Origin of the sequence: Acidovorax sp. LjRoot117 (assembly GCF_964252695.1) — a bacterium.
GTDB lineage: Bacteria > Pseudomonadota > Gammaproteobacteria > Burkholderiales > Burkholderiaceae_C > Acidovorax.
In genome coordinates, this window is the sequence record NZ_CAXUPO020000001.1 from 617,780 (window position 1) to 672,089 (window position 54,310).

Annotated in this window: 61 protein-coding genes and 2 tRNA genes (2 of these 63 cut by a window edge); 15 read left to right on the forward strand and 48 right to left on the reverse strand. The window is 65.4% G+C overall.

From position 1 onward, the window contains the following. Both ACSQ3D_RS02945 and ACSQ3D_RS02950 read left to right on the forward strand, forming a co-directional pair. Positions 1–886, forward strand: the 3' portion of a protein-coding gene (locus tag ACSQ3D_RS02945) for an AAA family ATPase (protein ID WP_056415496.1). Its footprint begins 122 nt before the window's first position; the window shows 886 of its 1,008 coding nt (coding positions 123–1,008); the start codon falls outside the window, past its left edge; the stop codon is at positions 884–886. A 183-nt stretch (positions 887–1,069) separates the two neighbouring features. Further along, complete coding sequence (locus ACSQ3D_RS02950) at positions 1,070–2,446, forward strand: hemolysin family protein (protein WP_436125883.1); 1,377 nt, start codon at positions 1,070–1,072, stop codon at positions 2,444–2,446. A 198-nt stretch (positions 2,447–2,644) separates the two neighbouring features. Here ACSQ3D_RS02950 and ACSQ3D_RS02955 read toward each other — a convergent pair whose 3' ends face one another. Continuing rightward, the gene (locus ACSQ3D_RS02955; RefSeq protein ID WP_436125884.1) at positions 2,645–3,301 is read right to left on the reverse strand and encodes a lytic transglycosylase domain-containing protein; all 657 of its coding nucleotides are present in this window, start codon (positions 3,299–3,301) and stop codon (positions 2,645–2,647) included. Positions 3,302–3,393: 92 nt separating this feature from the next. After that, entirely contained in the window at positions 3,394–5,139 is a 1,746-nt protein-coding gene (locus tag ACSQ3D_RS02960; protein WP_436125885.1) for a proline--tRNA ligase, read from the reverse strand. 91 nt (positions 5,140–5,230) lie between these two features. On the opposite strand from ACSQ3D_RS02960, the gene ACSQ3D_RS02965 reads away from it, so the two are divergent. After that, complete coding sequence (locus ACSQ3D_RS02965; RefSeq protein WP_056161269.1) at positions 5,231–5,908, forward strand: RNA pyrophosphohydrolase; 678 nt, start codon at positions 5,231–5,233, stop codon at positions 5,906–5,908. Between the two features lie 227 nt (positions 5,909–6,135). Here the strand turns inward: ACSQ3D_RS02965 and proB are convergent, their stop codons facing one another. The 4 genes from proB to rplU all read right to left on the reverse strand — a co-directional run bounded on the left by proB (position 6,136) and on the right by rplU (position 9,245). Continuing rightward, positions 6,136–7,287: a glutamate 5-kinase gene (gene proB / locus ACSQ3D_RS02970; RefSeq protein WP_436125886.1), complete on the reverse strand. Its 1,152-nt coding sequence runs from the start codon at positions 7,285–7,287 to the stop codon at positions 6,136–6,138. 113 nt (positions 7,288–7,400) lie between these two features. Continuing rightward, positions 7,401–8,471: an Obg family GTPase CgtA gene (gene cgtA, locus ACSQ3D_RS02975; RefSeq protein ID WP_396503533.1), complete on the reverse strand. Its 1,071-nt coding sequence runs from the start codon at positions 8,469–8,471 to the stop codon at positions 7,401–7,403. 185 nt (positions 8,472–8,656) lie between these two features. Beyond that, on the reverse strand, positions 8,657–8,917 hold the full coding sequence (gene rpmA, locus ACSQ3D_RS02980; RefSeq protein WP_056415482.1) for a 50S ribosomal protein L27: 261 nt from the start codon (positions 8,915–8,917) through the stop codon (positions 8,657–8,659). Between the two features lie 16 nt (positions 8,918–8,933). Beyond that, on the reverse strand, positions 8,934–9,245 hold the full coding sequence (gene rplU / locus ACSQ3D_RS02985) for a 50S ribosomal protein L21 (RefSeq protein ID WP_056162434.1): 312 nt from the start codon (positions 9,243–9,245) through the stop codon (positions 8,934–8,936). Positions 9,246–9,471: 226 nt separating this feature from the next. Here rplU and ACSQ3D_RS02990 point away from each other — a divergent pair, with 226 nt between their 5' ends. From ACSQ3D_RS02990 to ACSQ3D_RS03025, 8 genes are all read left to right on the forward strand, one after another. Further along, entirely contained in the window at positions 9,472–10,401 is a 930-nt protein-coding gene (locus tag ACSQ3D_RS02990; RefSeq protein WP_436126172.1) for a polyprenyl synthetase family protein, read from the forward strand. A gap of 34 nt (positions 10,402–10,435) precedes the next feature. Further along, positions 10,436–10,512 (forward strand) — tRNA-Pro (locus ACSQ3D_RS02995). 127 nt (positions 10,513–10,639) lie between these two features. After that, the gene (gene pilB / locus ACSQ3D_RS03000; protein ID WP_056415480.1) at positions 10,640–12,382 is read left to right on the forward strand and encodes a type IV-A pilus assembly ATPase PilB; all 1,743 of its coding nucleotides are present in this window, start codon (positions 10,640–10,642) and stop codon (positions 12,380–12,382) included. A gap of 16 nt (positions 12,383–12,398) precedes the next feature. Beyond that, the gene (locus ACSQ3D_RS03005; protein ID WP_436125887.1) at positions 12,399–13,616 is read left to right on the forward strand and encodes a type II secretion system F family protein; all 1,218 of its coding nucleotides are present in this window, start codon (positions 12,399–12,401) and stop codon (positions 13,614–13,616) included. After that, on the forward strand, positions 13,616–14,500 hold the full coding sequence (locus tag ACSQ3D_RS03010; protein ID WP_436125888.1) for a prepilin peptidase: 885 nt from the start codon (positions 13,616–13,618) through the stop codon (positions 14,498–14,500). The genes ACSQ3D_RS03005 and ACSQ3D_RS03010 overlap by 1 nt, the downstream gene beginning before the upstream one ends. Positions 14,501–14,509: 9 nt before the next feature. Next, positions 14,510–15,136, forward strand: a complete 627-nt coding sequence (gene coaE / locus ACSQ3D_RS03015; protein WP_436125889.1) for a dephospho-CoA kinase — start codon at positions 14,510–14,512, stop codon at positions 15,134–15,136. Positions 15,137–15,221: 85 nt separating this feature from the next. Further along, on the forward strand, positions 15,222–15,977 hold the full coding sequence (gene zapD, locus ACSQ3D_RS03020; RefSeq protein WP_056415470.1) for a cell division protein ZapD: 756 nt from the start codon (positions 15,222–15,224) through the stop codon (positions 15,975–15,977). Between the two features lie 42 nt (positions 15,978–16,019). Next, a complete protein-coding gene (locus ACSQ3D_RS03025) occupies positions 16,020–16,250 on the forward strand; it encodes a DNA gyrase inhibitor YacG (RefSeq protein ID WP_056416322.1) in 231 nt (76 codons plus the stop codon). 120 nt (positions 16,251–16,370) lie between these two features. Here ACSQ3D_RS03025 and ACSQ3D_RS03030 read toward each other — a convergent pair whose 3' ends face one another. From ACSQ3D_RS03030 to ACSQ3D_RS03050, 5 genes are all read right to left on the reverse strand, one after another. Further along, positions 16,371–16,802 (reverse strand): NUDIX domain-containing protein, encoded by a 432-nt coding sequence (locus ACSQ3D_RS03030; protein WP_436125890.1) that lies wholly within the window; start codon positions 16,800–16,802, stop codon positions 16,371–16,373. A gap of 189 nt (positions 16,803–16,991) precedes the next feature. After that, positions 16,992–17,858: an ATP-binding protein gene (locus ACSQ3D_RS03035; RefSeq protein WP_056416319.1), complete on the reverse strand. Its 867-nt coding sequence runs from the start codon at positions 17,856–17,858 to the stop codon at positions 16,992–16,994. Positions 17,859–18,047: 189 nt separating this feature from the next. After that, entirely contained in the window at positions 18,048–19,277 is a 1,230-nt protein-coding gene (gene argJ / locus ACSQ3D_RS03040) for a bifunctional glutamate N-acetyltransferase/amino-acid acetyltransferase ArgJ (RefSeq protein ID WP_436125891.1), read from the reverse strand. Positions 19,278–19,432: 155 nt separating this feature from the next. Continuing rightward, entirely contained in the window at positions 19,433–22,204 is a 2,772-nt protein-coding gene (secA, locus tag ACSQ3D_RS03045; RefSeq protein WP_436125892.1) for a preprotein translocase subunit SecA, read from the reverse strand. A 137-nt stretch (positions 22,205–22,341) separates the two neighbouring features. Beyond that, complete coding sequence (locus ACSQ3D_RS03050; protein WP_436125893.1) at positions 22,342–23,337, reverse strand: M23 family metallopeptidase; 996 nt, start codon at positions 23,335–23,337, stop codon at positions 22,342–22,344. Between the two features lie 31 nt (positions 23,338–23,368). Here ACSQ3D_RS03050 and ACSQ3D_RS03055 point away from each other — a divergent pair, with 31 nt between their 5' ends. After that, the gene (locus ACSQ3D_RS03055; protein ID WP_056415454.1) at positions 23,369–23,668 is read left to right on the forward strand and encodes a hypothetical protein; all 300 of its coding nucleotides are present in this window, start codon (positions 23,369–23,371) and stop codon (positions 23,666–23,668) included. A gap of 44 nt (positions 23,669–23,712) precedes the next feature. Here ACSQ3D_RS03055 and ACSQ3D_RS03060 read toward each other — a convergent pair. The 6 genes from ACSQ3D_RS03060 to petA all read right to left on the reverse strand — a co-directional run bounded on the left by ACSQ3D_RS03060 (position 23,713) and on the right by petA (position 27,971). After that, a tRNA-Thr gene (locus ACSQ3D_RS03060) sits at positions 23,713–23,788 on the reverse strand. A 50-nt stretch (positions 23,789–23,838) separates the two neighbouring features. Then, on the reverse strand, positions 23,839–24,387 hold the full coding sequence (locus tag ACSQ3D_RS03065) for a ClpXP protease specificity-enhancing factor (RefSeq protein ID WP_396503527.1): 549 nt from the start codon (positions 24,385–24,387) through the stop codon (positions 23,839–23,841). 61 nt (positions 24,388–24,448) lie between these two features. Continuing rightward, positions 24,449–25,060: a glutathione S-transferase N-terminal domain-containing protein gene (locus ACSQ3D_RS03070; RefSeq protein WP_056161237.1), complete on the reverse strand. Its 612-nt coding sequence runs from the start codon at positions 25,058–25,060 to the stop codon at positions 24,449–24,451. A gap of 111 nt (positions 25,061–25,171) precedes the next feature. Beyond that, a complete protein-coding gene (locus tag ACSQ3D_RS03075) occupies positions 25,172–25,927 on the reverse strand; it encodes a cytochrome c1 (protein WP_056415448.1) in 756 nt (251 codons plus the stop codon). A gap of 17 nt (positions 25,928–25,944) precedes the next feature. Further along, complete coding sequence (locus ACSQ3D_RS03080) at positions 25,945–27,360, reverse strand: cytochrome b (protein ID WP_436125894.1); 1,416 nt, start codon at positions 27,358–27,360, stop codon at positions 25,945–25,947. 11 nt (positions 27,361–27,371) lie between these two features. Then, entirely contained in the window at positions 27,372–27,971 is a 600-nt protein-coding gene (petA, locus tag ACSQ3D_RS03085; RefSeq protein WP_056161231.1) for a ubiquinol-cytochrome c reductase iron-sulfur subunit, read from the reverse strand. Positions 27,972–28,123: 152 nt separating this feature from the next. On the opposite strand from petA, the gene mscL reads away from it, so the two are divergent. After that, positions 28,124–28,558, forward strand: coding sequence for a large conductance mechanosensitive channel protein MscL (gene mscL, locus ACSQ3D_RS03090; RefSeq protein WP_056161229.1), 435 nt, complete (start codon positions 28,124–28,126; stop codon positions 28,556–28,558). Between the two features lie 338 nt (positions 28,559–28,896). Here the strand turns inward: mscL and pdxA are convergent, their stop codons facing one another. Further along, a complete protein-coding gene (gene pdxA, locus ACSQ3D_RS03095) occupies positions 28,897–29,925 on the reverse strand; it encodes a 4-hydroxythreonine-4-phosphate dehydrogenase PdxA (RefSeq protein WP_436125895.1) in 1,029 nt (342 codons plus the stop codon). Positions 29,926–30,125: 200 nt separating this feature from the next. Next, a complete protein-coding gene (locus ACSQ3D_RS03100) occupies positions 30,126–30,887 on the reverse strand; it encodes a Nif3-like dinuclear metal center hexameric protein (protein ID WP_436125896.1) in 762 nt (253 codons plus the stop codon). A gap of 134 nt (positions 30,888–31,021) precedes the next feature. Here ACSQ3D_RS03100 and ACSQ3D_RS03105 point away from each other — a divergent pair, with 134 nt between their 5' ends. Next, complete coding sequence (locus ACSQ3D_RS03105; protein ID WP_056415436.1) at positions 31,022–32,161, forward strand: S1C family serine protease; 1,140 nt, start codon at positions 31,022–31,024, stop codon at positions 32,159–32,161. A gap of 325 nt (positions 32,162–32,486) precedes the next feature. Here ACSQ3D_RS03105 and tatC read toward each other — a convergent pair whose 3' ends face one another. The 16 genes from tatC to ACSQ3D_RS03185 form a co-directional block, all read right to left on the reverse strand. Beyond that, complete coding sequence (tatC, locus tag ACSQ3D_RS03110) at positions 32,487–33,281, reverse strand: twin-arginine translocase subunit TatC (protein ID WP_056415433.1); 795 nt, start codon at positions 33,279–33,281, stop codon at positions 32,487–32,489. Between the two features lie 68 nt (positions 33,282–33,349). Further along, on the reverse strand, positions 33,350–33,814 hold the full coding sequence (tatB, locus tag ACSQ3D_RS03115) for a Sec-independent protein translocase protein TatB (protein ID WP_056415430.1): 465 nt from the start codon (positions 33,812–33,814) through the stop codon (positions 33,350–33,352). A 53-nt stretch (positions 33,815–33,867) separates the two neighbouring features. Further along, positions 33,868–34,104, reverse strand: coding sequence for a Sec-independent protein translocase subunit TatA (gene tatA / locus ACSQ3D_RS03120; RefSeq protein WP_436125897.1), 237 nt, complete (start codon positions 34,102–34,104; stop codon positions 33,868–33,870). Positions 34,105–34,210: 106 nt separating this feature from the next. Next, the gene (locus tag ACSQ3D_RS03125; protein WP_056415424.1) at positions 34,211–34,567 is read right to left on the reverse strand and encodes a histidine triad nucleotide-binding protein; all 357 of its coding nucleotides are present in this window, start codon (positions 34,565–34,567) and stop codon (positions 34,211–34,213) included. A gap of 162 nt (positions 34,568–34,729) precedes the next feature. Further along, positions 34,730–35,800, reverse strand: a complete 1,071-nt coding sequence (locus ACSQ3D_RS03130) for a patatin-like phospholipase family protein (protein ID WP_396503521.1) — start codon at positions 35,798–35,800, stop codon at positions 34,730–34,732. Further along, positions 35,793–36,179 carry a DUF4870 family protein gene (locus ACSQ3D_RS03135; protein ID WP_396503520.1) on the reverse strand — a complete coding sequence of 129 codons (387 nt, stop codon included), beginning with the start codon at positions 36,177–36,179 and terminating at the stop codon, positions 35,793–35,795. The genes ACSQ3D_RS03130 and ACSQ3D_RS03135 overlap by 8 nt, the downstream gene beginning before the upstream one ends. After that, entirely contained in the window at positions 36,176–36,553 is a 378-nt protein-coding gene (locus ACSQ3D_RS03140; RefSeq protein WP_056173516.1) for a phosphoribosyl-ATP diphosphatase, read from the reverse strand. The genes ACSQ3D_RS03135 and ACSQ3D_RS03140 overlap by 4 nt, the downstream gene beginning before the upstream one ends. An 8-nt stretch (positions 36,554–36,561) precedes the next feature. After that, a complete protein-coding gene (hisI, locus tag ACSQ3D_RS03145) occupies positions 36,562–36,960 on the reverse strand; it encodes a phosphoribosyl-AMP cyclohydrolase (RefSeq protein ID WP_436126173.1) in 399 nt (132 codons plus the stop codon). 113 nt (positions 36,961–37,073) lie between these two features. Then, positions 37,074–37,874 (reverse strand): imidazole glycerol phosphate synthase subunit HisF, encoded by an 801-nt coding sequence (hisF, locus tag ACSQ3D_RS03150; RefSeq protein ID WP_436125898.1) that lies wholly within the window; start codon positions 37,872–37,874, stop codon positions 37,074–37,076. A 134-nt stretch (positions 37,875–38,008) separates the two neighbouring features. Then, entirely contained in the window at positions 38,009–38,749 is a 741-nt protein-coding gene (gene hisA, locus ACSQ3D_RS03155) for a 1-(5-phosphoribosyl)-5-[(5-phosphoribosylamino)methylideneamino]imidazole-4-carboxamide isomerase (RefSeq protein WP_056415412.1), read from the reverse strand. 89 nt (positions 38,750–38,838) lie between these two features. After that, positions 38,839–39,516, reverse strand: coding sequence for an imidazole glycerol phosphate synthase subunit HisH (gene hisH, locus ACSQ3D_RS03160; RefSeq protein ID WP_436125899.1), 678 nt, complete (start codon positions 39,514–39,516; stop codon positions 38,839–38,841). A 52-nt stretch (positions 39,517–39,568) separates the two neighbouring features. Continuing rightward, positions 39,569–40,204 carry an imidazoleglycerol-phosphate dehydratase HisB gene (gene hisB, locus ACSQ3D_RS03165; protein ID WP_056415406.1) on the reverse strand — a complete coding sequence of 212 codons (636 nt, stop codon included), beginning with the start codon at positions 40,202–40,204 and terminating at the stop codon, positions 39,569–39,571. Continuing rightward, positions 40,201–41,325 carry a pyridoxal phosphate-dependent aminotransferase gene (locus tag ACSQ3D_RS03170; protein ID WP_436125900.1) on the reverse strand — a complete coding sequence of 375 codons (1,125 nt, stop codon included), beginning with the start codon at positions 41,323–41,325 and terminating at the stop codon, positions 40,201–40,203. Before ACSQ3D_RS03170 ends, hisB begins: the two co-directional genes overlap by 4 nt. Continuing rightward, positions 41,322–41,774, reverse strand: coding sequence for a PIN domain-containing protein (locus tag ACSQ3D_RS03175; RefSeq protein ID WP_436125901.1), 453 nt, complete (start codon positions 41,772–41,774; stop codon positions 41,322–41,324). The genes ACSQ3D_RS03170 and ACSQ3D_RS03175 overlap by 4 nt, the downstream gene beginning before the upstream one ends. Before the next feature lie 14 nt (positions 41,775–41,788). Further along, positions 41,789–42,013, reverse strand: a complete 225-nt coding sequence (locus ACSQ3D_RS03180) for a hypothetical protein (RefSeq protein WP_010462084.1) — start codon at positions 42,011–42,013, stop codon at positions 41,789–41,791. Between the two features lie 68 nt (positions 42,014–42,081). Then, on the reverse strand, positions 42,082–43,533 hold the full coding sequence (locus ACSQ3D_RS03185; protein WP_436125902.1) for a PLP-dependent aminotransferase family protein: 1,452 nt from the start codon (positions 43,531–43,533) through the stop codon (positions 42,082–42,084). Positions 43,534–43,685: 152 nt separating this feature from the next. Between ACSQ3D_RS03185 and ACSQ3D_RS03190 the strand changes: the two genes are divergently transcribed. Then, the gene (locus ACSQ3D_RS03190; protein ID WP_436125903.1) at positions 43,686–44,135 is read left to right on the forward strand and encodes a DUF2917 domain-containing protein; all 450 of its coding nucleotides are present in this window, start codon (positions 43,686–43,688) and stop codon (positions 44,133–44,135) included. Here the strand turns inward: ACSQ3D_RS03190 and hisD are convergent. The 13 genes from hisD to ACSQ3D_RS03255 all read right to left on the reverse strand — a co-directional run. Then, positions 44,122–45,507 carry a histidinol dehydrogenase gene (gene hisD / locus ACSQ3D_RS03195; protein WP_436125904.1) on the reverse strand — a complete coding sequence of 462 codons (1,386 nt, stop codon included), beginning with the start codon at positions 45,505–45,507 and terminating at the stop codon, positions 44,122–44,124. The genes ACSQ3D_RS03190 and hisD overlap by 14 nt on opposite strands. A gap of 2 nt (positions 45,508–45,509) precedes the next feature. Then, positions 45,510–46,061, reverse strand: coding sequence for a DUF1016 N-terminal domain-containing protein (locus ACSQ3D_RS03200; protein ID WP_436125905.1), 552 nt, complete (start codon positions 46,059–46,061; stop codon positions 45,510–45,512). 3 nt (positions 46,062–46,064) lie between these two features. Further along, a complete protein-coding gene (gene hisG / locus ACSQ3D_RS03205; RefSeq protein ID WP_396503513.1) occupies positions 46,065–46,709 on the reverse strand; it encodes an ATP phosphoribosyltransferase in 645 nt (214 codons plus the stop codon). Positions 46,710–46,881: 172 nt separating this feature from the next. After that, positions 46,882–48,165: a UDP-N-acetylglucosamine 1-carboxyvinyltransferase gene (gene murA / locus ACSQ3D_RS03210; RefSeq protein WP_056415381.1), complete on the reverse strand. Its 1,284-nt coding sequence runs from the start codon at positions 48,163–48,165 to the stop codon at positions 46,882–46,884. An 87-nt stretch (positions 48,166–48,252) separates the two neighbouring features. Beyond that, a complete protein-coding gene (locus ACSQ3D_RS03215; protein WP_056173475.1) occupies positions 48,253–48,495 on the reverse strand; it encodes a BolA family protein in 243 nt (80 codons plus the stop codon). 83 nt (positions 48,496–48,578) lie between these two features. Next, positions 48,579–49,334, reverse strand: coding sequence for an ABC transporter permease (locus ACSQ3D_RS03220; RefSeq protein ID WP_396503511.1), 756 nt, complete (start codon positions 49,332–49,334; stop codon positions 48,579–48,581). Continuing rightward, positions 49,331–50,356, reverse strand: a complete 1,026-nt coding sequence (locus ACSQ3D_RS03225) for an ABC transporter ATP-binding protein (protein ID WP_436125906.1) — start codon at positions 50,354–50,356, stop codon at positions 49,331–49,333. The genes ACSQ3D_RS03220 and ACSQ3D_RS03225 overlap by 4 nt, the downstream gene beginning before the upstream one ends. Before the next feature lie 96 nt (positions 50,357–50,452). Beyond that, positions 50,453–50,725, reverse strand: coding sequence for an STAS domain-containing protein (locus tag ACSQ3D_RS03230; protein WP_436125907.1), 273 nt, complete (start codon positions 50,723–50,725; stop codon positions 50,453–50,455). A gap of 169 nt (positions 50,726–50,894) precedes the next feature. Beyond that, entirely contained in the window at positions 50,895–51,533 is a 639-nt protein-coding gene (locus ACSQ3D_RS03235; RefSeq protein WP_056173461.1) for an MlaC/ttg2D family ABC transporter substrate-binding protein, read from the reverse strand. A gap of 161 nt (positions 51,534–51,694) precedes the next feature. Further along, the gene (locus tag ACSQ3D_RS03240) at positions 51,695–52,465 is read right to left on the reverse strand and encodes a VacJ family lipoprotein (protein WP_396503510.1); all 771 of its coding nucleotides are present in this window, start codon (positions 52,463–52,465) and stop codon (positions 51,695–51,697) included. A 5-nt stretch (positions 52,466–52,470) separates the two neighbouring features. Further along, positions 52,471–52,965, reverse strand: a complete 495-nt coding sequence (mlaD, locus tag ACSQ3D_RS03245) for an outer membrane lipid asymmetry maintenance protein MlaD (RefSeq protein WP_056415367.1) — start codon at positions 52,963–52,965, stop codon at positions 52,471–52,473. 36 nt (positions 52,966–53,001) lie between these two features. Next, complete coding sequence (mlaE, locus tag ACSQ3D_RS03250; protein WP_056415366.1) at positions 53,002–53,784, reverse strand: lipid asymmetry maintenance ABC transporter permease subunit MlaE; 783 nt, start codon at positions 53,782–53,784, stop codon at positions 53,002–53,004. Beyond that, on the reverse strand, positions 53,781–54,310 hold the 3' portion of the coding sequence (locus tag ACSQ3D_RS03255) for an ABC transporter ATP-binding protein (RefSeq protein WP_436125908.1). The gene runs 289 nt beyond the window's last position; only the last 530 of its 819 coding nucleotides appear in the window; the start codon falls outside the window, past its right edge; its stop codon occupies positions 53,781–53,783. The genes mlaE and ACSQ3D_RS03255 overlap by 4 nt, the downstream gene beginning before the upstream one ends.

Here is a 54,310-nt window from a genome sequence, read left to right on the forward strand (position 1 = left end):
CCAGCGCGAATACGAAACCCTGCGCACCGTGTACGAACGCATGCTGGAGCGCGGGCCGGAGCGCTTTCAGGTCAAGCCGTCGGGCGTGCCCGACATGGCCAGCCTGTACGAGCAGTTGCCCAACTTCACCGAAGTGCTGGACGACGTGCGGCGCCACGTTGCGCTGGCGCAGGACAGCAGCGACGGCCTGGAGGTCACGCCCATGCTGCTGCTGGGCCCGCCCGGCATCGGCAAGACGCACTTTGCGCGGCACCTGGCCGCGCTGCTGGGCACGGGCATGAACCTGCTGCCGATGAGCTCCATGACCGCAGGCTGGCTGCTGTCGGGCTCGTCCGCGCAGTGGAAGGGCGCCCGCCCCGGCAAGGTGTTCGAGGCCCTGGTGGAGGGCGAGTACGCCAACCCCGTCATCGTGGTGGACGAGATCGACAAGGCCGCGACGGACGCGCAATACGACCCGCTGGGCGCGCTGTACAGCCTGCTGGAGCACGACACGGCCCAGAGCTTCACCGACGAGTTCGCCGAGGTGGCCATCGACGCCAGCCAGGTGATCTGGATCACCACCGCCAACGACACGCGCGGCATCCCGGACCCCATCCTGAACCGCATGAACGTGTTCGAGGTGGAGGCCCCCACGCTGGAGCAGGCGCGCGCCATCGCGCACACGCTGTACACCGGCATCCGCAGCGGCCACGACTGGGGCCGGCTGCTGGACCCCGAACCGCAGGCCGACGTGCTGGACCACCTGGCCCAGATGCCGCCGCGGGAGATGCGGCGCGCGCTGATGACCGGCTTTGGCAACGCCCGGCTGGACCGCCGCTCCACGGTGGAGGTCGCCGACATGCCCCGGGCCGCCGCCGCACGCAACCGCATCGGGTTCATGCAGTAGCGGGCGGGGGCGGTGAAGGCGCTGTGAGCGCGCGGCAGGGTCGCGCGGCTGCAGGCACGTGCGTGAGGGTCTGCATGGACCGGAGCGCGCGCCGTGTGTGCGCGAATCCGGGTTTTCGGCTGCAGGGCGCGCAGATACACTCGGATGGCCGCAGCGCCGCGCCGTGCGCCACCCTTGCCTCCCATGACCCTGTCCCAAAGCCTCTTCGTGATCGGGCTGCTGATTGCAGCCAGCGCCTTCTTTTCCATGGCCGAAATTTCGCTGGCGGCCGCACGCCGGCTGCGCCTGCGGCAGATGGCGGACGAGGGCGACTCGCGGGCGGACCGCGTGCTGCGCATGCAGGAGCAGCCGGGCGACTACTTCACGGTGGTGCAGGTGGGGCAGAACGCGGTGGCCATCCTGGGCGGTATCGTCGGCGAAGGGGCGCTGAGCCCCCACTTCACCGCACTGTTCGAGCTGTGGCTGTCGGACAAGACGGCCCAGACCACGGGCTTTCTCGCGTCGTTCGCGATCATCACCTCACTGTTCATCCTGTTTGCCGACCTGTTCCCCAAGCGCCTGGGCATGGCCGAGCCCGAGCGCATGGTGGTGCGCCTGGCGCAGCCCATGGCGTGGTGCATGACGCTGCTGCGCCCGGTGGTGTGGCTCTACAGCCGCAGCGCGGATGCGCTGTTTCGGGTGCTGGGCCTGTCGTCGCTGCGGGACGACCGCATCACCTCCGACGACATCCTGGCCATGATGGAAGCCGGCGCCCGCGCGGGGGTGCTGGCGGCGCGCGAGCAGCAGGTCATCACCAACGTGTTCGAGCTCGATACCCGCATGGTCTCGAGCGCCATGTCGCCGCGCGACCGCATCGCGTTCTTTCTGCGCGACGAACCCGACTCCGTCATCCGCCTGCGCATTGCGGCCGAGCCGTTTTCGACCTACCCGGTGTGCGAGGGCGACATCGACCATGTGGTGGGCTATGTGGACGCGAAAGACCTGTTCCAGCGCGTGCTGAACAACCAGCCCATCTCGCTGGCGGACGACAGCCTGGTGCGCAAGGTACTCATCGTGCCCGACCGGCTCACGCTGTCCGAGGTGCTGGAGCAGTTCCGCCAGGTGCACGAGGATTTCGCGCTGATCGTGAATGAGTACAGCCTGGTGGTGGGCGTGGTCACCCTCAACGACGTGATGAGCACGGTGATGGGCGACCTGGTGGTGGGCCCGGCGGACGAGGAGCAGATCGTGCGCCGCGATGAGAACTCGTGGCTCATCGACGGCGTGACGCCGGTGCAGGACGTGCTGCACGCCCTGTCGCTCGACGAGCTGCCCCATGCCGACGAATACGAGACGCTGGCCGGCTTCTTGATGGTGATGCTGCGCCGCGTGCCGCGCCGTACCGACAGCGTGAGCTGGGGCGGCTACAAGTTCGAGGTGCTGGACGTGGACAGCTACCGCATCGACCAGGTGATGGTGTCGCGCCTCGGCGTGCCGCAGGCCGATGCCGGCTTGGCGGCGCCGGTGGCCACGCCGGCCTTGGCAAAGTCCGAGGGCGGATCGACGGCGGTGGTGAGGTAGTTCTCGCCTGCCCTGCGCAGTCCTGCCGTGGCGAGGTCCGATGGGATACAAAATCGGCCACTGCCGCTTGATAGATGAGCGCCAGCAGCTATGAATAATATAGCAAACAGGTGGTGGCGCGTCTGCCGCCCATGCCCACCGTCAACGCCCCTTCCGTCCGACAAGCCGACCCCACGGTCGGCCACCGTCCATATCGGTTCAACCCGCAGGCAGCTGCGGCTTTTCGCCGAACAGCCAGTTGCGCTGCGCGCCGAACACCGCGTCCGGGTACGGCGAGCGTCCGCGGCTGCCGTTGTAGCGCCCCAGCGCCATGAACAGGTCGCCGCGCTCGCGGTCGATGTAGTGGCGCAGGATCACGCAGCCAAAGCGCAGGTTGGTCTGCATGTGGAACAGCTTGCCGGCATCGCCGTCGCCGATCACGCGCGTCCAGAACGGCATCACCTGCATGTAGCCGCGTGCGCCCACGCTGGACACGGCGAACTTGCGAAACGCGCTCTCGACCTGCACCAGGCCGAGGACCAGCGACACATCCAGGCCCGCGCGCTTGGACTCGTACCAGACGGTCTGCAGGAAGTCGCGGCGGATTTCCCACTCGGGCTTGCGGCGGCGCAGCCGGTCGCTCATGGTGCCGAGCCAGCGCAGGTAGTGGATGCGCGCCTCGGTGGAGAAGAACTCGGGCTCGGGGGGCGCCTGGTTGGCGATGGCGGAGCTGAGCGCCGTTCGCACCGAGTCCATGAGCGGCTCTTCCAGCTGTCCGCCCGCATGCGCCACCTGCGGCGCCGCCAGCCAGCCCGCAGGCGCCGCCAGGGACGAGGCCGCCAGCAGCCAGCCACGGCGCGAAACACCTTGCGGCATGTTTTGAGAAACGTCCTGGGACACGCCTCGCGACAACAGCCCTTCTGCAGGCGTGCGCAGGCCGTCATCAGCACCTACAACCCAGCGCGGGCTCATGGCGCCATGCGGCCCTTCACGTGGGCCAGTATGTCTGCCACAGCCACCTTGGTGGCCGCCGTGTCGCGGCGGTGCTGGTACTCGACCACGCCTTCCTTGAGGCTCTTGTCCCCGATGGTCACGCGGTGCGGCACACCGATCAGCTCCCAGTCGGCGAACATGGCGCCGGGGCGCTCGCCGCGGTCGTCCAGGATCACGTCCACACCGGCGGCCAGCAGGTCGGCATAGAGCTGCTCGGCAGCGGCCTTGACCGGCTCGCTGCGGTCCATGCCCACGGGGCAGATGACCAGGGTGAACGGCGCAATCGCGTCGGGCCAGATGATGCCGCGCTCGTCGTGGTTCTGCTCGATGGCCGCCGCGGGCAGGCGCGTGACGCCGATGCCGTAGCAGCCCATCTCGAAGAATGCAGGCTTGCCGTCGTCGCCCAGGAACGTGGCGTTCATGCCCTTGCTGTACTTGGTGCCCAGGTAGAACACGTGGCCCACCTCGATGCCGCGCTCGATGGCCAGCTCGCCCTTGCCGTCGGGCGACAGGTCACCTGCCACAACGTTGCGGATGTCGGCGATGGCGTCGGGCTCGGGCAGGTCGCGGCCCCAGTTGACGCCGGTGATGTGGAAGTCCACTTCGTTGGCGCCGCAGATCCAGTCGGCCATGACGGCGACTTCCCGGTCTGCCACGATCTTCAGGGGCTTCTTCAGGCCGATGGGGCCCAGGTAGCCGGGCTTGCAGCCGAAGTGCTCTTCGATCTCGGTGAGGGTGGCAAAGCGGAAGTTCGCATCGAGCCCCGGCACCTTGGAGACCTTGATCTCGTTCATGTCGTGGTCGCCGCGCAGCAGCAGCAGCCAGACCTGGCTCCGGGCGATCTCGCCGGCCTCGTTGGTTTCGTCGGTGGCCAGCACCAACGACTTCACCGTGGTCTTGAGCGGCACACCCAGCAGCTCCGCCACGTCGGCGCAGGTGGCCTTGCCGGGCGTGGGCGTCTTCTCCATCGCCTTGGCAGGTGCAGCGCGGGGGCCGGCAGGCGCCAGCGCCTCGGCCTTCTCCATGTTGGCAGCGTAGTCGCTGGCGGGGCAGTAGACGATGGCGTCTTCGCCGGTGGCAGCGATCACCTGGAACTCTTCGGACAGGTCGCCCCCGATGGCGCCGCTGTCGGCCGCCACGGCGCGGTAGGTCAGCCCGAAGCGGTCGAAGATCTGGCGGTAGGCCTTGGCCATGACCTGATAACTGGCCTTGGCGGCCGTCTGGTCCTTGTCGAAGCTGTAGGCGTCCTTCATGATGAATTCACGCCCGCGCATCAGGCCGAAGCGCGGGCGGCGCTCGTCGCGGAACTTGGTCTGGATCTGGTAGAAATTCTTGGGCAGCTGCTTGTAGCTCTTGAGCTCCTGGCGAGCGATGTCAGTGACCACTTCTTCGCTGGTGGGCTGCACGACGAAGTCCCGGCCATGGCGGTCCTGGATGCGCAGCAGCTCGGGGCCCATCTTCTCGAACCGGCCCGTCTCCTGCCAGAACTCGGCGGGCTGCACCACGGGCATGGTCAGCTCCACAGCGCCCGCGCGGTTCATCTCTTCGCGCACGATCGCCTCGACCTTGCGGATCACCCGAAGGCCCATCGGCATGTAGTTGTAGATACCCGCGCCGAGCTTCTTGATCATGCCCGCCCGCGTCATGAGCTTGTGGCTGACCACTTCGGCATCCGCCGGAGCTTCCTTCAAGGTGGAAATAAAGAACTGGGAGGCTTTCATCGGGATCGATTTCGGGCAGAAGGGAGCAGCCCACTTGCCGCACGCTAGGCGCCGTGCATAATGGACACAGTTTAAAAATTGGGGTTTGATTATGCTTGACCGGGACGGCTTTCGGCCGAACGTCGGCATCATCCTGCTCAACCAGAAGAACCAGGTGTTCTGGGGCAAGCGCATACGCACCCACAGCTGGCAGTTCCCGCAGGGCGGCATTGACCGGGGCGAAACCCCCGAGCAGGCCATGTTTCGAGAACTGCATGAAGAGGTGGGATTATTGCCCAATCACGTGCGCGTGGTGGCCCGCACCCGGGACTGGTTGCGCTACGAGGTGCCTGACCGGTACATACGCCGCGATGCGCGCGGACACTACAAAGGGCAGAAACAAATCTGGTACCTGCTGCAACTGATGGGCCACGACTGGGACTTGAACCTGCGTGCGACCAACCACCCGGAGTTCGACGCCTGGCGCTGGAACGACTATTGGGTGCCACTGGATGTGGTGGTCGAGTTCAAACGCGGCGTCTACGAAATGGCGCTGACGGAACTGGCCCGCTACCTGCCGCGCCACGAACAGCGCAACCGCTACCTGCGCAGCGGCATGCGCACCCGCGAGGGCGAGCATGCGGGGGCGATGTTCCGCACCGGTTCGATGCTGCTGAACCCGGGCATGGAACTGCCGCCTGGGGCCAGTTTCGATCCGGACCCGCAAAACAGCATGCCGGCGGAGTTGGATGCGCTGCCGCCAGGTCCGGTGACGACGGCACCGCGTTGAAAGGGTGATTGCTGCGCGACTGGGGTGCTGTCGGTGCACCGATCCGCGGAAACAAAAAAAATGCCTGCATGTCCATCCATGCAGGCATTTTTTACTGGAGGGTTCGCAACACCTCGGACCGCAGGATCTCTGGACCTCAGTGCCAGCCCCCATGCGAAGTCCTACACGGTTGACAACCACCGGGGCCCTCTGTCCGATCGGGGCCACCGCGCCACTGAAAGTCAAAATCAGCGAGCGGGCTGCGTGGCCGCCAGCACCAGGTTGTCCCGGTGCACCATTTCCGCTTCGGCCACATAGCCCAGCAGCTTTTCGAACTCGCTCGACGGCTTGCGGCACAGCAGGCGCGCTTCGGCGGCCGCGTAGTTGGCCAGGCCCCGGGCGATCTCCACGCCAGACGCGTCGCGCACGGCAATGACATCGCCGCGCGAGAAGTGGCCTTCCACCGACACCATGCCGATGGGCAGCAGGCTCTTGCCCTCGTCGCGCACCTTGGTAGCCGCACCGGCGTCCACCACCACGGCGCCGCGCATCTGCAAGTGGTCGGCCATCCATTGCTTGCGGGCCTGCTTCTTTTGCGTCTGGGCCACCAGCAGCGTGCCCAGGGCCTCGCCACTGACCAGGCGCACCAGCACGTCGGGCTCGCGGCCCCAGGCGATGACGGTGGAGGCCCCCGAGCCCGCCGCGCGCTTGGCCGCGAGGATCTTGGTGATCATGCCGCCCCGGCCGATGCTGGAGCCCGCGCCGCCGGCCATGGCCTCCAGCGCCAGGTCCCCCGCCTTGGCCTCGTGCACGAACTGCGCCGCAGGGTCGCGGCGCGGGTCGGCGGTGTACAGGCCCTTCTGGTCGGTGAGGATGATCAGGGCGTCGGCCTCGACCAGGTTGGCCACCAGCGCACCCAGGGTGTCGTTGTCGCCGAACTTGATCTCGTCGTTGACGACCGTGTCGTTCTCGTTGATGACGGGCACCACACCCAGGCGCAGCAGCGTCAGCAGGGTGGACCGGGCGTTCAGGTACCGCTCCCTGTCGGCCAGGTCGGCGTGGGTGAGCAGCACCTGTGCGCTGCCCATGCCCTGCTCGCGCAGCTTGGTCTCGTACATCTGCGCCAGGCCCATCTGCCCGACGGCGGCGGCCGCCTGCAGCTCGTGCACCTCGTGCGGCCGCGTGGTCCAGCCCAGGCGCTTCATGCCCTCGGCAATGGCGCCGCTGGAGACCATGATGACCTCGCGCGGCGCGCCGCCATCGCCCCGCACCAGGGCCGCAAGCTGCCGGCTCCATTCGCCAATCGCCGCCTCGTCCAGGCCACGGCCTTCGTTGGTCACAAGGCTGGAGCCGACCTTGACCACGATACGGCGGGCATCACGCAATACGCTGGAGACCATTTTTCATTGTGTTTTTGGCCTCTACCGCCTGTCCTGCAAGCGGCAGAAGCTATGAAATAGATAGCAACCCAAAAGCTGACGCTCGAATGCGCGTTCCCGCGCTTTCTTGAGATTTACTGCGGGGCGTCGCCCGCAAAGCGTGGATCGACTTCCACCGGCTCGTTCTCGATGCGCTGCTCGGACTGCACGTGACGGAAGATCGCATGGATCAGCGGCTCGCAACCCTCGCGCGTCAGGGCCGAAATCTCGAAGACCGGCCCCTTCCACTTGAAGCGCTTGACGAAGTCCTTCACCCGGGCTTCGCGCTCTTCCGCAGGCACCATGTCCAGCTTGTTCAGCACCAGCCAGCGCGGCTTGTTGTAGAGCTTTTGGTCGTACTTCTTGAGCTCGTTCACGATCGCCTTGGCCTGCGCCACCGGGTCGACCGCATCGTCGAAAGGCGCCAGGTCCACGATGTGCAGCAGCAGGCGGGTGCGCTGCAGATGGCGCAGGAACTGGTGCCCCAGGCCCGCACCTTCGGAGGCGCCTTCGATCAGGCCCGGAATGTCGGCGACCACGAAGCTTTGCTCCGGGCCCACGCGCACCACACCCAGGTTGGGGTGCAGCGTGGTGAAGGGGTAGTCGGCGATCTTGGGCCGCGCATTGGAGACCGCCGTGATGAACGTCGACTTGCCGGCGTTGGGCATACCCAACAAACCCACATCGGCGAGCACCTTCAATTCGAGCTTGAGGTTCTTCTTTTCGCCGGGCCAGCCAGGCGTCTTTTGCCGCGGCGCGCGGTTGATGGCGCTCTTGAAGCGCAGGTTGCCAAAGCCGCCGTCGCCGCCCTTGGCTATCGTGATCACGTCGCCCGGATTGAGCAGCTCGTACAGCACCTCACCCGTTTCGGCATCGGTGATGATGGTGCCGACCGGCATCTTCAAGGTGATGTCGGAGCCTGCGGCACCGAACATGTCGGAGCCCATGCCGTGCTCGCCGCGCTTGGCTTCGTGCCGGCGCGAGTAGCGGTAGTCCACCAGGGTGTTGAGGTTCGGGTCCGCCACGGCGAACACATGGCCCCCACGTCCGCCGTCGCCGCCGTTGGGGCCGCCGAATTCCTTGTATTTCTCGTGCCGGAAAGACACGCAGCCATTGCCGCCATCACCGGCAGCAATGTCAATAAAGGCTTCGTCGACGAACTTCATGGGATATCCAGTTTACAGAAGGAGGCGGCGCCGGCAGACCCCATCGGCCTGCCGTGTTTGCCTTGCGGCAAAGGCACCCCATTCAGGTGCGGCCTGCGGTAGCAGCCAGCGTCAGGCCGCTATCGTACAGACCAAATAACAAAGCCCCGACCAGGCGGGGCTTCGATGGTTGCCAGAGGAGAACCTCAGGCAGCAGCAGTCACATTGACCGTTTGCTTGGACATTGCGCCCTTGGTGCCGAACGACACGTGGCCGTCGACCAGAGCGAACAACGTGTGATCCTTGCCCACGCCGACATTGGTGCCGGGGTGGAAACGTGTGCCGCGTTGGCGCACGATGATGGAACCAGCGCTGATCAGTTCACCGCCATAGGCCTTGACACCCAGCATCTTTGGCTTGGAGTCACGCCCGTTTCGCGTAGAGCCGCCGCCTTTTTTCTGTGCCATGACTTAGCTCCTTGGATTAACCAGCGATCGCACCGATTTGCAGTTCCGTGAACTGCTGGCGATGGCCTTGGCGCTTCTGATAGTGCTTGCGACGGCGCATCTTGAAGATGCGAACCTTGTCGTGCTTGCCGTGGGCCACGACAGTGGCTACCACGGTTGCGCCGGACACCAGGGGTGTGCCAACCTTGAGTTCAGCGCCGTTGCCGACAGCCAGAACCTGGTCGATCACGATCTCCTGGCCTACGTCCGCAGCAATCTGTTCTACTTTAATTTTTTCGCCGGAAGCAACGCGATACTGCTTGCCGCCGGTTTTTATGACCGCGTACATGATGACCTCTTGATATGAGTTCTGCAGACGGATTTCCGCAGAGCCAGCGAGTATAGCGCACTGCACCAAAAAGCGCCAGCCCCTGCGCCTCGTTGGTATCCGGCACGCCGCACACCCCCCGGAGGCGCCCCGCGTCCTTCCTATAATCCGGGCACTTTCTGTGGCCACCATCTTGACTGACAACACCGCCTCTGCAGCCTCCCCCCTCCTGCTCGTTGCACAAGACATGCACGAGGTCGACAAGGTCATCGGCCAGCGACTGACGTCCAGCGTCCCCCTGGTGGCCCAGATCTCCCAGTACATCATCGCGGCCGGAGGCAAGCGCCTGCGGCCCGCGCTGCTGCTCATGGTGTGCGGTGCGCTCGGCTACCGGGGCGGTCATCGCCACAGCCTGGCCGCCGTGGTGGAACTCATCCACACCGCGACACTGCTGCATGACGATGTCGTGGACGCATCCACCCTGCGCCGGGGCCGTCCCACTGCGAACGAGACTTTCGGCAACCCCGCCAGCGTGCTGGTGGGCGATTTCCTGCACACGCGCTCCTTCCAGATGATGGTCGAGGCCGGCAGCATGCGCATCATGGAGATCCTCTCCGAGGCCACCAATGTGATCGCCGAGGGCGAAGTGCTGCAGTTGATGAACATGCACGACGCGTCGCTCGATGAAGCGGGCTACCTGCGGGTCATCCGCTCCAAGACCGCCAAGCTGTTCGAAGCCAGCGCCCGGCTGGGCGCCGTGCTGGCCGACAGCCCCCCCGCCATCGAAGAGGCGTGCGCCACCTACGGTCAGGCGCTGGGAACCGCGTTCCAGATCATCGACGACGTGCTCGACTATGACGGCGACGCCGAGGAGATGGGCAAGAATCTGGGAGACGACCTGCGCGAGGGAAAATCCACGCTGCCCCTCATCGCTGCCATGCAGCGCGGCTCGGCCGAGCAAGCACAGGTCGTGCGCACGGCGATCGAGGAAGGATCGACCGAACGACTGGCAGAGGTGGTGCAGATCGTGCGGGAGACCGGCGCGCTGGACGTCACCCGCGCCGCCGCGTTCGCGGAGGCACGGCGCGCCATCACCGCCGCCGAGCAACTGCCTGGCAACGCCTACACGTCCGGACTGCTGGAATTGGCGGCACAATTGCTGGCACGGCGGCATTGAGGGATCAACACGCGCCTGCCCCTGGCAGGCCGTACGGGGTGTAGCTTAGCCTGGTAGAGCGCTACGTTCGGGACGTAGAGGCCGGAGGTTCGAATCCTCTCACCCCGACCACCATTTTTGATTTGGGAATGAGCGCCCATTGTGTGGCGCTGTTGCCAATACCCGGCGCTGTACACCCTGTACACGATCGGCGATGATAGGATGGTTTCTTTTCCAAACCTAACACATCCCCGGTTACATGGCCGCTGTTGATACTGCCCCCAAAGAAGCTTCTGCGGTGGCCCTCCCTGGACTGGGGCGGGCGTTAATTTCTGCCGGCAAACTGACCCAAAAGCTGGCCGAGGATATTTACAAAAAATCACAAATCAGCCGGACGAGCTTTATCGCCGAGCTGACGGGTTCTGGCGCAGTCTCTGCCACCGATTTGGCCCACACGGTGTCCGCCGTGTTCGGCGCCCCCCTGCTGGACCTGGAGGCCATCGACCCCCTGCGCCTGCCCAAGGAACTGCTGGATCCCAAGATTTGTCAGGCTTACCGGGTCGTCGTTCTCAGTAAACGCAATAACCGGCTTATTGTTGCGACTGCTGACCCCACGGACCAGGAAGCTGCGGAGAAAATCAAGTTCACGACCCAGATGGGGGTGGACTGGATTATTGCGGAGTATGACAAACTCAGCCGATTGGTGGAATCCAGCAGCAAATCTGCAACCCAATCACTGGATGCACTGAACTCCACCGGCGGCGATTTTGAATTTGATGATGTCGCAGTCGAAGAAGCCCCCGACAACAACGACGCGGGCGCAGGCGGCGATGTCGAAGATGCTCCCATTGTCAAGTTTTTGCACAAGATGCTCCTGGACGCCTTCAACATGCGTGCGTCCGACTTGCATTTCGAGCCGTATGAACATCAGTACCGCGTGAGATTCCGCATCGATGGCGAGCTGCGTGAGATTGCCTCGCCGCCGATCGCCATCAAGGACAAGCTCGCCTCCCGCATCAAGGTGATATCCCGGCTGGACATCTCCGAAAAGCGCGTGCCCCAAGACGGAAAAATGAAACTCAAGGTCGGGCCGGACCGCGTCATCGATTTTCGGGTGAGTACGCTCCCGACATTGTTTGGCGAAAAGATCGTGATCCGTATCCTGGACCCCAGCAGCGCGAAGCTGGGTATTGATGCATTGGGCTACGAGCCGGAAGAGAAGGAGCGCCTGCTGCAGGCGATCAGCCGTCCGTACGGGATGATTCTCGTGACGGGACCTACGGGTTCCGGCAAAACGGTTTCGCTTTATACCTGCTTGAACCTGCTGAACAAGCCGGGCGTCAATATCGCCACGGCAGAAGATCCTTCGGAAATCAACCTTCCGGGTGTGAATCAGGTGAATGTCAATGACAAGGCAGGCCTCACCTTTGCAGTCGCGCTGAAATCCTTCCTGCGCCAGGATCCGGACATCATCATGGTGGGTGAAATTCGTGACCTGGAAACTGCCGATATTTCCATCAAGGCTGCACAGACGGGTCACTTGGTATTGTCCACACTGCACACCAATGATGCGCCCACCACATTAACACGGATGCGCAATATGGGCATTGCGCCCTTCAACATCGCGTCCAGCGTGATATTGATCACCGCGCAGCGTCTTGCACGCCGATTGTGCCCCGTATGCAAGGCACCGGCAGACATCCCGCATGAGGCCCTGGTGGAAGCAGGGTACCCGGAAGAGGACCTCGATGGCTCCTGGGTGACGTATCGTCCGGTGGGTTGCTCCGCCTGCAACAATGGGTATAAAGGCCGTGTTGGCATCTATCAAGTGATGCCCATCTCCGAAGATATTCAACGCATTATTTTGCGTGATGGAAGCGCCCTGGAAATCGCGGAACAGGCCAAACTTGAGGGTGTCAGGTCCCTGCGAGCATCTGGTCTGAACAAGGCAAAGTTGGGGTTTACCTCTGTGGAAGAGGTCCTTGCTGTCACCAACGAATAAGAGCTAGAGGGATCATATGGCAACCGTTGCATCGCGAGATATCAAAGATTTTGTTTTTGAGTGGGAAGGCAAAGATCGCCACGGAAAAATTGTGCGTGGCGAAATTAGAGCATCCGGTGAGAATCAGGTTCAAGCGACTTTACGGCGCCAAGGCGTTTTCCCTACAAAAATCAAAAAACGCCGCATGCGTTCCGGCAAAAAGATTAAGCCAAAAGATATTGCGCTGTTCACCCGACAACTCGCCACGATGATGAAGGCAGGCGTTCCGTTACTGCAGTCATTTGATATAGTAGGGCGCGGAAATACAAACGCAAGCGTCACAAAATTATTGAATGACATTCGAACGGATGTTGAAACTGGGACATCACTGAATGCGGCTTTTCGGAAACACCCTCTGTATTTCGATAGCCTCTACTGCAATCTCGTAGAGGCCGGTGAAGCCGCGGGTATTTTGGAGGCCTTGCTTGATAGGCTAGCAACTTACATGGAGAAAACGGAGGCAATCAAGTCAAAGATAAAATCCGCTCTTATGTATCCGATTTCGGTTGTTATCGTGGCATTCGTCGTCGTTACGGTAATTATGATTTTTGTCATTCCTGCGTTCAAAGAAGTTTTCACTTCATTTGGGGCCGATCTGCCAGCACCAACACTGTTCGTGATGGCCGTTAGTGAATTTTTTGTCAAATGGTGGTGGTTAATTTTCGGAGCTTTAGGTGGCGGGTTTTTCTTCTTCATGCAAGCTTGGAGAAGAAATGAAAAGGTTCAAAACTTCATGGACCGGCTCTTGCTGCGAATTCCTATTTTCGGGGCTTTGATTGAAAAATCTTGTATCGCTCGTTGGACTAGAACACTTGCGACCATGTTCGCAGCAGGGGTTCCTCTGGTAGAAGCCCTGGACTCTGTCGGCGGCGCATCTGGCAACTTTGTTTATTCATCAGCCACAGAAAAAATCCAACAAGAAGTTTCAATAGGCACAAGCCTGACCGCAGCAATGGGCAATGCCAATATTTTTCCTTCCATGGTCCTTCAGATGTGCGCCATCGGCGAAGAATCCGGCTCCATCGACCACATGCTCGGTAAAGCAGCCGATTTTTACGAAGCTGAAGTTGATGAAATGGTCGCGGGCTTGTCCAGCCTGATGGAACCTATCATCATCGTTTTCCTGGGCACTTTGATCGGCGGCATCGTGGTATCGATGTACCTGCCCATCTTCAAACTGGGCCAAGTCGTCTGATGGAGATGGAAGTTTGGCTCAACGCAGGACTCGGCGGAATATTCGGACTGCTGATCGGAAGCTTCCTCAACGTAGTCATCTATCGGCTTCCGAAGATGATGGAGCGGCAATGGGCTGCTGAACTCGCGTCGATGGCTGCAGGTGCTGACGACTCCCTGCAAGGCGACGCGATCGCGGAGCAGCAGCAACCCGCGTTCAACCTCATGACCCCACGGTCCCGCTGCCCTGCATGCGGGCACGAGGTGCAGTGGTTCGAGAACATTCCTGTCCTGAGCTACCTCTTCCTGCGTGGCCGGTGTTCGGCGTGCAAGGTCCGCATCTCGGTCCGGTACCCGCTGGTGGAACTGGCCACCGGCGCGCTGTTTTTCTTCTGCATCCAGCGCTGGGGTGTGACCCCCACCGGTATCGCATGGTGCGGCTTTTCCGCGGCGTTGGTGGCCCTCGCGCTCATCGACTGGGACACCACACTCCTCCCGGATGACATCACCCTGCCCTTGCTGTGGGCAGGCCTGCTGGCGTCGTCCCTGCAATGGACCGATGTGACGCTGCAGTCTTCCGTGGCCGGCGCTGCTGCGGGCTATCTTTCGCTGTGGCTGGTGTACTGGGGTTTCAAGCTGGCGACGGGCAAGGAGGGCATGGGCTACGGCGACTTCAAGCTCTTTGCCGCATTGGGCGCCTGGTTTGGCTGGCAGGCGCTGGTGCCCATCATCCTGATGTCGTCGGTCATCGGCGCCATCATCGGCATTGGCATGAAGATGTCCAGCGGCCTGCGCGAGGGTGGGTACGTGCCCTTTGGGCCTTTTCTGGTCGGTGCCGGGTTTACCGCGATGGTCTTCGGGCCCCAGGCCATTCTTCAGGCGGTGCTGAAGCTCTTCGGCCTGTAGCACACACCCATGCCCCACCGCAACCACCGCCCAGTGCGCCTGGGCCTGACCGGCGGCATAGGCAGCGGCAAGAGCACGGTGGGCCACTTCTGGCAAGCGCAAGGTGCTGCGCTCATCGATGCGGACCAGATTGCGCGGGATGTTACGGGGCCGCAAGGGGCCGCCATGCCGGCCATCGCAGCCGCTTTTGGCAGCGATTTTGTCGACCCGGCGACGGGCGCGCTGGACCGCACGCGCATGCGGGCGCTCGCGTTCACCCGACCGGAGGCCCGGGCCCAGTTGGAGGGCATCGTCCATCCCCTGGTCACGCTGCACAGCAATCTCATGGCGCAGCAGGCGGCCGACGCTGGCCGCACGCTGATCGTGTTCGATATTCCCCTGCTGGCGGAGTCGGGGCGGTGGGCGGGCCGCCTCGATGCGGTCGTGGTGGTGGATTGCGCGGCCGAAACGCAGGTCGCCCGCGTGATGCGACGCAGCGGGCTAAGCCGCGAAACCGTCGAAGGCATCATCGCCTCCCAGGCCAGCAGGACCGCTCGCCGTGCGGTAGCCGATGCGATCATCGCCAATGACGCAGACTGCACGCTCGACCAGCTCCACGAGCAGGCACGGCAGACAGCAGCATTGTTCGGGCTATGATGCGGGAGAAACCGTTTGTGCTTTCACCCCCTGCCGTGCGCCACCGGCGTCAGAATACTCCCTGAGCCCCCAGGAACCCGCCAGCGTGATCCTTTACGAATATCCCTTCAACGAGCGCCTGCGCACCTACCTGCGGCTGGAGCAGCTCTTTCGGCGCCTGGGGGAATTGATCCCCCGTGCCCACGCTCTGGACCACCACTTCGCACTGGTCACGATCTTCGAGATCATGGACGTGGCCGCGCGGGCGGACCTGAAGGCCGATGTTCTCAAGGACATCGAAAAACACAAGCACCAGCTCGACAGCTACCGCGGCAACCCCTCGATTTCCGAGGCAGCGCTCGATGCGGTGATCGCGCAGCTGGACCGCTGCTTCAACGCGCTCAACACCCAGTCGGGCAAGTCGGGCCACGTGCTGACCGAGAACGACTGGCTGATGAGCATCCGCAGCCGCGTGGGCATTCCGGGCGGCACCTGCGGGTTCGACCTGCCGGCTTACTACGCCTGGCAGCACAATCCGCCGGCCCAGCGCCAGGAAGCCCTGGAGCAGTGGGCGTCCACCCTGGCCCCGCTGGCCGAATCCATTTATGTATTGCTCAAGCTGCTGCGCGATTCCGGCGTGCCGCAGAAGGTGGCGGCCGAGCGCGGCCAGTTCCAGCAGAACCTGCCGCAGGGCCGCACGTTCCAGTTGCTGCGCCTGCGCATCGACCCCGGCCTGAACCTGATCCCCGAGATCAGCGGCAACCGCCTGATCGTGTCGGTGCGCCTCATGCGGCTGGAAGAAGATGCCCGGCTGCACGCCAGCAACGAGGATGCAGCCTTCGAGCTGACCCTGTGCGCTTGATCCCGGGCTGGCACTGCCTGTGATGTGAGGATGACGAAGAAGATGGCCCCCACCCCCCGCCCCCAGACGACGGGCACCCCCCAGGAACGCATCGTGGTGTGCCCCAGCTGCGGCGGCGACAGCGTGTACAGCCCCGCCAATGCCTACCGGCCCTTCTGCAGCGAACGCTGCAAGCAGGTGGACCTGGGTGCCTGGGCCAGCGAGGACTTCCGCATGCCTGCAGAAGCCCCACCGGGCGATGCCCAGTACGGCGACCCGCGCACGGAGCACTGACAACCGGCCCGCGTGACAGGCCGGTGGCGCGGCTGTTTGGACACCACCCAGCAATGCTGGGCATGAAAACGCCCGCTACCGCGCACCAGTCAAGCCCCACAAGCTATTATTTCAGTAGCATCACGCAGCGGACGGGGGTGTGAAGGGCAGACCGCGCTCTTCGGCCAGCCATTGCAACACCGGGTAGGCACCGGGCAAAACCGGAGCGACCGTCAGCGGCATCTGCTGCCAAGCCATCGCCTGGCCCTCACGCATCTCGAAGTCGCCGCTCCACGCCCACACCTTGCACCAGTGCAGGCGCACCAGCGCGTGGGGGTAGTCGTGCTCCGTGACCTTCCACACGACCGCCGGGCCGATGGTGACGCCCAACTCTTCGATGAGTTCACGGCGCAGAGCCTGCTCCACGGTCTCGCCTGCTTCGAGCTTGCCGCCTGGAAACTCCCAATAGCCGGCATACGGTTTGCCCGCCGGACGGGTCGACAGCAGCAGGGCGCCGTCGGCGCGCACCAGGATGCCGACGGCGACCTCGGTGTGTTGGCGCTCCTCAGCCATGGCAATCCCTTTCACCGCCGCGCCATGGCGTGGCACCCGCCAGGCCGATAGCAGCCACCAGGCACAGGCACAGGCACAGGGTGTTTCCACAGCCTCTGAGGGGCCACGGCGCCGATGCTGCCAATGCCCCCTGCGACGAAGCAACCGCCCGGGCCGCGACTCCGGTGCACCGGTATGACACCAGCCCCTTCATGCCCGCCCCGCATGGTCGCGCGCAAACTGGTAGGCCACGCGCCCGCTGCGCGAGCCGCGCTCCAGCGCCCAGACCAGCGCCTGGGGCCGCGCCGCGGTGATCGCGTCTGCAGACACGCCCAGCGACGACAGCCATTGCGCGACGATGGCGAGGTATTCCTCCTGGCTGAAGGGATAGAAGCTCACCCACAGGCCAAACCGTTCCGACAGCGAGATCTTCTCCTCCACCACTTCGCCCGGGTGCACTTCGCCGTCCTCGGTATGGGTGTAGGTGAGGTTTTCCTTCATGTATTCGGGCAGCAGATGGCGGCGGTTGCTGGTGGCGTAGATCAGCACATTGGGCGTGGACGCGGCCACCGACCCGTCCAGAATGGACTTGAGCGCCTTGTAGCCCGGTTCGCCGTCTTCAAAGCTCAGGTCGTCGCAAAAGACGATGAACTTCTCGGGGCGGCCGGCCACCACGTCGACGATGTCCGGGAGGTCGACAAGGTCCGCCTTGTCCACTTCGATCAAGCGCAGGCCCTCGGGCGCGTAGGTGTTGAGGCAGGCCTTGATGAGCGACGACTTGCCGGTACCGCGCGCGCCCGTCAGCAGCACGTTGTTGGCCGGGCGGCCCTGCACGAACTGCTGCGTGTTGCGCTCGATCTTTTCCTTTTGCGCATCGATCTCCTTCAGGTCCGACAGCGCCATGGCCGCCACATGGCGCACCGGCTCCAGGGTGCCGTGGCCGCTGCTGCGCTTGCGGTAGCGCCAGGCGATGGCCTGCGACCAGTCAGGCGCCCCCAAAGGCTGGGGCAGCACGGACTCGATGCGGGCGATAAGTTGCTCGGCCCGCTCGATCAGATGTTCAAATTTTTCATTCATTTCTGGCACCTGGCGCTTGAACCACAAGCGCGAGCAGCTATTAAATCGATAGCATCCTGAATCCGCAGGCCTGCAAGCACGCTGGCAAGCAAGCCACCAAGTCGCGCGATACAGTGCTTTGGCGCTCGGGCCTGCGATGCGCCCCATGCCGGCATTCCGGCACACCGGCATCGGGGGCGCCCTGCTGGATCAAGACCGGTAGTCGGCGTTGATCGTCACGTAGTCGTGGCTGAAGTCGCAGGTCCATACCGTGTCGGCCGCGTCGCCACGGCCCAGCAGCACCCGCACCGTGATCTCGCTTTGCTTCATCACGCGCTGGCCGTCCTCCTCGCGGTAGGCCGGGTTGCGCCCGCCCTGGATGGCCACATGCACGTCGTCCAGGTACAGGTCGATGCCAGTCTGGTCGAGGTCGTCGATGCCCGCATAGCCCACGGCCGCCAGAATGCGGCCGAGGTTGGGGTCGCTGGCGTAGAACGCCGTCTTGACCAGCGGCGAGTGGGCGATGGCATACGCCACCTTGCGGCACTCCTCGCCCGTCTTGCCGCCTTCCACGCGCACGGTGATGAACTTGGTGGCGCCCTCGCCGTCGCGCACGATGGCCTGGGCGAGCTGTTGCGATACGGCCAGCATGGCCGCCTTCAGGGCCTGGCCCTCGGGGCTGGCGAGCGACGTGATGGGCGCGTGTGCGGCCTTGTTGGTCGCCACCACCACGAACGAGTCGTTGGTCGAGGTGTCGCCGTCGATGGTCACGCGGTTGAAGGACCCGTCGGCCAGCTCGCGGGCCAGCTGCTGCATCAGGGCAGGGGCCACACAGGCGTCCGTGGCCATGAAGCCGAGCATGGTGGCCATGTTGGGCCGGATCATGCCCGCGCCCTTGCTGATGCCTGTGATGGACACCGTGGCGCCGCCGATCTGCACCTGGGCAGAAAACGCCTTGGGCAGCGTGTCGGTCGTCATGATGCCTTCGGCCGCGCGGGCCCAGTGGCCCGGCTGTGCGTCGGCGATGGCCTCAGGCAGGCCGGCTTCGATGCGGTCGTGGGGCAGGGGCTCCATGATCACGCCGGTCGAAAACGGCAGGATCTGCTCGGGCGCCACGCTCAGCTGGCGCGCCAGGGCAATGCAGGTCGCGCGCGCACGCGCCAGGCCGTCAGCGCCCGTGCCGGCGTTGGCGTTGCCGGTGTTGATCAGCATCGCGCGGATCGGTTGGCCGCTGGCCAGGTGGTCGCGGCTGATCTGCACCGGCGCCGCGCAAAATCGGTTCTGCGTGAACACGCCAGCCACGCTGGCACCCTCGTCCAGCAGGAAGACGGTGAGGTCCTTGCGGTTGGCTTTGCGGACGCCGGCTTCGGCCACACCGATGCGCACGCCGGCGATCGGATGCAGGTCGGCGGCAACGGGGGCAACGAGATTCACAGGCATGGGGGTCTGGGCCTTTCTATCTGGAAGAAGCAGGTGGATGCGACACGGGCCGTTGCCCAGGCACCCGCCCGATGAAGACTGCGGCCAATTATGCGGAAAACCGTGGCGCGCCAATGAAAACACGGGCCGAAGCCCGTGTTGCGTGAGTCACAAGATCAAGCCAGCTTGCCGTGGCACTGCTTGTACTTCTTGCCGCTGCCGCATGGGCAGGGGTCGTTGCGGCCGATGCGCAGGCCTTGCAGCTCTTCCGGCAGCGGCTCGCCAGATGCGCCCTGCGCCTGCGCGCCCAGCGTGGTTTCCACATCGCCCGTTTCGGTGGGGGCGGTGTAGGTCACGTTGGCGATGCTCTCGCCGCGGCTTTCCATGTCCTGGGCTGCCTGGTCGAGCTGCGCCTGCGACTGCACCTGCACGGTCATGAGGATCTTGGTGACCTCGTTCTTGACCAGGTCGATCAGCTGGCGGAACAGCTCGAACGCCTCGCGCTTGTACTCCTGCTTGGGCTGCTTTTGCGCATAGCCGCGCAGGTGGATGCCCTGGCGCAAGTAGTCCAGCGCGGCCAGGTGGTCGCGCCAGTTCGAGTCGAAGCTTTGCAGCAGCACCATGCGCTCGAACTGCGTGAAGTTCTCGCGGCCGACCTGCTCCACCTTGGCATCGAACGATGCGTGGGCGGCCTGCAGCACCTTCTCCAGGATCTCGTCGTCGGTGACGCTGTTCGAACCCTGCACTTCCTGCTGCAGCGGCAGGGAGACTTGCCACTCTTCGGCCAGCACCTTCTCGAGGCCCGGCAGGTCCCACTGCTCTTCCACCGACTCGGCGGGCACGTACTGGCGCACCAGGTCGGTCATGCAGTCTTCGCGCATCGCGGCAATCACGTCGGACAGGTCCGCCGCATCCAGGATGTCGTTGCGCTGCTGGTAGATCACCTTGCGCTGGTCGTTGGAGACGTCGTCGTACTCCAGCAGCTGCTTGCGGACGTCGAAGTTGCGGGCCTCCACCTTGCGCTGGGCCGACTCGATGCTGCGCGTGACGATGCCGGCTTCGATGGCTTCGCCATCGGGCATCTTCAGGCGGTCCATGATCGACTTGACGCGGTCGCCCGCGAAAATGCGCATCAGCGAATCGTCCAGGCTCAGGTAAAAGCGCGATGAACCGGGGTCGCCCTGGCGGCCCGAGCGGCCACGCAGCTGGTTGTCGATGCGGCGCGATTCGTGGCGCTCGGTGGCGATGATGCGCAGGCCGCCCAGGGCCTTGATCTTCTCGTGGTCCACCTTCCACTGCTCGCGCACGGAGGCCACGCCGGCCTCGCGTTCGGACTCGGACAAGGATTCGTCGGCCTCGATGGCCGCGATGTCCTTCTCGATGTTGCCGCCCAGCACGATGTCGGTGCCCCGGCCGGCCATGTTGGTGGCGATGGTGATCATGCCCGCGCGCCCTGCCTGGGCCACGATGTCCGCTTCACGGGCGTGCTGCTTGGCATTGAGCACCTGGTGCGGCAGGCCTTCCTTGTTCAGCAGCTGGTCGATGATTTCGGAGTTCTCGATCGACGTGGTGCCCACCAGCACGGGCTGGCCGCGCTCGTGGCATTCGCGGATGTCCTTGATCGCCGCTTCGTACTTCTCGCGGGTGGTCTTGTAGACGCGGTCGAGCTGGTCGTCGCGCTTGCTCGGGCGGTTGGGCGGGATGACCACGGTTTCCAGGCCGTAGATTTCCTGGAACTCGTAGGCCTCGGTGTCGGCCGTGCCGGTCATGCCGGCCAGCTTGTTGTACAGGCGGAAGTAGTTCTGGAAGGTGATGGAGGCCAGCGTCTGGTTCTCGGCCTGGATGTTCACGCCTTCCTTGGCTTCCACGGCCTGGTGCAGGCCTTCGCTCCAGCGGCGGCCCGACATGAGGCGCCCGGTGAACTCGTCCACGATCACGATTTCGCCGTTTTGCACGACGTAGTGCTGGTCGCGGTGATAAAGGTGGTTGGCCCGCAGCGCTGCATACAGGTGGTGCATCAGCGTGATGTTGGCCGGGTCGTACACCGAGGCGCCCTCGGCGATCAGGCCCTGGCTGGCCAGGATGCGCTCGGCGCTTTCGTGGCCCTGCTCCGTGAGGAACACCTGGTGGGTCTTTTCGTCCAGCGTGAAGTCGCCAGGCTTGGTCACGCCTTCGCCGGTGCGGGCGTCGGCTTCGCCTTCCTGGCGCACCAGCAGGGGCACCACCTTGTTCATGGCGATGTACATCGCCGTGTGGTCTTCGGCCTGGCCGCTGATGATCAATGGCGTGCGCGCCTCGTCGATCAGGATCGAGTCCACCTCGTCCACGATGGCGAAGTTCAGGCCCTGCTGCACGCGGTCGGCGGCCTCGTAGACCATGTTGTCACGCAGGTAGTCGAACCCGTACTCGTTGTTGGTGCCGTAGGTGATGTCGGCGCGGTAGGCTTCCTGCTTTTGCTCGCGCGGCATATTGGGCAGGTTGATGCCCACCGTCAGGCCCAGGAAGTTGTACAGGCGGCCCATCCACTGCGCATCGCGGTTGGCGAGGTAGTCGTTCACGGTCACCACGTGCACGCCGTTGCCCGACAGGGCATTGAGGTACACGGGCAGCGTGGCGGTCAGGGTCTTGCCCTCGCCGGTGCGCATTTCGGAAATCTTGCCGAAGTGCAGGGCCATGCCGCCCAGCAGCTGCACGTCGAAGTGGCGCATCTTCATGATGCGCTTGGAGCCCTCGCGGACCACGGCAAACGCTTCGGGCAGGATGTCGTCCAGCGTTTCGCCCTTGACTACGCGCTCCTTGAACTCCTGCGTCTTGGCCTTGAGCTGCTCGTCCGACAGCTTCTCGTACTCGGGCTCCATCGCATTGATGCGGGACACCGTCTTGCGGTACTGCTTGAGGAGCCGGTCGTTGCGGCTGCCGAATAGTTTGGTGAGGAAGTTGGTGGCCATGCGAACAGGACCGCCGGGCCGCTGCAAATCAGCGCGCCAAGCGACCGAAATCCCTAAGATGAATTGAGTTCAGGTGGGTTCATCACCACGGATTGCAAGCAATGCAATCCTGGGCCGTGAACACCGGACCGGCGATTTTACCTGCCCGCCGTGGGCGCAGCAGTCTGGGCAGGCGAAGCACGCGGCTGGATCGACGCGACCTGCGGGCCGGGAGCACTGGAAGGCACGGTGCCACCCGCGCTCAGAAACTTCTGCGGGTCCTGGAAAACCCCCTGCACCAGCACCTCGAAATGCAGGTGCGGCCCTGTGGAGCGCCCCGTGGTGCCCACTTCGGCGATCTTCTGCCCGCGCTTGACGATGTCGCCCTGCTTGACCAGTGTGCGCGAGGCATGGGCGTAGCGCGTGACCAGCTGATTGCCGTGGTCCACCTCGATCATGTTGCCGTACGCCGGATGGAACTCCTGCGTGACGACCACCCCCCCCGCAGCCGCCAGGATGGCGGTGCCGGTGTCGGCCTGGAAATCCAGGCCCGTGTGCAGCGCCGACTGCCCGGTGATCGGGTCCACCCGCCAGCCGAACGCCGAGCCCGGCGCGCGGCCGGTGACGGGCGCATGCGTCGGGATCATCTTCTTGCGGATGTGCTGGTCGAACAGGCGGGATTCGAGCACCGTCATCAGGTCCACCCGCTGGCTGGTCAGGCGCTCCAGCTCGTCGAGCGTGGCCTGCAGCTCTTCCATCGACAGGTCGCGGGCGCCGACCAGCACCCCGCCGCGGGCGTCGGTCTTCTGGATGTCGGAGGGCGCCATGCCGGCCAGGCCCAGCACGCGGTCGCCCAGCGACTCCAGCTGCACCATGCGGGCCTGCATCTCGCCCACACGGCGGGCCATGGCATCCAGGTTGGCGCGCATGAAGCGGTCGCGCTCGGCAAACTCATCCTTCACGACCAGGCGCACCAGCGAGCCCACGATGGGCCAGCCTTCGCGCGCACCCTTGAGGAACACCCAGTGGTAGAGCGTGGCGGCCACCAGCATGAGGCACAGCGACAGCCCCAGCCCCGCCAGGACCAGGCGCGAACCCGACAGATGGATGGCGCGGCTGCGTGCCAGCCGGGCGTCCGTGATAATCAGATGCACTACGAATTCTCCACGCCCGAAGACGCACGCCATGAACCGCCGCCACTACGCTGTCACCCTGCAGAAAGCCAGCGAGGACTCTCCCACGCTGGCCCGACTGACGGCGCTGACACGCGACTCCAGTGATCGGCTCAAAGCCATTGAAATGCTGATACCCGCAACCTTGCGCCCAGCGATCCAGGCGGGTCCCATCGACGGGGATTCCTGGTGCCTGCTGGTCAAGAGCAATGCTGCAGCGGCAAAAATCCGCCAGCTGCTGCCTGCATTGGGGGCGCATTTGCGCACCCGGGGGTGGGAGGTTAACGTGATTCGCCTGAAAGTTCAAACCTGACGGCCAGGGTCTGAACCAGGGAATAGGGAGAAGGAACCAGAAAATGGTGCCGGTTGTCGGAATCGAACTGACGACCTACCGCTTACAAGGCGGGTGCTCTACCAACTGAGCTAAACCGGCGAGGGCTGCATTTTATCGCGGAAAAAGCAGCCAAAAATCGAAAACCGCGCTTATTTCACGCGCTTGAGCGAAGGCCGCGCGCCACCCGCAGTGGGCGGCGGGCGTGGCGCATCGTCGCCGGGCCCCTCGTCCTTCTTGCTTTCGTCCGCCGGGACCAGTTGCACCACACGGTCGTCCGACCCTGCCAACGGCACCACGCTGGCTGCGGCCGCAGGCTCCGCAGAGGGCACGGGCTCGATGACGGAAGGCGCACCTGCGGTGGTGCCGCCCAGCACATCCACCGGTGGCGGGAACGCCATCCCTTGGCCGTTTTCCCGGGCGTAGATCGCAATCACCCGGCCCACCGGCACCAGGATCTCCCGCGGCTTGCCGCCGAAGCGGGCCTTGAACTCGATGAAGTCATTGCCCAGTTGCAGGGCGCTCGTGGCATCGAAGCTGATGTTCAGCACGATCTCGCCGTCCTTCACGTACTCGCGGGGCACCTGCACGGAATCGTCCACGCGCACCGCCACGTAGGGGGTGAGCCCGTTGTCGGTGCACCACTCGTACAGGGCACGAATGAGATACGGGCGCGTGGAGGTGGATTCCTGGGCGGTCATGAACAAGGTGGCGGCTGCAGTGGATGAAAGAAAGTGGGCAGGCCCGGGAGCACGGCCAGGATTACTTGCGCATGACCTTTTCGGACGGCGTCAGCGCTTCGATGTAGGCCGGGCGCGAGAAGATGCGCTCGGCGTACTTCAGCAGCGGGGCGGCGTTCTTCGACAGATCGATGCCGTAGTAGTCCAGGCGCCACAGCAGCGGTGCAATCGCGACGTCCAGCATCGAGAAGTTGTCGCCCAGCATGTACTTGTTCTTGAGGAACACGGGAGCGAGCTGCGTCAGGCGGTCGCGGATGTGCGAGCGCGCTTTCTCCAGCGCCTTTTCGTTGCCCTTGGTCGCGCGCGACTCCAGGATGTTGACGTGCACGAACAGCTCTTTTTCGAAGTTCAGCAGGAACAGGCGCACGCGGGCGCGGTCCACCGGGTCGCCGGGCATCAGTTGGGGATGCGGGAAGCGCTCGTCGATGTACTCGTTGATGATGTTCGACTCGTACAGGATCAGATCGCGCTCGACCAGGATGGGCACCTGGCCGTACGGGTTCATCACGCTGATGTCTTCGGGCTTGTTGTACAGGTCCACATCGCGGATTTCAAAGTCCATGCCCTTTTCGAACAGGACGAAACGGCAGCGGTGGGAGAAGGGACAGGTCGTACCCGAGTAAAGCACCATCATGGTGGGAGGCTCCTAAAAATCAAAAGAGTGGGACGCCATCAGCGCCCACTCTGCAAACAATCCGGCGGCACCCCGAAGGGCGCCTTCTCATGGATCGACGGCTTGTGCTGCTTACTTCACATCCTTCCAGAAGGCTGCATTCAACCTCCAGGCGATGACGGTAAAGATACCGAGGAAGATCAGCACCCACACGCCAACTCGGACGCGGGTGTTCTGGGCAGGTTCGCCCATCCATTGCAGGTAGTTCACAAGGTCACCCACCGTCTGGTCGAACTGCAGCGGGGTCATCGTGCCTGGCTTGACCTGCTCCCAGCCCTTGAAGACCTGGGTCTTGTGGCCGTGGCTTTCGTGCTCTTCGAACACGGGGCGGCGGTCGCCCTGCATTTCCCACAGCACGTGGGGCATGCCCACGCTCGGGAAGGCGAGGTTGTTCCAGCCCGTGGCCTTGGTCTCGTCGCGGTAGAAGGTGCGCAGGAAGGTGTACAGGTAGTCGGCACCCGTGCCGCCATGGCCGGCGCGTGAGCGCGCGATCACGGTCAGGTCGGGCGGGTTGGCGCCGAACCATTCCTTGGCCTGCTTGGGATCGATGGACGCCTTCATGGTTTCGCCGACCTTGTCGGTCGTGAACAGCAGGTTGTCCTTGATCTGCTGCTCGGTCAGGCCGATGTCGCGCAGGCGGTTGAAGCGCATGAACGCCGCGGAGTGGCAGCTCAGGCAGTAGTTGACGAACACCTTGGCGCCGTTTTGCAGGGATGCCAGGTCGTTGGTCTTGTTGGGCGCCTTGTCCCAGGCAATGCCGCCTTCGGCCGCTTGCGCACCCGTGGCGATACCCAGGGCGGCGATCAACGTGAGGATGAGTTTCTTCATTGTTGTTGTCTCCAGGCTCAGTGCGCCACAAAGGTCACGCGGTCGGGCACGGCCTTGGCCTTGCCAATGCGGCTCCACCAGGGCATCAGCAGGAAGAAGCCGAAGTAGAACAGCGTACCGACCTGCGACACGCGCTCGCCAATGGGGGACGGTGGCTGCACGCCCAGGTAACCCAGGATGAGGAAGATGATCACGAAGACGCCGTACAGGTACTTGTGCCAGTCGGGGCGGTAGCGGATCGACTTGACGGGGCTGTGGTCCAGCCAGGGCAGGAAGAACAGGATGATCACGGCACCACCCATCACCACCACGCCCCAGAACTTGGCGTCGATGGACAGCATCATCGCGATCACCGCGATGGCCACCACAGCGATGCCTGCCTTGACGAAGCTCGGGAGCCGCGCCTTCAGGATGCCGAAGCCCGCACCGGCCACCACGCACAGCACCAGCACGTACATCATTTCGGTGGTGATGGCACGCAGCATCGAATAGAACGGCGTGAAGTACCAGACCGGCGCGATGTGCGCGGGGGTCTTGAGCGGATCGGCCGGGATGAAGTTGTTGTACTCGAGGAAGTAGCCGCCGAACTCGGGGGCGAAGAACACCACGGCCGTGAACGCCATCAGGAACATGCTCAGCGCGAAGATGTCATGCACCGTGTAGTAGGGGTGGAAGGGCACGCCGTCCAGGGGCTTGCCGTTGGCGTCCTTGGGGGCCTGCGGGCCCTTGATTTCCACGCCGTCGGGGTTGTTGGAGCCCACGTCGTGCAGCGCCAGCAAGTGCGCCACCACCAGGCCCAGCAGCACCAGCGGCACGGCGATCACGTGGAAGCTGAAGAAACGGTTCAGCGTGGCGTCGCCCACCACGTAGTCGCCACGGATCAGCAGGGCCAGGTCAGGACCGATGAACGGGATGGCGGCGAACAGGTTCACGATCACCTGGGCGCCCCAGTAGGACATCTGGCCCCAGGGCAGCAGGTAGCCCATGAAGGCCTCGGCCATCAGGCACAGGAAGATCGCGCAGCCGAAGATCCAGACCAGCTCGCGCGGCTTGCGGTAGCTGCCGTAGATGAGGCCGCGGAACATGTGCAGGTACACCACCACGAAGAACGCCGACGCGCCCGTGGAGTGCATGTAGCGGATCAGCCAGCCCCAGGGCACATCGCGCATGATGTACTCGACCGAAGCGAACGCCAGGTTGGCGTCGGGCTTGTAGTGCATGACCAGGAAGATGCCGGTCACGATCTGGATCACCAGCACGACCAGGGCCAGCGAGCCGAAGATGTACCAGAAGTTGAAGTTCTTCGGAGCGTAGTACTCCGACATGTGCACCTTGTACGCATCGAAGGCCGTGGGGAACCGGTTCTCGAACCAGTTCGTGACCTGTGCGCTGATCGGGGCGTTGGGGGAGATTTCTTTGAATTCGTGGGCCATGTCGTTCTCCGTCAAGCCTTCTTGTCTTCACCGATCACGAGGCGCGTGTCGGACAGGTACATGTGCGGAGGGACTTCAAGGTTGTCGGGCGCGGGTTTGTTCTTGAACACGCGGCCGGCCATGTCGAACGTGGAGCCGTGGCAAGGGCACAGGAAACCGCCCTTCCAGTCGTCAGGCAGCGACGGCTGTGCGCCGGTCTGGAACTTGTCCGACGGCGAGCAACCCAAGTGCGAGCAGATGCCCACACCCACGAAAATCTCTGGCTTGATCGAACGCGCTTCGTTGCGCGCGTACTCGGGGGTGAGCTCGGAGGGCTTGCGCTCGGACTTGGGGTCGGCGAGCTGGCCATCGAGCTTGGGCAGCTCGGCGAGCTGCTCCGGGGTGCGCTTGATGATCCAGACAGGCTTGCCGCGCCACTCCACGGTGAGTTTCTCGCCCGGCTTGAGGGCGGAAATATCCACCTCGACTGCAGCCCCGGCGGCTTTGGCGCGCTCGGAGGGCTGGAACGTACTCACGAAAGGAACGGCGGTTGCCACGCCGCCCACCGCACCAGCGCATGCCGACGTGATGATCCACGTCCGCTTGCTGGAGTCGATTGGAGTGTCACTCATGGGGATCCTCGATTGATCATCGCTACATTGGGGTCAACCGCGAATTGTAGCGGAGTGAAAATGGTTATTTCAAACGCATGCGGGGCGGGTTGACAGGGGTTGACTCTGGGCAATACTCGCGCATCGACATTTCACGCAGCCAGGAGGGCACCATGGGCATGATGCAGGAGTTCAGAGAGTTCGCCGTCAAGGGCAATGTGATCGACCTTGCGGTCGGTGTGATCATCGGCGGCGCATTCGGCAAGATCGTGGATTCGGTGGTGTCCGACCTCATCATGCCGGTGGTGGGCCTGGTGTTCGGCAAGCTCGACTTTTCCAACCTCTTCGTCGTGCTCGGGTCGGTGCCGCCCGGCACCGCGATGACGCTCGACGCCCTCAAGAAGGCGGGCGTGCCGGTGTTTGCCTACGGCAACTTCCTGACCGTGGCGGTCAACTTCATCATCCTGGCGTTCATCATCTTCATGATGATCAAGCAGATCAACCGGCTCAAGCGCGAAACCCCAGCCGCCCCGGCAGCGCCTGCCGCGACGCCCGAGGACATCGTGCTGCTGCGCGAGATCCGCGATAGCCTGAAGAAAACCCCCTGAGGCGCTGCGCGCCACGGTGGCGCGCGCCGCAGGCGCGGCCTCTTCGGCCTGTCCAAGCCTGCGCAGGCAGGCTTGGAGCCGCAGGCCTCAGCCCCAAGGGGGACGCACCCGGTGGCCCGGCAGAGCCGGTTCTACGGGAAGGATTGGAACCCCCTGAGCGGCTGCGCCGCTTCCCCCGTGGGGGGACGCACCCCGTGGCCCGGCAAAGCCGGTTTCACGGGTGCACTGGCGTGGGGTGTCCCAGTTTCATAGATGGCGTGCCGGCTTCAGGACGCCTCTTCCGCTTGCTATCTTAACGATAGCTGCTAGCGATTTACCATCAAGCGTAAGCGACCAATTCACCCACACAACGCCCGCGCCATGCGCACGGCCTCGATGAGGCTGGCGGCGTCCGCGACGCCCTGACCTGCGATGTCGAAGGCGGTGCCGTGGTCCGGGCTGGTGCGCACCAGGGGCAGGCCCAGGGTCACGTTCACGCCCTTGTCCACGCCCAGGTACTTCACGGGGATCAGGCCCTGGTCGTGGTACATCGCGATCACCACGTCGAACTCGCCGGGCCGCGCGGGCGTGTGGCGGGCACGCATGAAGACGGTGTCGGGGGCGAACGGGCCGTGGGCATCCAGGCCCTGGGCGCGGGCTTCTGCGATGGCCGGGGCGATGACCTCGATCTCTTCACGGCCGAACAGGCCGCCCTCCCCTGCATGGGGATTGAGCCCCGCCACCGCCATGCGCGGGGCGCGGCCCAGGCTGCGGGTCAGCGCGGCGTGCGTGATCTGCAGCGTCTGCAGGATGTTCTCGTGCGTGACGGCTGCCAGGGCCTCGCGCAGCGAGACGTGGATGCTGACCAGCACGGTGCGCAGCTCGTCGCTGGCCAGCATCATGCGCACGGGCATGGCCGACAGCGCAACGCCCTGGTGGTGGGCCGCCTCGGCCTGCAGCAATTCGGTGTGGCCCGGGAAGGTAACGCCTGCGGCCGACAAGGCCTCCTTGTGCAGCGGCGCCGTCACCAGCCCCGCCACCTCGCCCCGCAGCGCCGCGCGTGTGGCCCAGACCACACAGTCCGCCGCCGCGCGCCCTGCAGCGGCGCTGATCTGCCCCCAGGGCTGCGGGCCCGGAATGCCGGCCAGTTGCAGGACCGGAATGCAGCGGGGCGGCATGTCGACCGCCTCTGCGGGCGCGCCGATCTGCGCCACGGGCACCGATGGCACGCCACGGCGCGCAATGGCCTGGGCAGCGCGGCGCAGCGTGGCGGTGTCGCCCACCACGAAGCAGCCCTTGAGGTCGCCGGGCGCATCGCGAAAGGCCTTGGCCACGATCTCGGGGCCGATGCCTGCGGGGTCGCCTTGGGTGATGGCCAGTGTCTTCATGGAAGTCCGCGTTTTGAATGAAATCACTGTCTACCGCTCTATGGACAAGCGCAAGCAGCTATGAATTTAATAGTAAACCACCCTGCTACCCGGGGGCGCAGGCTCAGCATGCCAGCGCTCCTGATCATGGGGTGGAAGGGTCGATGCCAGTGCTGGGGAGATGGATGTACACGTCATGCACTTCATGCACTTCATGCGCGTCATGCCGGATTGTCAATCTCGATGAACGTGTGCTCCAACCCCAGTTGCTTCGCCACATGCCCAGCCACGGCCGGCGCGCCGTAGCGCTCGGTGGCATGGTGCCCGGCCGCGATGAAGCACACGCCCATTTCGCGCGCCAGGTGGGCCTGCGGCTCGGAGATCTCTCCCGTGATGAACGCATCCGCCCCGGCTGCAATGGCCGATTCGAAGTAGCCCTGCGCGCCGCCTGTGCACCAGGCCACACGGCGGATGGGCTGCGGTGCACCATCGGGGTCGGGCTGCACCAGGGTCACGTCGCGGCCCAGCGTGCTGGCCACATGGTCCGCCAGTGCCTGGCCATCGGGGAATGCGGCGGTCGCCACAAAGCCCAGGTCCTGCTCGCCAAAGCGCGCGTCGGCCGTCCAGCCCAGCACGCGGCCCAGTTGCGCGTTGTTGCCCAGCTCGGGGTGTGCATCGAGCGGCAGGTGGTAGGCGAACAGGTTGATGTCGTGCGCCAGCAGCCGCTGCAGGCGCTGCTTCATCCAGCCGGTGACGCGGCCGTCCTGCCCGCGCCAGAACAGGCCATGGTGCACGAAGATCGCGTCGGCCTGGGCGGCGATGGCCGCATCGATCAGCGCGCGGCTGGCGGTCACTCCGCTGACGATGCGGCGCACCTCGGGCTTGCCCTCGACCTGCAGACCATTGGGGCCGTAGTCCTTGAAGCGTTCGGGTTGCAGCAGGCCATCGAAGGCCTGCAAAAGCGCGGTGCGGGAAATGCTCATGCGCCTATTGTCGCGCGCGTCCAGCGCCCATAGTTGCGGCCTTGGGGGACAATGGCGCACAGGAAGCAATGCCGCGCCCCCACCGACGGGGCCCGACGCGGCTTCTTCGTTTTTCGACCATTCGACAGGACCCCATGAAGCGCATCTGGCTGCTCTTTTCCCAGGCCGTGACCGTGTTTGTCGCCGCCTACTTCGTTGTCGCCACCCTGCAACCCGACTGGCTCGGCCGGGGCACCACGCGCTCCGGCGCGGGCATTGCGCTGCTGGAAGCACCGGCCACGCCCCAGGGCCAGCCGGTGGCCGGCAGCTTCAGCGCCGCTGCGCGCAAGGCCGCGCCCGCCGTGGTCAGCATCAACACCAGCAAGGCGGTGCGCCATCCGCGCAGCAACGATCCGTGGTTCCAGTTCTTCTTCGGCGACCAGGGTGCGCAGGCGCAGGCCGGGCTGGGCAGCGGCGTGATCGTGAGCCCCGACGGCTACATCCTCACCAACAACCACGTTGTCGAAGGGGCTGACGAGATCGAGGTCACGCTCACCGACAGCCGCCGTGCGCGGGCGAGCGTGATCGGCACCGACCCCGACACCGACCTGGCCATCCTCAAGATCGAGCTCGACAAGCTGCCGGTCATCGTGCTCGGCAATTCCGACGGCCTGGCCGTGGGCGACCAGGTGCTGGCCATCGGCAACCCGTTCGGCGTGGGCCAGACCGTGACCAGCGGCATCGTGAGCGCGCTGGGCCGCACGCAACTCGGGATCAATACCTTCGAGAACTTCATCCAGACGGATGCCGCCATCAACCCCGGCAACTCGGGCGGCGCGCTGGTGGACGTGAACGGCAACCTCATGGGCATCAACACCGCGATCTACTCGCGCTCGGGCGGCAGCATGGGCATCGGCTTTGCCATCCCCGTGTCCACGGCGCGGCTGGTGCTCGACGGCATCGTGAAGGACGGCCAGGTCACCCGCGGCTGGATCGGGGTGGAGCCCAACGAGCTCTCGCCCGAGCTGGCCGAGACCTTCGGCGTGAAGGCGACCGAAGGCGTGATCATCACCGGCGTGCTGCAGGACGGCCCTGCCGCCCAGGCCGGCATGCGCCCGGGGGACGTGATCGTGAAGGTGGAGGGCAAGAACGTGGGCAACGTGTCGGAGCTGCTGACCGCCGTGGCCGGACTCAAGCCAGGGACTGCCGCCCCGTTCAATGTGCAGCGCGCCGACAAGATGGTGGAGCTGAACATCACCCCCGGCGTGCGGCCCAAGCCGAAAAGGCGCCAGTAACCGACCGGTGGCACGTTGGACCGTGGGGCGGCGCGCCCCTGATACTGGGATGTGCGGCAAGGGGTTGTCGGGAGCCACATCCAAGATCCGGCGTGCCCGGGAGGCACGCCGATGTGGCGAATGACCGCTGTGCCCTGGTCCGCCCTGCCCAGCCCTCTCCAGCACTATCAAAAAAATAGCTGCTGACGCCTGTAGATACGGCGTCAGCAGCTATTTTTTTGGGTAACTTTGGCAGTAGCTCCTGGCAGCATGCAAGGCGCGAAACACGCGCTCTCATCCAAACACCCCGACCCTTTCGCGGTCGATCAGCCCGTTCGGGCGGGGGTCAGGAGGCCGAAGGGGATTCCCCCGCCTCTTCCGGCGCCTTGGTGTGCTTGATGAAGATCTGCGCGGCCCAGATGCCCACTTCGTACAGCAGGCACATGGGGATGGCGAGCGAGAGCTGCGAGACCACGTCCGGCGGCGTGACGACCGCGGCGATCACGAAGGCCAGCACGATGAAGTAGCCGCGGAACTCGCGCAGCTTCTGCACGCTGACGATGCCCATGCGCGCCAGCACCACCACCGCGATGGGCACCTCGAACGCCAGGCCGAAGGCCAGGAACATCGACAGCACGAAGCTCAGGTAGGCCTCGATGTCAGGCGCGGCCGTGATGCTCTTGGGCGCAAAGCTCTGGATGAACGCGAACACCTGCCCGAACACCAGGTAGTAGCAAAAGGCCACGCCGATGAAGAACAGCAGCGTGCTGGAGATCACGAGCGGCAGCACCAGCTTCTTTTCGTGCGAATACAGACCCGGCGCCACGAAGGCCCACACCTGCCACAGCACGAAGGGCAGCGCCAGCAAAAAGGCCGACATCAGCAAGATCTTGAGCGGCACCATGAACGGCGAAATCACCGAGGTGGCGATCAGCGTGGCCCCCTTGGGCAGGTGCGCCACCAGCGGCGCCGCCAGGAAGTCGTACAGCGCGCCAGGGCCGGGAAAGAAGAACAGGATGGCCGCCGCAATGCCGATGGCAATGAGCGCCTTGACCAGCCGGTCGCGCAACTCCATCAGGTGCTGCACGAAGGGCTGCTCGGTACCGGCCAGCTCGTCTTCTTGGGAAGGGGTTTCGGACATAGTGGGTTTTCAGGGCGTGAGGGCCGCCCATGCAGCGCACAGCGGCGCCGGCTGCTGGCGCTTTCGGGTCAGTGGAATTTCTGGGGACGGTAGCGCGCCACGCGGGCCGCGCCGGACTGCGCCTTGGTGCGCACGCCGCTCTTGGCCTTGTACCACTGCGGCACGGCACCGCGCTTGAGGCGCCAGTTCTTGCCGGGGTGCTTGTACGCCGGCACCACGGGGGCCTGCGGCTCGTGCAGGTCTGCGTGGCTGGTGTCGGTGACGCTGGCCCAGTCTTTTTCGAACTCGCTGGCGTTGGTCTGGATGGACTGGTGCACGTCGCGCGCCGCGTTCTCCACCGTGTCCTTCATCTTCTTGAGCTCGTCGAGCTCCATGGACCGGTTGACCTCGGCCTTCACGTCGGACACGTAGCGCTGGGCCTTGCCGAGCAAGGTGCCCACCGTGCGGGCCACGCGGGGAAGCTTTTCAGGGCCGATGACGATGAGCGCCACCGCACCGATCAGCGCCATCTTGGACAGGCCAATATCAATCATGGGTGGCAGTCAGCGCGCGGCATGCAGGGATCAAGGTGACCCATGCAGCCCGCTCAGCTTTTTTGCTTGGCTTCGACATCGATGGTGGTCTTGTCGGCCGCCGGGTTGTTGGCGACGTGGCCTGCGGGAGGGCTGGCGGTGGCGTCGGCCGAGCCGTCCTTCATGCCGTCCTTGAAGCCCTTGACGGCGCCCCCGAGGTCGGAGCCCATGTTCTTGAGCTTCTTGGTGCCGAACACCATGACGACGATCAGCAGCACGATCAGCCAGTGCCAGATGGAAAAAGAGCCCATGGAATATCTCCTAACGAATTGCAATCATTTTAGACGGGGGGCGTGGCAGGAGTTCACAGCCCATGACGGACTGCGGGAATCTCCCTGCACCACCCGTCAGCCTGGTTCAGCCTTTGAGCCACGGGCGCGGGCCGCCCATCACATGCACATGCAGGTGGTGGATCTCCTGCCCGCCTTCCACCCCGGTGTTTACCACGACGCGAAAGCCACCTTCCGGATACGGGTTGCAGCCCTGCTCGAGGGCCAGCCGCGGCGCCAGCGCCATCATGCGCCCCAGCACGCCCGCGTCGTCGGCGGTGACCTGCGCCATCGAAGGGATATGCCGCTTGGGCACCATCAGAAAGTGCACAGGCGCCCACGGGTGGATGTCGTGAAAGGCGAAGATTTCCTCGTCCTCGTAGACCTTCTTCGAAGGAATCTGGCCCGCGATGATCTTGCAGAAAAGGCAGTTCGGATCGTGCATGAGAAAAATGTCGGTACGAAGTTAACAGTTCACCGGGCGCTGCCCAGCCCCCAAGCCATTGCAACCGGCGCGCCCCAGGCCAGCGCCACCGTGGAACTGGCTCCGCCAGGCCACGGGTGGCTCCCCCCGAGGGGGAAGGCGCCGCAGGCGACACAGGGGGCTTCAAGCATTGTCAGGGATCTTGATGGTCGGCCGCACGCCCACGTCCTTGCGGTGCGCGTGCAGCCATTCCTGCCCCGCCGTGCGGCCCAGGGCAAAGAGCTTGCGCACGAAGGCCAGGTCCGCGCGCGTCTTGCTGTCGGCGCCGAAGGGCGCCAGCACCGAGCCGCCGTCGATGCGGTGCATGCGCACATTCTTGTAGCGGCGCGGGTCCAGCTTGCCCTCGGCCAGCAGGCGGCGCACGAACTCGATGGCGCGCATCTCGGCCAGCAGGCTGGCGTTGAAGGTGACCTCGTTCATGCGCTCCATGATCTCCTGGCCGGAGTGGGGCAGCTCGAGGTGCTCTATGGGGTTGATCTGCACCAGCAGGATGTCGGAGGTCTCGGTCTGGTAGATCAGCGGGTGCAGCGCGGGGTTGCCGGAGTAGCCGCCGTCCCAGTAGTGCTCGCCGTCGATCTCCACCGCCTTGAACAGCAGCGGCAGGCAGGCCGACGCCATCACCGCATCCGCGCTGAGCTTGGGGCCCGAGAAGATTTCACCGCGCCCCGTGCGCACGTTGGTGGCGCAGACGAACACCTGGGGGCCGCCCGCGGCGCTGATGGCACGCCGCGTGCTGCACAGCAGGTCGAAGTCCACCTCGCGCTCTAGCAAACGGCGCAGCGGATTGATGTCGAGCGGGTTGGTCTGGTAGGGCGACAGCCACTGGCGCATCAGCCCCATCATGGGGTTGGCCGCCGACAGGGGCGAGCCCCACATGAGGCTGCCCAGCGTGCCCACGCCCTCCCACAGCCGGGTCAGCGTATTGCGCGCCTCCTGGCAGCCGGCCAGGTGGGCTTCGTGCGGGTGCTTGTGCTCGTGGGCCGCCTTGGCAAAGCCATGCGCCAGGGCCACGGCGTTCATGGCGCCGGCACTGGTGCCGCTCACGCCGTCGAAGTGCCACTGCCCGTCTTCGAGCAGTGCGTCCAGCACGCCCCAGGTCAGCGCACCATGCGAGCCGCCACCCTGCAGGGCCAGGTTCAGGCGCGGCAGGGGCTGCGGCTGCGCGGGCGGCGCTGCGGGTTCTTCTTCAGGCATCCACAGCCTGGTTCTTGCTCATGGCCAGCATGCCGCGCACGATGCGGTACAGGAACCAAATGGAGACCAAAACCCAGGCGGGATTGAACAAAAACAATCCCAGCAGGAAGAACGGGAAGGTCACCACGTACAGAACACCCGCCCAGATCGTCGAGCGGATGCGCCACGAGAAGTGGTTGGCCTGCCACGTGCCTTCGGCGTCGCTGCGTTTGACCAGGTCGATCACCAGCGCAATGACCAGCAGCAAGGCGCTGGCCTGCGCCCCGGGCACCACGGCGCCCACCGCCACGATCAGGTGCAGCACATAGCTGACCCAGCCGATGTTCTTGAGCCCCTGGGCCCGTTGCTCGTGGGAGGTCACGTCGATGATGTCGCTCATGGAGATCCTTCTTCGTCGGCTGCACGCGCAGTGGCCTTGCGCAAGGCTTTTTCCTCGATGCCGCTGGTGCCTTCGCGGCGCTCCAGCTCGGTCAGCACGTCGGCGGGCGTGAGGCCGTAGTGGGCCAGCGCCACCATGGAGTGGAACCACAGGTCCGCCACCTCGTACACCAGCTTGGACTTGTCGGCGCCATGGTCTACGTCTTTCGCCGCCATCACCACCTCGGTGGCCTCTTCGCCGATCTTCTTCAAGAAGCTGTCGGGGCCCTTGTGCAGCAGGCGCGTGACGTAGCTCTTGTCGGGGTCGCCACCGTTGGCCGGCTTGCGGCTTTCGATCACTTGCGCAAGGCGGGCGAGGGAATCGTTGGAACTCATGGTTCTCTTTACTTGTAGATGGATTCGGGGTCTTTCAAGACCGGATCGACAGGCGTCCAGGCGCCGTCCTTGAGCACGCTGAAAAAACAGCTGTGGCGGCCCGTGTGGCAGGCGATGCCGGGCTCGTGGCCGAGCTGGGTGACCTTGAGCAGCACCACGTCGTTGTCGCAGTCGAGCCGGATCTCGTGCACCGTCTGCAAGTGGCCGGACTCTTCGCCCTTGAACCACAGCTTGCTGCGCGAGCGGCTGTAGTACACGGCGCGGCCAAGTTCAGCGGTTTTCTCCAGCGCCTCGCGGTTCATCCACGCAAACATCAGCACGTCGCCCGTGCCCTGCTCTTGCGCAATGACGGGCACCAGGCCCTGCGCATCCCATTTCACTTCGTTGAGCCAGTTCATGAAAGGGATTGTCGGCGATTTGGATTCCGGGACGGGGCCATCCCGACCGAAGTTTGACGCTTTTTCAGGGCCTGCCGCAGGCTGAACAAGCGGCAGCAGCTATATATTTAATAGCAATGACCCTAGAGCCGCACGGGAATGCCGCGCTCGGCCATGCGGGCCTTGGCCTGGCCCACGGTGTATTCGCCGTAATGAAAAATGCTGGCCGCCAGCACCGCGTCCGCCCCGCCCTGCTGCACGCCGTCGGCCAGGTGGTCGAGGTTGCCCACGCCGCCCGAGGCGATCACGGGCACGCTGACCGCGTCGCTCACCGCGCGGGTCAGGGTCAGGTCAAAACCCGCCTTGGTGCCGTCGCGGTCCATGCTGGTCAGCAGGATTTCGCCAGCACCGCGGCGCGCCATCTCGGTGGCCCAGGCCACCACGTCCAGGCCCGTGTTCTTGCGCCCGCCGTGGCTGTAGACGTCCCAGCCTTCGCCCACTGGCAGGCCGTGGGCGCCGATGCGCTGCGCGTCCTCGGCCGAGCGGCGCTTGGCGTCGATGGCCACCACGATGCACTGCGCGCCGTACTTGGCGGACACGGCATCGATCACGTCGGGGTTGGCAATCGCGGCCGAGTTGAAGCTGGTCTTGTCGGCACCCGCGTTCAGCAGTCGGCGCACGTCTTCCACCGTGCGCACGCCGCCACCCACCGTGAGCGGAATGAACACCTGGCTGGCCACCGCTTCGATGATGGGCAGGATCAGGTCGCGGCCGTCGCTGGTGGCGGTGATGTCCAGGAAGGTGAGCTCGTCGGCGCCCTGCGCGTTGTAGCGCGCGGCGATCTCGACGGGGTCGCCCGCATCGCGCAGCTCCAGAAAATTGACACCCTTGACCACGCGGCCTCCGGTGACGTCGAGGCAGGGGATGATGCGTTTGGCGAGCATGTCGGTCAGTCAGTCAGCGATTCGTGGATGGGGCGCTGCCGAGGCCAGCGGACGCCGGGGAACTGGCTTCGCCAGGCCACTGGCGTCGTGCCCCCGGGGGCAAGCGGCGCAGCCGCTCAGGGCGGATGGGAGGGTCACCCGTTCAGTTCGTCGGCACGCGCCTGCGCGGCCGCAAAGTCGAGGTCGCCGCTGTAGATCGCGCGGCCGCAGATCACGCCTTCGACGCCCTCGCCCTCGACGGCGCACAGTTGCTCGATGTCGGCCATGTTCGACAGGCCGCCCGATGCGATCACCGGAATGGCCAGTGCCTGCGCGAGCTTGACGGTGGCATCGATGTTGATGCCCGACAGCATGCCGTCGCGGCCGATGTCGGTGTAGATGATGGACTCGACGCCCCAGTCCTCGAATTTCTTGGCCAGGTCCACGACCTCGTGCCCCGTGAGCTTGCTCCAGCCATCGGTGGCGACCTTGCCGTCCTTGGCGTCGAGCCCCACGATGATGTGGCCGCCGAAGGCGCTGCACGCGTCCTTCAGGAAGCCGGGGTTCTTGACCGCCGCCGTGCCGATGATCACGTAGCGCAGGCCGCCGTCGATGTACTTTTCGATGGTGTCCAGGTCGCGGATGCCGCCGCCCAGCTGCACGGGGATGTCGTCGCCCACTTCCTTGAGGATGGCCTTGATGGCGCTGTAGTTCTTGGGCACGCCCGCGAACGCCCCGTTCAGGTCGACCAGGTGCAGGCGCCGCGCGCCTGCGTCCACCCACTTGCGCGCCATGGCGGCCGGGTCTTCGCCGAAGGTGGTGGATTGGTCCATATCGCCTTGCTTGAGGCGAACGCAATGACCGTCTTTCAGATCGATGGCGGGAATGAGCAGCATGGTGGTGGTGGAGGGTTCGGGAAAAAAGGACGAGTCAGTGCTCGGACCGAACAGGCTGGTGGAGTAAGGGGTGAACGAGGACGGAAGGATCAGGGGTTCCAGTGCAGGAAGTTGCGGTACAGGGCCAGGCCGTGCTCCGCGCTTTTCTCTGGATGGAATTGCGTGGCAAAAATATTATCGCGCGCAATGGCCGCTGCGAACAAACCGCCGTAGTCGGTCTGCCCCGCGCAGTGCGCAGCATCTTGCGGTTGCGCATAGAAGCTGTGCACGAAATAGTAGTAGCTGCCGTCGGGCACGCCCGCCCAGACCGGGTGCACCGCGCCCGCACGGCCGGCGTCCGGCATCTGGTGCACCTGGTTCCAGCCCATCTGCGGCACCTTGTAGCGGCTGCCGTCGGGCTGGGTGCGGCCGATCAGGTCGAACTTGCTCACCCGGCCGTGGATCAGGCCCAGGCCCGGGGTATTCCCCTCGGCGCTGTGGTCCAGCAGCATCTGCATGCCCACGCACACGCCGAACATGGGCTTGCTGGCAGCGGCTTCGAGCACGGACTCCTGCAGGCCCGATTCGCGCAGCTCGCGCATGCAGTCGGGCATGGCGCCCTGCCCTGGCAGCACGATGCGCTGTGCGGCGCGCACGTCGTCGGGCCGCTGGGTGACGACCACGGTCCATCCGGTGCCCTCGGCGGCGGCCTGAACGGCCTGCGACACCGAGCGCAGGTTGCCCATGCCGTAGTCCACGACGGCGACGGTTTTTGCTTCCATATTCATAGCTGCTAGCGCTTATCTATCAAGCGCTAGCGCTTGATTTGATTCAAAAAACTCACAAGGAACCCTTGGTGGACGGGATGACGCCCGCCGAGCGCGGGTCGCGCTCCAGCGCCGCGCGCAGCGTGCGCCCGAACGCCTTGAAGATGGTTTCGCACTGGTGGTGGGCGTTGAAGCCCTTGAGGTTGTCGATGTGCAGCGTGACGCCCGCGTGGTTCACGAAGCCCTGGAAGAACTCGTACACCAGCTGCGTATCGAGCTGGCCGATGCTGCCGGCCGTGAACTTCACGTCGATGTGCAGCCCCGGGCGGCCCGAGAAATCGACCACCACGCGCGACAGCGCTTCGTCGAGCGGCACGTAGGCGTGGCCGTAGCGGCGGATGCCCTTCTTGTCGCCCACGGCACGCGCAAAGGCCTGGCCCAGCGTGATGCCCACGTCTTCGACCGTGTGGTGGCCGTCGATGTGCAGGTCGCCTTCGCAGTCGATGTCGAGGTCGATCAGCCCGTGGCGGGCGATCTGGTCGAGCATGTGGTCGAAGAAGCCGATGCCCGTGTGCAGCTTGGCCTGGCCCGTGCCGTCGAGGTTGATGCGCACGCGGATGCGCGTCTCGGCGGTGTTGCGGCTGACTTCGGCGATGCGGTCGGCCAGGGGGTCGGTGGTCGTGGAGGTGACGAGTGCGGAGGAAGTCATAGGGAGGCTTGCAGTGCGGCCAGCATCTGCGCGTTGTCGGAGGCGGCGCCGACCGTCAGGCGCAGGCAGTTGGCCAGCAATGGGTGCATTGTAGAAACGTTCTTGACGAGGACCTTGCGGTTTTTCATGCCGTCGTACGCCCGGGCGGAATCCGCCACGCGGACCAGGATCATGTTGGCCTCGCTGTCCCAGCATTTTTCGATGCCGGGCATCTGGCGCAGGGCCGCCAGGACCTTGGTGCGCTCGGCGCGGATCTCGGCGGCCTGCTCGGAGAACACTTCGGCGTTTTCCAAGGCGAACAGCGCGGCCTCGCAGTTGAGCACGCTCACGTTGTAGGGCGGGCGCACCTTGTCGATCTCGCTGACGAACGCAGCGGGGCCGATGAGGTAGCCCAGGCGCACACCCGCCAGGCCGAACTTGCTGAGCGTGCGCATCAGCAGCACGTGGGCATTGCGGGCGGGCTCGGCCCGCATGCGGTCGATGAAGGTGCGGCTGGCAAACGGCTGGTAGGCCTCGTCCATGACCACGATGCCGCCCTGCGCGCCCGCGGCGTCGATGATGCGCTGCACCGCGCCCTCGTCCCACAGCGTGGCCGTGGGGTTGTTGGGGTAGGCGATGTAGGTGATGGCAGGGTTGTGCTGAGCAATGGCGGCCAGCATGGCGGGCTCGTCCAGCTCGAAGTCCGGCGTGAGCGGGACGCCGACGAAGTCCAGGCCCTGCAGCTGCGCCGACAGCGGGTACATCACGAAGCCTGGCATGGGCGCGAGCATGGTGGCGCGCTGACCGGTGCCGGGTTGCGCGCAGGCCAGCGCCAGCAAGGTGATGAGTTCGTCCGAGCCGTTGCCCAGCACGATACCGTAGCCCTCGGGCAGGCCGGCGTACTGGGCGAGGGACGCCTTCAGGTCCAGCAGGCGGTCGCCGGGGTAGCGGTTGAGCGCGAGCGCCCCCAGGCGCTGGCCCAGCGCGGCCTGCAGGTGCGCGGGCAGGCGAAACGGGTTCTCCATCGCGTCCATCTTGAGCATGCCGGTGGACGGCTGCACGCCGTACGCGTGCATGGCGCGCACATCGGCGCGGATGCGGGCCAGGGCCTGGAGCGGTGAAGATGGAGCGGCGTTGGTCATTCGGCGGTGTCCAGTTCGTTGGGGGTGGTGAGAAACGGGTTGATGGGCCGCACGGCGTCCAGCGGCTCGCCGTGCGGCAGCGCCTCGGTCAGCAGATAGCGGCAGCCCTGCTGGTGGGCGGACGAGAGGATGAGCGCATCCCAGTAGCCCAGGCGGTAGCGGTCCTGCAGGTCCCAGGCGCCGTCCACGGTGTAGGAGTCGAGGTGCGGCGGCAGCCACACGCGCAGGCGGCGCACCTGGGCGCGCACCTGCTGCAGCACCTGCGGGCCATCAAAACGCTGGATGGCCTGGTTGTACAGCTCGTTGAGCACCTGCGAGCTGATGCGGCCGCTGCGCGTCTGCCAGCAAAAGCTGATCCACTCGCGGGCGCGCTCCTGGCGCTCGGCATCGCGGTCGTCCACGCTGGCCAGCAGGATCTCGGTATCGACAAAGATGGGGACGGTGCTCATGCGTGTCGCGCCATTCAGCGCAGAAACAAGGTCTCGCGGGGCACGTACGGCCCCGTGGACGCGCCCCAGGATTCAAAGCCCAGCGCCTCGCGCATCGCCTGGGCGTAGGCGTCTTCCTGGCGCATCTTTTCGGCCAGCCATTCACCGAGCAGGCGCGACACGCTGCTGCCGCGCTTGGCAGCTTCCACGCGCACCCATTCGGCAACGGTGTCGTCCATGGTCACGGTGACGTTTTTCATGCGGTTGATATTACACGAAGTTCGTGTTCCACGAAGTTCGTGTATTTTATTTGTCTTGTGCTGTTGGACTACGCTGCCTGCCGCTGGCTCTGCAGCATCTGCGTGGCCATGTCGCCCACGGTGCGCAGGGCCTCCAGGTGGGCGGGCGACCAGTCGCCTCCCACCCCGATGCGCAGGCAGTTGCGAAAGCGCCCGCTGGTACTGAACACCGTGCCCGGCGCGATCAGGATCTTCTGGTCCAGGCAGGCCTCGTGCAGTTGCACCGAATCGAGCCCCTTGGGAAGCTCCAGCCACATCAGCAGGCCGCCGGGCGGGTCGCTCACCCGGGTGCCCTGCGGGAAGTGCGATGCGATCACCCGCCGCGCCTCGTCCATGCGCGCCGCCACGCCCGCACGCAGCTGGCGCATGGCGGCGGCGTGGCCGGCCTGGGTGATGAGGTCGGCCAGCGCCAGCTCCAGCACGGCCGACTGCCCGCCCGCCTGCAGGTCCTTGATGCCACGCACCTTGTCGCTCCAGCGCCCGGCCTCCAGCCAGCCCAGGCGCAGCCCCGGCGCCAGCGTCTTCGAAAACGAATCGCACAGCATCACGTGGCCCGTGGTGTCGTACGACTTGACGGTGCGGCGCATCTCGTCGACCTCGACCAGGTCGTTGTAGATCGCGTCCTCGATGACTGCCATGTCGTGCCGCGCCGCCATCTGCGCCAGCCGCTTGCGCTCGGCCTGCGGCATGCAGCTGCCCAGCGGGTTGCTGAGGGTGGGGACGATCATCACGGCCTTGACCGGCTGGGTGTCCAGCGCCAGCTGCAGCGCATCCAGCGACAAACCGTGGCGCGGGTGCGTGGGGATCTCCAGCGCGCGCAGGTGCAGGCCCTGCAGCACCTCCAGAAACGAAAAATGCGTCGGCGACTCCAGCGCCACCACGTCGCCCGGCTGGGTCACGGCACGCAAGCACAGCGCAATGGAGTCCATGCAGCCGCCGGTGACCACGATGTTCTCGGGGTCCAGGCTGCAGCCCATGCCGACGGCGTAGCGCGCCAGGGCGCGGCGCGCATCCTCGTGCCCCGCCGACGTGGGGTAGGTGCACAGCAGGTTGCGGTGGCGCTGCGCGGCGCGCACCACGGCGCGGCGCACGCGGTCGGGGTTGAACAGCTCGAAGCCCGGCGTGCCGCTGCTGAAGGAGATCATGTCCTCGGGCTGGTTGCGCCCCAGGATGCGCTGGCCCAGCCAGTCCACAGACACCTCGCGCGGGCGGCGCATGGGGCGCGGCGTGCTGGGCTCGGGCAGGCTCACCGGCCGCGCCGCCACGAAGAAACCCGAGCGCGGGCGCGCGGTGATCAGGCGCGCATCCTCCAGCCAGTGGTAGGCCTGCACCACGGTGGTCTGCGCCACGCCGTGCTGGCGGGCCAGCTCGCGCACGGACGGCAGTTTTTCGCCACGCGCGAGCGTGCCATTGCGGATCAGCTGCGCGAGCTGCTCGGCGATCTGGAGGTAGAGCGGGGGTGCGTCGTCGGTGGAGGCCATGGCTGCATTCTGTACTGGCAGCCGCAAAAACAGCCAGTACAGAGCAAGTGCACCCCGTACAGTACAGATGGCCAGTACAGACCATCTGTACTGGATCAGGTCGTGCGAGCCTGTCCGTGGCGCCGCGCGCAGCCTGGCCGCACAGTGAAGGCATGAACACGCTGCACCACACCCCCACCCCGCCGTTGCCCACGCTGCCCGCCCAGCTTGCGGTGCCCCTCACCCTGCAATGGAAGCGCCAGCCGCTGCCGCCCCTGCAGGCCGTCCAGGTGCTGGACTTCCGCGCGGGCGACATCGCCCTGCTCGAAGTCGAGCAAGGCCGCGTCTGGGTGACGTGCGACGGCCTGCTGGAAGACTATTTTCTGGAAGCCGGCCAGCGCCTGTCGTTCGCGGGCCCCGTGCGGCTGCGGGTGAGCGCAGAAGGCAGCCGGCCTGCGCGGCTGAACTGGGCGAAGCACCGTGCGGTGCCGGGCGCTGCGTATCCGCCTGCACCCGCGGCAGCACCCCAGGCCCTGGCCGTGGTGCCGCACACCGGCAGCGCGGCGGGTGGAGCGAGCGGGGCCCTGCCCCTGGGCCCGGTCGGCGCCGTCAGCGCGGCTTGAGCGGGGTCTTCAGGCGCATCTCGGCCGCCTGCGCGTGGGCCTGCAGGCCCTCGCCGTAAGCCAGCTCGGCGGCGATGGTGCCCAGCACCTGGGCACCGGCTTCGCTCACCTCGATGAGGCTGCTGCGCTTTTGGAAGTCGTACACGCCCAGGGGCGACGAAAAGCGTGCCGTGCCGCTGGTGGGCAGCACGTGGTTGGGGCCCGCGCAGTAGTCGCCCAGGGACTCGCTGGTGTAGGCCCCCAGGAAGATCGCGCCCGCGTGGCGCAGCAGCGGCTCCCAGCGGTGCGGGTCGGTGCTGCTCACTTCCAGGTGTTCCGGTGCGATGCGGTTGCTGATCGCACAGGCTTCTTCCATGTCCTTGGTGAGGATCAGCGCACCCCGGCCGTTGAGGCTCTTGGCGATGATCTCGGCGCGCGGCATGGTGGGCAGCAGGCGGTCGATCTCGCGCTGCACGGCGGCGATGTAGGCAGCGTCGGGGCACAGCAGGATGCTCTGGGCCAGCTCGTCGTGTTCGGCCTGGCTGAAGAGGTCCATCGCGACCCAGTCGGGCGGCGTGCTGCCGTCGGCCAGCACCAGGATTTCGCTCGGGCCCGCGATCATGTCGATGCCCACCGTGCCGAACACGCGCTTCTTGGCGCTGGCCACGTAGGCGTTGCCCGGGCCGGTGATCTTGTCGACCTTCGGAATCGTGGCCGTGCCGTAGGCGAGCGCGGCAACCGCCTGTGCGCCGCCAATGGTGAAGGCGCGCGTGACGCCCGCCACGTAGGCGGCCGCCAGCACCAAGTCATTGCGCTCGCCCTTGTCGGAGGCAAGCTGCGCGCCCGATCCACCCGTGGCCACGCTGCCCCGCACGGGCGTGGGCACGACCATGATGATTTCCTGCACGCCGGCCACGTGGGCCGGGATGGCGTTCATCAGCAGGCTGGACGGGTACGCGGCCTTGCCACCGGGCACGTAGATGCCCACGCGGTCCAGCGGCGTGACCTTCTGGCCCAGCAAGGTGCCGTCTTCGTCGCGGTAGCTCCAGCTCTCGCCCGAGGCTTTTTTCTGGGCTTCGTGGTAACTGCGCACGCGCTTGGCGGCGGCCTGCAGCGCGTCGCGCTGGGCCTGCGGAATGGCGTCGAAAGCGGCCTTGAAGTCGGCCTGGGTCAGCTCCAGTGCCGCCACGTCGGGGGCCGCGAGGCCGTCGAAACGGGCGGTGTACTCCAGCACGGCGGCGTCGCCACGCTTTTGCACATCGGCCAGGATGTCGGCCACACGCTGCTCGATGGCGGCGTCGGTGTCGGCAGACCAGTGCAGGCGCTGCTGAAATTTTTGCTCAAAATCGGCATCAGCCGTGGACAGGTAAGCGGGGGCAGCTATTGATTTCATAGTCATTCTTCAGTCGGTGGCCTCATCCGGCTGTCAGGGTGGATGTGTCCCGCCAGCGGTGCGACTTTTGCGGGGTAGCACGGTGCGCTCGAACGGAGCGGTTTTGAACTGCCGCTCCAGCGTCCCTTGCCCTGCACCGCACGCAGACGCAGGTAGCACTTACGTTGTTCGGGGCGCGGCTCTTGGCCCAGGATGATCAGGTGATGCGTCCAGGGCAATTGTGTCAGCAGCGTTGACACAATTTCGCGGGCAGCATAGGCCTCGTAGAAATGCCGCATTCTGAACAGGTTGCGGCGGGTGAACCCTCGCAGCCCCAGCGGCGTCTGCGCCAGGTAGCCCGCCAGTTGGACTACCACTCCGTCGCCCCACTCGGCCGCCGCGATCTTGCGGCTGATGCGCCTGCCGATCTGCCAGTACAGCCCGACCAGCAGGGTGTTGACCGCCTGCACGGCCTGCTGCCGGGTGGCGGCGCTCAGGCGCGCAATGTCGGCGAAATCGGCGGAATCGGCGGGCTGCGGGACGCTGCACGTCACGGCGCTGGGCGGGGGCGGCAAGGGTCAGTCCTTGGCAATGGCACCCGCAAACGCATCGATGATGCGGCGCAGCGGCGCCTGCTTGAGCTTGAGCGCGGCCTGGTTCACGACCAGGTAGGAGCTGATGTCCATGATGCGTTCGACCTCCACCAGGTGGTTGGCCTTGAGCGTGTTGCCGGTGGAGACCAGATCGACGATGGCATCGGCCAGGCCGATCAGCGGGGCCAGTTCCATGCTGCCGTACAGCTTGACCATGTCCACGTGCACACCCTTGCTCGCAAAGAAGTCGCGGGCGATGCTGGTGTACTTGGTGGCCACTTTCAGGCGCGAGCCCTGCTTGACGGCGCGCTCGTAGTCGAAGTCGCTGCGCACGGCCACGCTCACCCGGCACTTGGCGATGCGCAAATCGAGCGGCTGGTACAGGCCCTGGCCGCCGTGCTCGATGAGGGTGTCCTTGCCGGTCACGCCGATGTCGGCGCCGCCGTATTCCACGTAGGTGGGCACGTCGGTGGCGCGCACCAGCACCACGCGCACATCGGGCTGGTTGGTGGTCAGGATGAGCTTGCGGGATTTTTCGGGGTCTTCCAGCACCTCGATGCCGGCGGCGGCCAGCAAGGGCAGGGTTTCGTCGAAGATGCGGCCTTTCGAGAGGGCCAGGGTGATCGTCATTGCAATTGCTCCACTGTTCTTTGGTAGGCCCCAAACCCTATGAAACTGGCACGCCGCAAGCATGGGCCGCCGTGTAAGGGCCGCCCCGCCACACGGGCGGCGTCCCCCTTCCCGCATTGCGCAGCAAGGCGAGAGAAGGGGGAAACGGCGAAGCCGCTCAGGGGGTTGTTCTTCATGTCATCCGTTCAATGTGGGCGCCGATGCCACGCAGTTTGGCTTCCATGCAGTCGTAGCCACGGTCCAGGTGGTAGATGCGGTCCACCACGGTTTCGCCGTCGGCCACCAGGCCCGCGATGACGAGGCTGGCGGACGCGCGCAGGTCGGTGGCCATCACCGTGGCGCCGGACAGACGGCTGGATGTGGTGCTCAGGCCCTCGATGATGGCGACCTTGCCGTCGGTCTGGATCTTGGCGCCCAGGCGCACCAGTTCGTCGACGTGCATGAAGCGGTTCTCGAAGATGGTCTCGGTCACCGTGGCCGTGCCCTGCGCGATGCAATTGAGCGCCATGAACTGGGCCTGCATATCGGTCGGAAAGCCGGGGTATTCGGTGGTGCGGAACCCCTGGGCCTTGAGCGTGGCGCCGCCTGCGCTCTTCACGCGGATGCCGCCGTCCACGCCCTGCACTTCCACGCCGGCTTCGCGCAGCTTCTCGATGACGGCGTCCAGGTGGTCGGCGCGGCCGTGGCGCAGCGTGACGTCGCCGCCCGTGGCGGCCACCGCGCACAGGAAGGTGCCGGCCTCGATGCGGTCGGCCACCACACGGTGGGTGCAGCCGCGCAGCTTGTCGACGCCCTGGATGCGGATGCGGCTGGTGCCGTGGCCTTCGATCTGCGCGCCCATGGCGATCAGCATCTCGGCCAGGTCGATGATCTCGGGCTCCTGTGCGGCGTTCTCGAGCACTGTTTCACCCTCGGCCAGAGCCGCGGCCATGAGGAAGTTTTCGGTGCCGGTCACGGTGACCATGTCGGTGGTGATGCGCGCGCCTTTCAGGCGCGTCCAGCCGGCGGGCAGCTTGGCGATCATGTAGCCGTGCTCGACCACGATCTCTGCGCCCATGGCCGTGAGGCCCTTGATGTGCTGGTCCACCGGCCGCGAGCCGATGGCGCAGCCGCCGGGCAGCGAGACGGTCGCCTCGCCAAAGCGCGCCAGCAGCGGGCCCAGGGCCAGCACCGACGCCCGCATGGTCTTGACCAGCTCGTACGGTGCCTCGGGCGTGCTCAGCGCACCGGCGTCGATAAGCACCGTGCCGTCGTCCGAGCGGCTGGCCGTGACGCCCATGTTGCGGATCAGCGTGAGCATGGTCGCCACGTCCTGCAATTGCGGCACGTTCAGCAGGGTCACCGGCTCGGCGGTCAGCAGCGCCGCACACAGCTCGGGCAGCGCGGCGTTCTTGGCGCCGGAGACCAGCACCTCGCCCTGCAGGCTGCGTCCACCGCGGATCAGGAGTTTGTCCATCTCGAAAAGAACCAGGAATAGGGGTAAAAAATGCCGCTACCGCGCTTTCAGCAAGCGGCAGCAGCTATAAAAATCATAGCTACCGAACTATTTCGGCTGCGCTGCCCACTCTGTGGGCGTGAAGGTCTTCATCGACAGCGCGTGCACCTCGTCGGTCTGCATTTTGGCGCCCAGCGTGGCGTACACCCGCTGGTGGCGCTGGATGGAGCGCTTGCCTTCGAACTCGGCCGAGACGATGGTGGCGTACCAGTGGCGGCCATCGCCTTCGAGCGTGATGTGTTCGCAGGCGAGGCCGGCGGTGATGATGTTCTGGAGTTCTTCTGCAGTCATGTCATGGGTCCGTTGCTGGGGGTAGCATTCACGCCGCTGAAACACGCACGGCGCAGGCGCGAAGCGACTCGGAGGGATGCGCGCTAGTTTCTGATCTTGTAGCCGGTGCGCAGCAGGTGCACCGCCAGCGCGCTCACGGCCAGCCAGGCCACGCCCACGATGCTCAGGCTCAGCCAGGGCGAGGTGTCGCTCTGTCCGAAGAAGCCGTAGCGAAAGCCGTCGATCATGTAGAAGAACGGGTTCAGGTGGCTCACCGTCTGCCAGAAGGGTGGCAGCGACTGGATGGAATAGAACACGCCCGACAGAAAGGTCATGGGCACGATGATGAAGTTCTGGAAGGCGGCCATCTGGTCGAACTTGTCGGCCCACAGGCCCGCCAGCAGCCCGAGCGTGGCCAGCAGCGCCGCACCCAGAAAGGCGAACGCCAGGATCCACAGCGGCGCTGCGAATTCGGGCCGCGCGAACGCCAGCGTGACGATGAACACCCCGAGCCCCACCACCAGACCGCGCACGATGGACGAGCCCACGTAGGCACAGAACCACGCCCAGTGCGACAGCGGCGTGAGCAGCACGAACACCAGGCTGCCCATGATCTTGCTCTGGATGATGCTGGACGAGCTGTTGGCGAACGCGTTCTGCAGCACGCTCATCATCACGAGGCCGGGCACCAGAAACGCGGTGTAGCTGATGCGGTCGTAGACCTTGACGTGGTCTTCCAGCACATGGCCGAAGATCAGCAGGTACAGCACGGCGGTGAGCACCGGGGCGGCCACGGTCTGGAAGCTGACCTTCCAGAAGCGAAGCACCTCTTTATAAAACAGGGTCTGCCAGCCGGTCATAGTGGCGCCCCCACGCTCGGCACTGGCGTGTCCTCGCTGCCCCCCGAGGGGGCCACGCCTTGCTTGGGGCGGCCCGGCGCTGCGGCGGACGCGATCTTGTCCAGGGAAATATTCGATGCGGAGGTGCCCGACATCACCTGCAGGAACACGTCCTCCAGGTCGGGCCTGCGGATCTCCATGTCGTGCACGTCGACACCCGCCACGCGCAGCGCGGCCAGGTGGCTTTCGATCTCGGCGGCGTCGTGCGCGGGCAGTTGCACGATGCGGCCCGTGACACGCGCCACGTTCGCCAGCATCGGCGGCAGCGCGGCATCGGTCTTGAATTGCAGCACGCTGCCCGAGGCCGCCTGCAGCAGCTCGCTGGTGCGGTTGAGCGCCACGATCTGCCCGGTCTTGAGCATGGCGATGCGCCCGCACAGCGCCTCGGCTTCTTCGAGGTAGTGCGTCGTCAGCAGCACGGTGTGGCCTTCCTTGTTCAGGCGCGCCACGAAGTGCCAGAGCGTCTGGCGCAGCTCGACGTCCACACCGGCGGTGGGCTCGTCCAGCACGATGATCGGCGGCTTGTGCACCAGCGCCTGCGCCACCAGCACCCGGCGCTTCATGCCGCCGGACAGCTGGCGAAGGTTGGAGTTGGCCTTGTCGGTGAGGCCCAGGTTCTCGAGCAGCTCGTCGATCCAGGCGTCGTTGTTCTTCACGCCGAAGTAGCCCGACTGGATGCGCAGCGATTCACGGACGTTGAAGAACGGGTCGAACACCAGCTCCTGCGGCACGATGCCGAGCTTGCGGCGTGCGTCGGCATAGTCGGCCTGCACATCGCTGCCCTGCACGAGCACCCTCCCTTGGCTGGCGCGGGCCAGGCCCGCCAGGATGCTGATGAGGGTGGTCTTGCCCGCACCGTTGGGGCCGAGAAGGCCGAAGAACTCGCCCTCCTGGATATCCAGGCTGACGCTGTTCAGCGCCTGGAAAGGGCCCTTGGGCGTGGAGAAGGTCTTGGAGACGGCTTGGAATGAGACTGCGGGCATGAAGCCCCTGATTTTACGGCCTAGCCCCGAACTGCGCCCGCGTGGGGGCGGAACGATGATGCCGCGCCGGCCGTGTGGCGCGGCAGCACCGCAGGATCAGGACGCCGGAGTGAGCAAGGTGCCCACGCCGTACAGGCCCGCCATGCCCCGCAGCGCGGCGGGCAGGCCCTGCACGGAAAACGTCTTGCGCATGGCCAGCGCCTCGCGCCGGCACTCGAGCAGCACGGCGAGCGCCGACGTGTCGAACACGGTGAGCGCATTCGCATCGACCACCACCCCCGGCTCGCGGTGCACCTTCAGGCCCTGCAGCAGCATGTGCAGGCAGGCCGTGGCCTGGCGGTGGGTGAGTTCGGCAGGCAGGACGAGCATCTCAAACTCCCCAGACTTCAAACGCAACCCCTGACCGTTGCAACCGGCGCGGCCCAGCCAGTGCACCCGTGGAACTGGCTCTGCCAAGCCACCGGGTGCGTCCCCCTCCCGCAGCGCGCAGCACAGCGAGAAAGGGCGAAGACGCGAAGCGACTCAGGGGGATCATCACTTACTTACTTGCGTTGCTCTTGTTGCGAGCCACCAGGGTCTCGATGAGGCCGTCGACGCCCTTGGCATTGATCTCCTGCGCGAACTGGCCGCGGTAGGTTTCCACCAGCCACACGCCCAGCACATTCAGGTTGTAGATCTTCCAGCCGGCACCGTCGCCGGGGGTTTTTTCCAGGCGGTAGTCGAGCTGGATCGGGTCGCCACGGCCGACGATCTCGGTGCGCACCAGCACGTCCTTGTCCTCGGGCGCGGCCCGCAGGGGCTTGACCTGGATGGTCTGGTCGTTCACTTGCGCCAGCGCGCCGGCATAGGTGCGCACCAGCAGGATCTTGAACTCGTCCTGCAGGCGCTTTTGCTGCTCGGGCGTGGCCTGGCGCCAGCCGGGGCCCACGGCGGCGGCGGTCATGCGGCGGAAGTTCACATTCGGCATCACGGTCTTGTCGACCAGCGCGATGATCTTGGACAGGTCGCCGCCCTGGATGGCCTTGTCGGACTTCACGGTGGTCAGCACGTCGGCCGACAGGCGCTTGATCAGCGCATCGGGCGCTTCGTCCGCCGCCAGCGCAGCAAAGGGCAGGCCCAGTGCGGCCACAGCGGTCAGGCACAAGGCGGCTTGGCCCAGGGTGCGTCGGTTCATCATGATGGTGTCTACTTTCTTGTCGAAGGCTGCGGGCGCCGGTGGCGCCCTGCATTCATTTCATTGTGGGCGCAGCACAATGGCCCTGTGCGTCGCCCGGGTTGCGGGTTGCAAGCAAGTGCAACGAACGCGCCGCGGCGACTACGCTACGGCGCGGCGCGCATTCAGCGTGGAGGTTCCTGGGGCAGCACGCCGTCGTTGCCGTTGCGGTCTTCCTTGTCGTCGCCGTTCACGGCCGTGCTCACCAGCTGCTGGCTGCGCACCTGCAGGAACACGTCACGCGTGAAGCTGTACTTGTCCAGCGCGGCGCTGTCGAGCACGGAGCCCGCGCGCAGCAGGTTGGCGCGCACGTCCACCGCACGCAGGGCGTACAGCGAGTTGCGGGCCGACACCGGGTCCACATAGCTGACCACATTGCCCTTCATGTCCACCGGCAGCGCCAGCGTGTCGCGCACGGTCGATGGCCCCAGGATGGGCAGCACCAGGTACGGCCCCGTGTCCACGCCCCAGTAACCGAGCGTCAGGCCGAAGTCCTGCTTGTAGCGGTCGATGCCCAGTTCGCTGGCGATGTCGAGCACGCCGCCCAGTCCCATGAACGTGTTCACATTGACCCGCATGAAGGTGGATGCGGCCGCCTCGCCGCGCAGCTGCAGCACGTTGTTCACAAACGACCACACGTCGCCGATGTTGGCGAAGAAGTTGCTCACGCCGGTGCGCACCGGCGCCGGCGTGACGTCCTTGTAGGCAATCGCCACCGGCCGGAGCACCAGCGCATCGACCTGCTCGTTGAAGTTGGTCATGCTGCGGTTGTACGACTCGAACGGATCGCGCGGGTCGGGGTTGGCCACGGTGGCGCAGCCGGTGAGCAGTGCGGCTCCCAGCAGAAAGGCCAGCCACGCGGCGGCGCGGGCGGCAGGTTGGGAGAGCTTGGTCATCGTCGTCATTTCTTGTCACCTGCCCCTGCGGGCTTGCTGTTGCTGCCGTCTTCGGCCTTGTTGTAGAGGAATTGTCCGATCAGGTTCTCGAGCACCACGGCGGACTGCGTGGAAGTGACCATGTCGCCGGCCACCAGATTCTTTTCGTCAGCACCGGCCTCGATGCCGATGTACTGCTCGCCCAGCAGGCCGCTGGTGAGGATCTTGAGGGAGCTGTCCTTGGGGAAAGCGTAGCGGTTTTCCATCGCCAGCGTCACGCGGGCCTGGTAGGTCTTGTCGTCGAACGTGATGGACTCCACGCGCCCGACCACCACGCCCGCGCCGCGCACCGCGGCCTGGGGCTTGAGGCCCCCGATGTTGTCGAAGCGCGCGGTGATGCGGTAGCCCGGCTGGAGGTTCAGGCTCAGCAGGTTGGCCGACTGCAGCGCCAGAAACACCAGCGCCACCGTGCCGAGCATGACGAAAAGCCCTACCCAGAGATCGTTTTTGGATGGTTGCATTGTTTGGATTCCTCTTGGCCAGCGGCTGTGCCGGCGTCAGATACTGAACATCAGGGCCGTCAGGATGAAGTCGAGCGCCAGCACGGCCAGGGACGCCATCACCACCGTGCGGGTCGTGGCGCGCGCCACGCCCTCGGGCGTGGGCTTGGCCGCAAAGCCCTGCAGCAGCGCCACGAAGGTGACGGTGACGCCGAACACGAAGCTCTTGATCACGCCATTGCCCACGTCGCGCCAGACATCCACACCGCCCTGCATCTGACTCCAGAACGCACCGTGGTCCACGCCGATCATGACCACGCCGACGACCCAGCCGCCGATCACGCCGACGGCGCTGAACACCGCCGCCAGCAGGGGCATGGTGATCACGCCGGCCCAAAAGCGCGGCGCCAGGATGCGGCGCACCGGGTCGACCGCCATCATTTCCATCGCACTGAGCTGCTCGCCCGCGCGCATCAGGCCGATCTCGGCCGTGAGCGAGGTGCCCGCCCGGCCCGCGAAGAGCAAGGCCGTGACCACCGGGCCCAGCTCGCGCACCAGCGACAGCGCCACCAGCAGGCCCAGCGCTTCCGAGGCGCCATATCGCTGCAGCGTGTAATAGCCCTGCAGGCCCAGCACAAAACCGACGAACAGCCCGGACACCGCGATGATGGCCAGCGAATAGTTGCCCAGGAAGTGGATCTGGTCGCGCACCAGCGCAGGCCGCATGAAAGCGGCGCCGCCCAGGCGCAGCAGCCGCGCGAACAGGCGCGCAGCCATGCCGATGTCGGCCAGCTTCTGGCGCACCGCGAAACCCACGTCGGACGGCTTGTACCAGCTCACAGCACCTTCCCTCCGAGCGGGCCGAAGTCCTCTTCCGCGGAGGGCCCTGCGTAATGAAAGGGCACCGGCCCCGTGGGCAGCGCGTTCACGAACTGGTGCACCAGCGGGTCGGTGCTGGCACGCACTTCATCGGGCGTGCCCTGCGCCGCCACCACGCCGGCGCCCAGGATGATCACGTGGTCGGCCAGGCGAAAGGTCTCTTCCAGGTCGTGCGAGACGATGATGCTGGTCAGGCCCATGGCGTCGTTGAGCTGGCGGATGAGCTGCGCGGCCGTGCCCAGCGAGATCGGGTCCAGCCCCGCAAAGGGCTCGTCGTACATGACGAGCTCCGGGTCCAGCGCAATCGCCCGCGCCAGCGCCACACGCCGCGCCATGCCGCCGGAGATCTGGCTGGGCATGAGGTCGCGTGCGCCGCGCAGGCCCACGGCGTGCAGCTTCATGAGCACCACGTCGCGGATCAGCGTGTCGGAGAGGTCGGTGTGCTCGCGCAGCGGAAACGCCACGTTCTCGAACACCGACAGGTCGG

Coding starts and splice junctions, on each gene's coding strand:
- ACSQ3D_RS03215 (WP_056173475.1), bottom strand. CDS start 48,495: ATGACTGCAGAAGAACTCCAGAACATCATCACCGCCGGCCTCGCCTGC.
- ACSQ3D_RS03225 (WP_436125906.1), bottom strand. CDS start 50,356: ATGCCCGCAGTCTCATTCCAAGCCGTCTCCAAGACCTTCTCCACGCCC.
- murA (WP_056415381.1), bottom strand. CDS start 48,165: ATGGACAAACTCCTGATCCGCGGTGGACGCAGCCTGCAGGGCGAGGTG.
- tatA (WP_436125897.1), bottom strand. CDS start 34,104: ATGGGCTCTTTTTCCATCTGGCACTGGCTGATCGTGCTGCTGATCGTC.
- mlaD (WP_056415367.1), bottom strand. CDS start 52,965: ATGCAACCATCCAAAAACGATCTCTGGGTAGGGCTTTTCGTCATGCTC.
- petA (WP_056161231.1), bottom strand. CDS start 27,971: ATGAGTGACACTCCAATCGACTCCAGCAAGCGGACGTGGATCATCACG.
- cgtA (WP_396503533.1), bottom strand. CDS start 8,471: ATGAAGTTCGTCGACGAAGCCTTTATTGACATTGCTGCCGGTGATGGC.
- tatB (WP_056415430.1), bottom strand. CDS start 33,814: ATGATTGATATTGGCCTGTCCAAGATGGCGCTGATCGGTGCGGTGGCG.
- ACSQ3D_RS03190 (WP_436125903.1), top strand. CDS start 43,686: ATGAACACGCTGCACCACACCCCCACCCCGCCGTTGCCCACGCTGCCC.
- hisG (WP_396503513.1), bottom strand. CDS start 46,709: ATGACGATCACCCTGGCCCTCTCGAAAGGCCGCATCTTCGACGAAACC.
- ACSQ3D_RS03240 (WP_396503510.1), bottom strand. CDS start 52,465: ATGACCAAGCTCTCCCAACCTGCCGCCCGCGCCGCCGCGTGGCTGGCC.
- ACSQ3D_RS02960 (WP_436125885.1), bottom strand. CDS start 5,139: ATGAAAGCCTCCCAGTTCTTTATTTCCACCTTGAAGGAAGCTCCGGCG.
- ACSQ3D_RS03135 (WP_396503520.1), bottom strand. CDS start 36,179: ATGAGCGACATCATCGACGTGACCTCCCACGAGCAACGGGCCCAGGGG.
- ACSQ3D_RS03030 (WP_436125890.1), bottom strand. CDS start 16,802: ATGGCTGAGGAGCGCCAACACACCGAGGTCGCCGTCGGCATCCTGGTG.
- pilB (WP_056415480.1), top strand. CDS start 10,640: ATGGCCGCTGTTGATACTGCCCCCAAAGAAGCTTCTGCGGTGGCCCTC.
- pdxA (WP_436125895.1), bottom strand. CDS start 29,925: ATGAAGACACTGGCCATCACCCAAGGCGACCCCGCAGGCATCGGCCCC.
- ACSQ3D_RS03130 (WP_396503521.1), bottom strand. CDS start 35,800: ATGCCTGAAGAAGAACCCGCAGCGCCGCCCGCGCAGCCGCAGCCCCTG.
- ACSQ3D_RS03035 (WP_056416319.1), bottom strand. CDS start 17,858: ATGAATGAAAAATTTGAACATCTGATCGAGCGGGCCGAGCAACTTATC.
- ACSQ3D_RS03105 (WP_056415436.1), top strand. CDS start 31,022: ATGAAGCGCATCTGGCTGCTCTTTTCCCAGGCCGTGACCGTGTTTGTC.
- ACSQ3D_RS03100 (WP_436125896.1), bottom strand. CDS start 30,887: ATGAGCATTTCCCGCACCGCGCTTTTGCAGGCCTTCGATGGCCTGCTG.
- ACSQ3D_RS03055 (WP_056415454.1), top strand. CDS start 23,369: ATGAACCGCCGCCACTACGCTGTCACCCTGCAGAAAGCCAGCGAGGAC.
- hisD (WP_436125904.1), bottom strand. CDS start 45,507: ATGAAATCAATAGCTGCCCCCGCTTACCTGTCCACGGCTGATGCCGAT.
- ACSQ3D_RS03125 (WP_056415424.1), bottom strand. CDS start 34,567: ATGCACGATCCGAACTGCCTTTTCTGCAAGATCATCGCGGGCCAGATT.
- ACSQ3D_RS03185 (WP_436125902.1), bottom strand. CDS start 43,533: ATGGCCTCCACCGACGACGCACCCCCGCTCTACCTCCAGATCGCCGAG.
- rplU (WP_056162434.1), bottom strand. CDS start 9,245: ATGTACGCGGTCATAAAAACCGGCGGCAAGCAGTATCGCGTTGCTTCC.
- hisA (WP_056415412.1), bottom strand. CDS start 38,749: ATGCTGCTCATTCCCGCCATCGATCTGAAAGACGGTCATTGCGTTCGC.
- hisF (WP_436125898.1), bottom strand. CDS start 37,874: ATGCTCGCCAAACGCATCATCCCCTGCCTCGACGTCACCGGAGGCCGC.
- ACSQ3D_RS03170 (WP_436125900.1), bottom strand. CDS start 41,325: ATGACCAACGCCGCTCCATCTTCACCGCTCCAGGCCCTGGCCCGCATC.
- ACSQ3D_RS03175 (WP_436125901.1), bottom strand. CDS start 41,774: ATGAGCACCGTCCCCATCTTTGTCGATACCGAGATCCTGCTGGCCAGC.
- ACSQ3D_RS03005 (WP_436125887.1), top strand. CDS start 12,399: ATGGCAACCGTTGCATCGCGAGATATCAAAGATTTTGTTTTTGAGTGG.
- ACSQ3D_RS03230 (WP_436125907.1), bottom strand. CDS start 50,725: ATGCTCGTCCTGCCTGCCGAACTCACCCACCGCCAGGCCACGGCCTGC.
- mscL (WP_056161229.1), top strand. CDS start 28,124: ATGGGCATGATGCAGGAGTTCAGAGAGTTCGCCGTCAAGGGCAATGTG.
- ACSQ3D_RS03220 (WP_396503511.1), bottom strand. CDS start 49,334: ATGACCGGCTGGCAGACCCTGTTTTATAAAGAGGTGCTTCGCTTCTGG.
- tatC (WP_056415433.1), bottom strand. CDS start 33,281: ATGTCCGAAACCCCTTCCCAAGAAGACGAGCTGGCCGGTACCGAGCAG.
- argJ (WP_436125891.1), bottom strand. CDS start 19,277: ATGCCTGTGAATCTCGTTGCCCCCGTTGCCGCCGACCTGCATCCGATC.
- hisB (WP_056415406.1), bottom strand. CDS start 40,204: ATGACTTCCTCCGCACTCGTCACCTCCACGACCACCGACCCCCTGGCC.
- hisH (WP_436125899.1), bottom strand. CDS start 39,516: ATGAATATGGAAGCAAAAACCGTCGCCGTCGTGGACTACGGCATGGGC.
- proB (WP_436125886.1), bottom strand. CDS start 7,287: ATGGTCTCCAGCGTATTGCGTGATGCCCGCCGTATCGTGGTCAAGGTC.
- rpmA (WP_056415482.1), bottom strand. CDS start 8,917: ATGGCACAGAAAAAAGGCGGCGGCTCTACGCGAAACGGGCGTGACTCC.
- ACSQ3D_RS03075 (WP_056415448.1), bottom strand. CDS start 25,927: ATGAAGAAACTCATCCTCACGTTGATCGCCGCCCTGGGTATCGCCACG.
- ACSQ3D_RS03025 (WP_056416322.1), top strand. CDS start 16,020: ATGGCCCCCACCCCCCGCCCCCAGACGACGGGCACCCCCCAGGAACGC.
- ACSQ3D_RS03010 (WP_436125888.1), top strand. CDS start 13,616: ATGGAGATGGAAGTTTGGCTCAACGCAGGACTCGGCGGAATATTCGGA.
- ACSQ3D_RS02950 (WP_436125883.1), top strand. CDS start 1,070: ATGACCCTGTCCCAAAGCCTCTTCGTGATCGGGCTGCTGATTGCAGCC.
- ACSQ3D_RS02955 (WP_436125884.1), bottom strand. CDS start 3,301: ATGCCGCAAGGTGTTTCGCGCCGTGGCTGGCTGCTGGCGGCCTCGTCC.
- ACSQ3D_RS03140 (WP_056173516.1), bottom strand. CDS start 36,553: ATGAGTTCCAACGATTCCCTCGCCCGCCTTGCGCAAGTGATCGAAAGC.
- ACSQ3D_RS03065 (WP_396503527.1), bottom strand. CDS start 24,387: ATGACCGCCCAGGAATCCACCTCCACGCGCCCGTATCTCATTCGTGCC.
- ACSQ3D_RS03235 (WP_056173461.1), bottom strand. CDS start 51,533: ATGATGAACCGACGCACCCTGGGCCAAGCCGCCTTGTGCCTGACCGCT.
- coaE (WP_436125889.1), top strand. CDS start 14,510: ATGCCCCACCGCAACCACCGCCCAGTGCGCCTGGGCCTGACCGGCGGC.
- ACSQ3D_RS03180 (WP_010462084.1), bottom strand. CDS start 42,013: ATGAAAAACGTCACCGTGACCATGGACGACACCGTTGCCGAATGGGTG.
- secA (WP_436125892.1), bottom strand. CDS start 22,204: ATGGCCACCAACTTCCTCACCAAACTATTCGGCAGCCGCAACGACCGG.
- ACSQ3D_RS02965 (WP_056161269.1), top strand. CDS start 5,231: ATGCTTGACCGGGACGGCTTTCGGCCGAACGTCGGCATCATCCTGCTC.
- ACSQ3D_RS02990 (WP_436126172.1), top strand. CDS start 9,472: ATGCACGAGGTCGACAAGGTCATCGGCCAGCGACTGACGTCCAGCGTC.
- ACSQ3D_RS03080 (WP_436125894.1), bottom strand. CDS start 27,360: ATGGCCCACGAATTCAAAGAAATCTCCCCCAACGCCCCGATCAGCGCA.
- ACSQ3D_RS03070 (WP_056161237.1), bottom strand. CDS start 25,060: ATGATGGTGCTTTACTCGGGTACGACCTGTCCCTTCTCCCACCGCTGC.